57 protein-coding genes and 4 pseudogenes (2 of these 61 only partly in view) are annotated in these 56,095 nt (G+C 62.9%); 35 read left to right on the plus strand and 26 right to left on the minus strand.

Annotated features, from left to right (window positions below; translation table 11 throughout):
- The 4 genes in view from TZ53_RS23205 to TZ53_RS23220 are tightly spaced (at most 14 nt apart) and all read left to right on the plus strand, a layout consistent with a single transcriptional unit that may run on beyond the window.
- On the plus strand, positions 1-61 hold the end of the coding sequence (locus tag TZ53_RS23205) for a hypothetical protein (protein WP_044663287.1). 668 nt of this gene lie to the left of the window's left edge; only the last 61 of its 729 coding nucleotides appear in the window; the start codon falls outside the window, past its left edge; its stop codon occupies positions 59-61.
- Positions 58-780, plus strand: coding sequence for a hypothetical protein (locus tag TZ53_RS23210; RefSeq protein WP_044663288.1), 723 nt, complete (start codon positions 58-60; stop codon positions 778-780). Before TZ53_RS23205 ends, TZ53_RS23210 begins: the two co-directional genes overlap by 4 nt.
- The gene (locus TZ53_RS23215; protein WP_044663289.1) at positions 767-1,213 is read left to right on the plus strand and encodes a DUF1622 domain-containing protein; all 447 of its coding nucleotides are present in this window, start codon (positions 767-769) and stop codon (positions 1,211-1,213) included. The genes TZ53_RS23210 and TZ53_RS23215 overlap by 14 nt, the downstream gene beginning before the upstream one ends.
- Positions 1,214-1,227: 14 nt before the next feature.
- The gene (locus TZ53_RS23220; protein ID WP_044663290.1) at positions 1,228-1,668 is read left to right on the plus strand and encodes a four-helix bundle copper-binding protein; all 441 of its coding nucleotides are present in this window, start codon (positions 1,228-1,230) and stop codon (positions 1,666-1,668) included.
- 146 nt (positions 1,669-1,814) lie between these two features.
- Here TZ53_RS23220 and TZ53_RS23225 read toward each other — a convergent pair.
- The 3 genes and pseudogenes from TZ53_RS23225 to TZ53_RS23235 form a co-directional block, all read right to left on the minus strand.
- Positions 1,815-2,315: pseudogene (locus tag TZ53_RS23225) on the minus strand (HAD hydrolase family protein); the annotation flags it as partial.
- Between the two features lie 462 nt (positions 2,316-2,777).
- Complete coding sequence (locus TZ53_RS27275) at positions 2,778-2,999, minus strand: hypothetical protein (protein ID WP_062121690.1); 222 nt, start codon at positions 2,997-2,999, stop codon at positions 2,778-2,780.
- A 445-nt stretch (positions 3,000-3,444) separates the two neighbouring features.
- Positions 3,445-3,624 (minus strand): hypothetical protein, encoded by a 180-nt coding sequence (locus TZ53_RS23235; RefSeq protein ID WP_007406401.1) that lies wholly within the window; start codon positions 3,622-3,624, stop codon positions 3,445-3,447.
- Positions 3,625-3,630: 6 nt separating this feature from the next.
- Between TZ53_RS23235 and TZ53_RS27660 the strand changes: the two genes are divergently transcribed.
- The 7 genes from TZ53_RS27660 to TZ53_RS23265 all read left to right on the plus strand — a co-directional run bounded on the left by TZ53_RS27660 (position 3,631) and on the right by TZ53_RS23265 (position 11,042).
- Positions 3,631-3,795 (plus strand): hypothetical protein, encoded by a 165-nt coding sequence (locus tag TZ53_RS27660; RefSeq protein WP_238320180.1) that lies wholly within the window; start codon positions 3,631-3,633, stop codon positions 3,793-3,795.
- A gap of 149 nt (positions 3,796-3,944) precedes the next feature.
- On the plus strand, positions 3,945-4,274 hold the full coding sequence (locus TZ53_RS27665) for a hypothetical protein (protein ID WP_021224454.1): 330 nt from the start codon (positions 3,945-3,947) through the stop codon (positions 4,272-4,274).
- 251 nt (positions 4,275-4,525) lie between these two features.
- Positions 4,526-6,046, plus strand: a complete 1,521-nt coding sequence (locus tag TZ53_RS23245; RefSeq protein WP_017501291.1) for an aldehyde dehydrogenase family protein — start codon at positions 4,526-4,528, stop codon at positions 6,044-6,046.
- 26 nt (positions 6,047-6,072) lie between these two features.
- On the plus strand, positions 6,073-7,098 hold the full coding sequence (adhP, locus tag TZ53_RS23250) for an alcohol dehydrogenase AdhP (RefSeq protein ID WP_044663293.1): 1,026 nt from the start codon (positions 6,073-6,075) through the stop codon (positions 7,096-7,098).
- Between the two features lie 25 nt (positions 7,099-7,123).
- On the plus strand, positions 7,124-8,830 hold the full coding sequence (locus TZ53_RS23255) for a copper resistance system multicopper oxidase (protein WP_044663294.1): 1,707 nt from the start codon (positions 7,124-7,126) through the stop codon (positions 8,828-8,830).
- Entirely contained in the window at positions 8,827-9,813 is a 987-nt protein-coding gene (locus TZ53_RS23260; protein WP_172668336.1) for a copper resistance protein B, read from the plus strand. Before TZ53_RS23255 ends, TZ53_RS23260 begins: the two co-directional genes overlap by 4 nt.
- 83 nt (positions 9,814-9,896) lie before the next feature.
- A complete protein-coding gene (locus tag TZ53_RS23265; protein WP_231735490.1) occupies positions 9,897-11,042 on the plus strand; it encodes an MFS transporter in 1,146 nt (381 codons plus the stop codon).
- A gap of 181 nt (positions 11,043-11,223) precedes the next feature.
- Here the strand turns inward: TZ53_RS23265 and TZ53_RS23270 are convergent, their stop codons facing one another.
- The 9 genes from TZ53_RS23270 to TZ53_RS23310 form a co-directional block, all read right to left on the minus strand.
- Positions 11,224-11,628: a response regulator gene (locus TZ53_RS23270; RefSeq protein ID WP_037486787.1), complete on the minus strand. Its 405-nt coding sequence runs from the start codon at positions 11,626-11,628 to the stop codon at positions 11,224-11,226.
- Between the two features lie 83 nt (positions 11,629-11,711).
- Positions 11,712-12,332, minus strand: coding sequence for a response regulator transcription factor (locus TZ53_RS23275; RefSeq protein ID WP_037486757.1), 621 nt, complete (start codon positions 12,330-12,332; stop codon positions 11,712-11,714).
- Positions 12,322-13,857: a PAS domain-containing sensor histidine kinase gene (locus tag TZ53_RS23280; RefSeq protein ID WP_044663295.1), complete on the minus strand. Its 1,536-nt coding sequence runs from the start codon at positions 13,855-13,857 to the stop codon at positions 12,322-12,324. The genes TZ53_RS23275 and TZ53_RS23280 overlap by 11 nt, the downstream gene beginning before the upstream one ends.
- A 58-nt stretch (positions 13,858-13,915) precedes the next feature.
- Positions 13,916-14,389: a DUF305 domain-containing protein gene (locus TZ53_RS23285; protein ID WP_013039091.1), complete on the minus strand. Its 474-nt coding sequence runs from the start codon at positions 14,387-14,389 to the stop codon at positions 13,916-13,918.
- A gap of 90 nt (positions 14,390-14,479) precedes the next feature.
- Positions 14,480-15,598, minus strand: a complete 1,119-nt coding sequence (locus tag TZ53_RS23290; protein WP_030541627.1) for a copper resistance protein B — start codon at positions 15,596-15,598, stop codon at positions 14,480-14,482.
- Entirely contained in the window at positions 15,598-17,523 is a 1,926-nt protein-coding gene (locus TZ53_RS23295) for a copper resistance system multicopper oxidase (protein WP_044663296.1), read from the minus strand. The genes TZ53_RS23290 and TZ53_RS23295 overlap by 1 nt, the downstream gene beginning before the upstream one ends.
- 66 nt (positions 17,524-17,589) lie before the next feature.
- Positions 17,590-18,156 carry an RNA polymerase sigma factor gene (locus tag TZ53_RS23300; RefSeq protein ID WP_007683367.1) on the minus strand — a complete coding sequence of 189 codons (567 nt, stop codon included), beginning with the start codon at positions 18,154-18,156 and terminating at the stop codon, positions 17,590-17,592.
- The gene (locus TZ53_RS23305) at positions 18,153-18,593 is read right to left on the minus strand and encodes a periplasmic heavy metal sensor (RefSeq protein WP_007683368.1); all 441 of its coding nucleotides are present in this window, start codon (positions 18,591-18,593) and stop codon (positions 18,153-18,155) included. Before TZ53_RS23305 ends, TZ53_RS23300 begins: the two co-directional genes overlap by 4 nt.
- Positions 18,593-18,865, minus strand: coding sequence for a hypothetical protein (locus TZ53_RS23310; RefSeq protein WP_004212738.1), 273 nt, complete (start codon positions 18,863-18,865; stop codon positions 18,593-18,595). The genes TZ53_RS23305 and TZ53_RS23310 overlap by 1 nt, the downstream gene beginning before the upstream one ends.
- A 133-nt stretch (positions 18,866-18,998) precedes the next feature.
- Here TZ53_RS23310 and copC point away from each other — a divergent pair, with 133 nt between their 5' ends.
- The 4 genes from copC (at position 18,999) to cueR (ending at position 23,472) form a co-directional block, all read left to right on the plus strand.
- On the plus strand, positions 18,999-19,376 hold the full coding sequence (copC, locus tag TZ53_RS23315) for a copper homeostasis periplasmic binding protein CopC (protein WP_022684260.1): 378 nt from the start codon (positions 18,999-19,001) through the stop codon (positions 19,374-19,376).
- A gap of 4 nt (positions 19,377-19,380) precedes the next feature.
- A complete protein-coding gene (gene copD / locus TZ53_RS23320) occupies positions 19,381-20,325 on the plus strand; it encodes a copper homeostasis membrane protein CopD (protein WP_044663297.1) in 945 nt (314 codons plus the stop codon).
- Positions 20,326-20,719: 394 nt separating this feature from the next.
- Entirely contained in the window at positions 20,720-23,077 is a 2,358-nt protein-coding gene (locus TZ53_RS23325) for a heavy metal translocating P-type ATPase (protein WP_028056237.1), read from the plus strand.
- Complete coding sequence (gene cueR, locus TZ53_RS23330) at positions 23,074-23,472, plus strand: Cu(I)-responsive transcriptional regulator (RefSeq protein WP_022684257.1); 399 nt, start codon at positions 23,074-23,076, stop codon at positions 23,470-23,472. Before TZ53_RS23325 ends, cueR begins: the two co-directional genes overlap by 4 nt.
- A 26-nt stretch (positions 23,473-23,498) precedes the next feature.
- On the opposite strand, the gene TZ53_RS23335 is transcribed toward cueR, so the two are convergent.
- Entirely contained in the window at positions 23,499-24,134 is a 636-nt protein-coding gene (locus TZ53_RS23335) for a response regulator transcription factor (protein ID WP_007683376.1), read from the minus strand.
- Positions 24,135-24,673: 539 nt separating this feature from the next.
- On the minus strand, positions 24,674-27,622 hold the full coding sequence (locus TZ53_RS23340; RefSeq protein WP_233431824.1) for a Tn3 family transposase: 2,949 nt from the start codon (positions 27,620-27,622) through the stop codon (positions 24,674-24,676).
- 128 nt (positions 27,623-27,750) lie between these two features.
- Here TZ53_RS23340 and TZ53_RS23345 point away from each other — a divergent pair, with 128 nt between their 5' ends.
- Positions 27,751-28,344: a recombinase family protein gene (locus TZ53_RS23345; protein ID WP_007683474.1), complete on the plus strand. Its 594-nt coding sequence runs from the start codon at positions 27,751-27,753 to the stop codon at positions 28,342-28,344.
- Entirely contained in the window at positions 28,341-29,702 is a 1,362-nt protein-coding gene (locus TZ53_RS23350) for a hypothetical protein (protein WP_007683476.1), read from the plus strand. Before TZ53_RS23345 ends, TZ53_RS23350 begins: the two co-directional genes overlap by 4 nt.
- A gap of 245 nt (positions 29,703-29,947) precedes the next feature.
- Here TZ53_RS23350 and TZ53_RS23355 read toward each other — a convergent pair whose 3' ends face one another.
- The 4 genes from TZ53_RS23355 to TZ53_RS23365 all read right to left on the minus strand — a co-directional run bounded on the left by TZ53_RS23355 (position 29,948) and on the right by TZ53_RS23365 (position 32,253).
- Positions 29,948-30,250 carry a response regulator gene (locus TZ53_RS23355; RefSeq protein WP_337589259.1) on the minus strand — a complete coding sequence of 101 codons (303 nt, stop codon included), beginning with the start codon at positions 30,248-30,250 and terminating at the stop codon, positions 29,948-29,950.
- Between the two features lie 309 nt (positions 30,251-30,559).
- Entirely contained in the window at positions 30,560-30,886 is a 327-nt protein-coding gene (locus tag TZ53_RS27995; RefSeq protein WP_223178489.1) for a Rap1a/Tai family immunity protein, read from the minus strand.
- A gap of 75 nt (positions 30,887-30,961) precedes the next feature.
- Entirely contained in the window at positions 30,962-31,306 is a 345-nt protein-coding gene (locus TZ53_RS23360; protein ID WP_236614763.1) for a PepSY domain-containing protein, read from the minus strand.
- Between the two features lie 56 nt (positions 31,307-31,362).
- Positions 31,363-32,253 carry a DUF1259 domain-containing protein gene (locus tag TZ53_RS23365; RefSeq protein ID WP_008603797.1) on the minus strand — a complete coding sequence of 297 codons (891 nt, stop codon included), beginning with the start codon at positions 32,251-32,253 and terminating at the stop codon, positions 31,363-31,365.
- A gap of 195 nt (positions 32,254-32,448) precedes the next feature.
- On the opposite strand from TZ53_RS23365, the gene TZ53_RS23370 reads away from it, so the two are divergent.
- The 8 genes and pseudogenes from TZ53_RS23370 to TZ53_RS23405 form a co-directional block, all read left to right on the plus strand.
- Positions 32,449-33,372: a chromate resistance protein ChrB domain-containing protein gene (locus TZ53_RS23370; protein ID WP_008603798.1), complete on the plus strand. Its 924-nt coding sequence runs from the start codon at positions 32,449-32,451 to the stop codon at positions 33,370-33,372.
- A gap of 2 nt (positions 33,373-33,374) precedes the next feature.
- Positions 33,375-34,772 (plus strand): chromate efflux transporter, encoded by a 1,398-nt coding sequence (gene chrA, locus TZ53_RS23375; protein ID WP_017184237.1) that lies wholly within the window; start codon positions 33,375-33,377, stop codon positions 34,770-34,772.
- Positions 34,773-34,846: 74 nt separating this feature from the next.
- Complete coding sequence (locus TZ53_RS23380) at positions 34,847-35,515, plus strand: superoxide dismutase (RefSeq protein WP_017184236.1); 669 nt, start codon at positions 34,847-34,849, stop codon at positions 35,513-35,515.
- 88 nt (positions 35,516-35,603) lie between these two features.
- On the plus strand, positions 35,604-36,749 hold the full coding sequence (locus TZ53_RS23385) for a Cj0069 family protein (RefSeq protein WP_172668337.1): 1,146 nt from the start codon (positions 35,604-35,606) through the stop codon (positions 36,747-36,749).
- Positions 36,715-37,938 (plus strand): IS256-like element ISSpwi2 family transposase, encoded by a 1,224-nt coding sequence (locus TZ53_RS23390; RefSeq protein ID WP_044663225.1) that lies wholly within the window; start codon positions 36,715-36,717, stop codon positions 37,936-37,938. Before TZ53_RS23385 ends, TZ53_RS23390 begins: the two co-directional genes overlap by 35 nt.
- Positions 37,939-37,981: 43 nt before the next feature.
- Positions 37,982-38,185 (plus strand): annotated as a pseudogene (locus TZ53_RS27395) (IS6 family transposase); the annotation flags it as partial.
- A gap of 41 nt (positions 38,186-38,226) precedes the next feature.
- A complete protein-coding gene (gene tnpC, locus TZ53_RS26375) occupies positions 38,227-39,090 on the plus strand; it encodes an IS66 family transposase (RefSeq protein ID WP_197565262.1) in 864 nt (287 codons plus the stop codon).
- A gap of 13 nt (positions 39,091-39,103) precedes the next feature.
- Positions 39,104-39,688: pseudogene (locus TZ53_RS23405) on the plus strand (IS630 family transposase); the annotation flags it as partial.
- 108 nt (positions 39,689-39,796) lie between these two features.
- On the opposite strand, the gene TZ53_RS23410 reads toward TZ53_RS23405, so the two are convergent.
- The 4 genes from TZ53_RS23410 to TZ53_RS23420 all read right to left on the minus strand — a co-directional run bounded on the left by TZ53_RS23410 (position 39,797) and on the right by TZ53_RS23420 (position 42,486).
- The gene (locus tag TZ53_RS23410; protein ID WP_044663299.1) at positions 39,797-40,636 is read right to left on the minus strand and encodes a fumarylacetoacetate hydrolase family protein; all 840 of its coding nucleotides are present in this window, start codon (positions 40,634-40,636) and stop codon (positions 39,797-39,799) included.
- Positions 40,637-40,763: 127 nt separating this feature from the next.
- Positions 40,764-41,204 (minus strand): GlcG/HbpS family heme-binding protein, encoded by a 441-nt coding sequence (locus TZ53_RS23415; protein ID WP_152664097.1) that lies wholly within the window; start codon positions 41,202-41,204, stop codon positions 40,764-40,766.
- Positions 41,201-41,590, minus strand: coding sequence for a 2Fe-2S iron-sulfur cluster binding domain-containing protein (locus TZ53_RS26380; protein WP_232307252.1), 390 nt, complete (start codon positions 41,588-41,590; stop codon positions 41,201-41,203). The genes TZ53_RS23415 and TZ53_RS26380 overlap by 4 nt, the downstream gene beginning before the upstream one ends.
- A gap of 191 nt (positions 41,591-41,781) precedes the next feature.
- Positions 41,782-42,486 (minus strand): GntR family transcriptional regulator, encoded by a 705-nt coding sequence (locus TZ53_RS23420; RefSeq protein WP_052628278.1) that lies wholly within the window; start codon positions 42,484-42,486, stop codon positions 41,782-41,784.
- Between the two features lie 341 nt (positions 42,487-42,827).
- Here TZ53_RS23420 and TZ53_RS23425 point away from each other — a divergent pair, with 341 nt between their 5' ends.
- The 8 genes from TZ53_RS23425 to TZ53_RS23460 are packed head-to-tail and all read left to right on the plus strand — an operon-like array spanning position 42,828 to position 50,298.
- Positions 42,828-43,991 carry a serine hydrolase domain-containing protein gene (locus tag TZ53_RS23425; protein ID WP_044663302.1) on the plus strand — a complete coding sequence of 388 codons (1,164 nt, stop codon included), beginning with the start codon at positions 42,828-42,830 and terminating at the stop codon, positions 43,989-43,991.
- A gap of 45 nt (positions 43,992-44,036) precedes the next feature.
- Positions 44,037-45,563, plus strand: coding sequence for a 2-hydroxymuconic semialdehyde dehydrogenase (locus TZ53_RS23430; RefSeq protein WP_083434550.1), 1,527 nt, complete (start codon positions 44,037-44,039; stop codon positions 45,561-45,563).
- The gene (locus TZ53_RS23435; protein WP_044663303.1) at positions 45,563-46,351 is read left to right on the plus strand and encodes a fumarylacetoacetate hydrolase family protein; all 789 of its coding nucleotides are present in this window, start codon (positions 45,563-45,565) and stop codon (positions 46,349-46,351) included. Before TZ53_RS23430 ends, TZ53_RS23435 begins: the two co-directional genes overlap by 1 nt.
- Entirely contained in the window at positions 46,348-47,151 is an 804-nt protein-coding gene (locus TZ53_RS23440; protein WP_044663304.1) for a 2-keto-4-pentenoate hydratase, read from the plus strand. The genes TZ53_RS23435 and TZ53_RS23440 overlap by 4 nt, the downstream gene beginning before the upstream one ends.
- Before the next feature lie 3 nt (positions 47,152-47,154).
- The gene (locus tag TZ53_RS23445) at positions 47,155-47,388 is read left to right on the plus strand and encodes a 2-hydroxymuconate tautomerase (protein WP_044663305.1); all 234 of its coding nucleotides are present in this window, start codon (positions 47,155-47,157) and stop codon (positions 47,386-47,388) included.
- Positions 47,385-48,302, plus strand: coding sequence for an acetaldehyde dehydrogenase (acetylating) (locus tag TZ53_RS23450; RefSeq protein ID WP_044663306.1), 918 nt, complete (start codon positions 47,385-47,387; stop codon positions 48,300-48,302). Before TZ53_RS23445 ends, TZ53_RS23450 begins: the two co-directional genes overlap by 4 nt.
- Positions 48,299-49,339, plus strand: coding sequence for a 4-hydroxy-2-oxovalerate aldolase (gene dmpG / locus TZ53_RS23455; protein ID WP_044663307.1), 1,041 nt, complete (start codon positions 48,299-48,301; stop codon positions 49,337-49,339). Before TZ53_RS23450 ends, dmpG begins: the two co-directional genes overlap by 4 nt.
- A gap of 26 nt (positions 49,340-49,365) precedes the next feature.
- The gene (locus TZ53_RS23460; RefSeq protein ID WP_044663308.1) at positions 49,366-50,298 is read left to right on the plus strand and encodes a catechol 2,3-dioxygenase; all 933 of its coding nucleotides are present in this window, start codon (positions 49,366-49,368) and stop codon (positions 50,296-50,298) included.
- Positions 50,299-51,004: 706 nt separating this feature from the next.
- On the opposite strand, the pseudogene TZ53_RS27675 reads toward TZ53_RS23460, so the two are convergent.
- A pseudogene (locus TZ53_RS27675) lies at positions 51,005-51,387 on the minus strand (transposase); the annotation flags it as partial.
- Between the two features lie 416 nt (positions 51,388-51,803).
- On the opposite strand from TZ53_RS27675, the gene TZ53_RS23465 reads away from it, so the two are divergent.
- A complete protein-coding gene (locus TZ53_RS23465; RefSeq protein ID WP_001389365.1) occupies positions 51,804-52,568 on the plus strand; it encodes an IS6-like element IS6100 family transposase in 765 nt (254 codons plus the stop codon).
- A 102-nt stretch (positions 52,569-52,670) separates the two neighbouring features.
- Positions 52,671-53,102 (plus strand): FCD domain-containing protein, encoded by a 432-nt coding sequence (locus tag TZ53_RS23470; protein ID WP_235399108.1) that lies wholly within the window; start codon positions 52,671-52,673, stop codon positions 53,100-53,102.
- Positions 53,103-53,275: 173 nt separating this feature from the next.
- Here TZ53_RS23470 and TZ53_RS23475 read toward each other — a convergent pair whose 3' ends face one another.
- The 3 genes in view from TZ53_RS23475 to TZ53_RS23485 are tightly spaced (at most 12 nt apart) and all read right to left on the minus strand, a layout consistent with a single transcriptional unit that may run on beyond the window.
- Entirely contained in the window at positions 53,276-54,283 is a 1,008-nt protein-coding gene (locus tag TZ53_RS23475; RefSeq protein ID WP_044663310.1) for a ferredoxin--NADP reductase, read from the minus strand.
- A 12-nt stretch (positions 54,284-54,295) separates the two neighbouring features.
- Complete coding sequence (locus TZ53_RS23480) at positions 54,296-54,937, minus strand: aromatic-ring-hydroxylating dioxygenase subunit beta (protein ID WP_052628279.1); 642 nt, start codon at positions 54,935-54,937, stop codon at positions 54,296-54,298.
- Positions 54,934-56,095 carry the 3' portion of an aromatic ring-hydroxylating oxygenase subunit alpha gene (locus tag TZ53_RS23485; RefSeq protein ID WP_044663311.1) on the minus strand. It continues 173 nt past the right edge of the window, so 1,162 of the gene's 1,335 nt are visible here — the last part of the coding sequence; its start codon lies beyond the right edge, outside the window — the gene reads right to left on this strand; its stop codon occupies positions 54,934-54,936. Before TZ53_RS23485 ends, TZ53_RS23480 begins: the two co-directional genes overlap by 4 nt.

A 56,095-nucleotide genomic window follows, 5' to 3' on the forward strand; every position in this document is an offset into this window, starting at 1 on the left:
CTTCGCGCTGCTCGCGCTCCATGTCGGCGCGGCGCTCTATTACGGGCTGCGCTGGCTATGAGCTGGCAGCGTCTTTCCTACGCCGTCTTCATCGCAGCCCTGCTGGTGATGGTCGCCGCGGTCGCAATCCGGATGCGATCGGACGCGCCGAGGGATGCCGGCCTGGTGGCGCAGCTCGTCTCGCCCGGCCCGCTCTCGAGCGCGCACCAGTCCTTCGCCGGCCAATGCACGGCCTGCCACACGCCGGGCAAGGGCGTCGAAACCCGGACCTGTCTCACCTGCCATGCGGGCACGGATTTCGGGACGAAGCAGTCGACTCAGTTCCACGCGAAAGCGACGCAGTGCACCTCCTGCCACGTCGAACATGAGGGAGAGCGCGGCATCATCCGCATGGATCACGCCGCCTTGCTCGACATGGCAAAGTGGCGGCAGCCTTCGGCGGGCATGTCGACAAACACTAGAAGCCTGACTCCCGAGACCGCGCTCAATTGCGCGAGCTGCCATGCGTTCCGCGATCCGCACCAGGCCCTGTTCGGCACCGACTGCGCGAGCTGCCACAAGACCGACAGCTGGAAGATCGTCAATTATCGCCATCCATCGGTCAATTCGACGCAGTGCGCCGAGTGCCACAAGGCGCCACCCAGTCACTTCATGGAGCATTTCAGCATGGTCTCGCAGCGCGCAGCCGGATCGAAAGCGCGCGTCGACCAATGCTATGCCTGTCACGCCACCGACAGCTTCAACAATATCCGCAAGCGAGGCTGGTATGATCACCATTGAGGCCGACTGGCTGAGCGCCTTCTTCCGGCTTGCGGTGATCGGCCTGGAACTGGCGGGCACGCTGACCATCCTCGTCGGCGCGGGGCTCGCAACCTTTTTGTTTGCGCGGCGGGCGAGGGCGGGCGACCGGACCGAGGCCTATAGCGCGTTCCGCTCTGCGCTCGGCCGCAGCATCCTGCTCGGTTTGGAATTTCTGGTCGCCGGCGACATCGTCAAGTCGCTGGTGATCAACCCGACGCTCGACGATCTCATCGTGCTGGCCGGGCTTGTGCTGGTGCGGACCTTCCTGAGCATCTCGCTTGGGGTCGAGATCAACGGCCACTGGCCTTGGGAGGAAACCCGGATGGCGCGGGAGAAGGCGCGTGCTGCGGCGTTGGATGGGTCGCCTATGACGGCTGAGGCCGCCGGACGCGGCGCAGCGCTCAAGGGATAGCAGATGGGAGGTGCATGATGATCGAGAGACGCGAATTGCTGATGGCCGGCGCCGGCCTTGCCGCCGCTGGAACGCTGGCTGGGCCGGCGGCGGCGCAGCAGCATCGAATGGAAGGGATGGCGATGTCGATGACGGACTGCATCGACGATTGCGTGGCTTCGCACCGCATGTGCCTGGAGACCGCCGCCTGGCTGACGAAGCAAGGCGGCGCGTCAGCCACGGCGTCGCTGATCGCCATGCTGAACGACTGTGCGGAACTGTGCGAGGCGACCGCCAACTCGATGCTGCGCGAATCCTCCCTCCATACCATCCTGTGTCGCGCCTGCGCTGACGGCTGCGAACGATGTGCGCGGGAATGCCTGAGCCACGTCGTGGGCGAGCGGATCAAGCGTTGCTCGGCTACCTGCAAGGATTGCGCCGCCAGCTGTCGGATGATGGCGGACATGGCCAGCTGAGTGTCCTAGAACGCGCCCAGGCGTAGTGGGGTCAAGCAGCTCCGGCACGATTGAAGCGATCCGTCGGCTCCACAATGTGGGACCGCTGCGAAGCTGGGTCGTACGGGCGCGAAAGCGGGACTGGTTAGGTATCGGCGGTAGCGCTTTTAGACTAGCCAGGCAGCGATCGCGCCAACCACCGACTTGGTTTCGGCAACGTCGCGGACTTGCACGGTATCCAGCCCGAGGTGCTTGGCCGGATAATCATTTCCGCCCGGGAAGATCGCGTCACCGAAGAAGATCATCTTGTCGAGTGCGACGCCGGTCTGCTCGGAAAGGCGCTTGAGGCCATAGGCCTTGTCTATCCCTTCGCGCGTGATGTCGATCGATGTCGCCCCGCCGATATTGATGCCAAAGCCTGGCAGCAACGGCTGGAGCAGGGCCTGCAATCTCTTGCGCTTGGCGTGATCGGGATCCCACGTGTCCTTGGCCTCGAGCGGCGCTTGCTGACCGAGCGCGGAGAATGTGATCTGGCTGCCGCGATCCTCGATCTGCTCGCCCCAGATGTTCTCGTTTGCATAGCCCGCCTGCCCGACCGTCTTGATTAGTGCTTCGCGGATGCGCTGGCTTTCGTCGCCGGTGAACAGATCGGCATAGATACGCGTCCATACTTAAACCCCGAGGCCTCCGACAAACCCGGGGCGGTTCAAGTTGATCAATAATCAGCCAGGCGAGCGTTCAATCACTGCGGCACCGATCCGAGTGAGCGTCTATTCCGACAATTTAGCCTGGGCCAGTCCGAGTGGCTGGTTCGGCGGTGGGCCTTGCCACGATCGCGCCGAAGCAAAAGCGGCGTGCGATTTACGTTTCGCTGTTCGCCAACTGCAGCAGGCGGCGTCGCTTTGCAGTGCTCGGGCTAGGCGGAGGCTTTGATGGCCGCCGTCTTCGGCCATCCGCGCCCAGCTTTTGCTAGTAGCCGAACTAAAGCGGACATTGCAGGCTGACCGCCAGCTTCGCAAATTACGTATACTGCCACCTCCAGGCCGATACCATCTCAACGGCAAGCTCCCTGGGGAGCGAGAATCGACCGGGCATGTGTCCGGTCGAACTGAAACTCAGACTTGAAGGAATCATATTTGCGCAAGAAAGCAGCGATTATCGCTTCGCTCGCAGCCTTTGGCGTCCTTGCCGTCGGCGCCGGGCCAGTTCTCGCCGATGGGATGCCGCCGGGCATGCCCGACCTTGAACAGACGCTCAAGGCGAAGCCGGCGCCGGCTCGGTCCGACACGGCCCAGATGCAAGGAATGCGACACCGCGAAGTACGGATGCACGGTGAGATGATGCAGGACCATCGGATCGCTATGCGGGAGATGGGAACCCAGGACGGAGCCTCCCGCATGTTGCATAGGTCGCGGGGCGGTTGCTGACCCTGCATTAAGCCAGCTCCGACCACGAGGCTGGGCGGCCAACGACCGTGGCCTAGTTCAACCGCAGCTTTGGCCCGCCGTTCTCCCACGGCGGGCCAATTGGCTTTTGCACTTCGCTGCCGGCCGCCATCAAGCGGGATCATGAATTCGCTTGAACTTGGGCCATGGTCCACCCCGCACGATCCCGCGCATGCTTGTCGCGATCCAAAGCGGATTCGTAAGTTACGTATACAGACTGCGTCTCGCTAGCAGCATTGAAGCTTCGGAATTGCCGGGATCGGAACGTCGACCGGGCAACAGGACGAACACTCGGAGACCCTCAATGCGACAGACGACATTTCGCGCGGCGACCATCAGCCTCTTCGCGACGCTAACCTTCGCCGCCGGCACCGCTCTCGCCCAGTCGACGCCCGCGCCCGCGCAGACTGCGCCGGCCCATGCCCACCAGCAGGGCATGGATCATGGCGGGCAGCAGATGCACGATCAGATGATGAAGGATCATCAGGCCGGCGCGCAGAAGCAGCAGCGGCAACCGGCCCAGCAGGATCAACAGGGCATGTCGGGGATGGCCGGCATGTCCGGCGGGTCGCCTGCATCGAACGGCTCGGGCATGGCCGGTAAGGCGAAGAGTGGCTGCTGCAAGATGCCGATGAAGAAGGCCAAGCCGGCCGCGAAGAAGACCGCCAAGCCCATGGCCGACAAGCCGATGAGCGACATGTGAAGTTTCCAGCCCCGATAAAACACCCCCCGGGGCTGAGGGCCCGCCGCCGCCCCCGCGGCGGGCCAGTTCTTTGACGATGCCCAGCGTCGCCCCGTGCTCCCAACTTTCAAAGCCGGGACCGAGCAACTGACGTGAGAGAGGAAACAGTGATGCGAAAACATCTTGGCGTCGGTGCTGCTGTTGGCTTTCTGCTCTTTGGCAGCACGCCGCTCCTCGCACAGGGTATCGGCCATAGCTTGTTCATGCGCGGCAAGATCGTCCGTACGGATGCGGGCGGCACAGTGGCCTGCCTGGGCAAAGCCGATGGCGCGCACATCGGGCAGATACTCGAAGTCTATCACGCAACGCCGCGCCACCGCCGCCTTGTCGGTCATGTCGAAGTCGACCAGATTTTCGACGACCATTACGCTCATTTCCGCGTGAGGGACGGGACGCTTCAGAAAGGCGATTGGGTGAGCCTAAAGCGCGTCCGGGCGTAACGCCAGAATTGGAATGCCAAGCGCCGCCCTCCCCAAAAGAAGAATCAGCCGAGTAGCGTGTCTCGGCATAATTCCGATCATGCGTGCGCGAATAGGTTCGGGAGTCGATGAATACTCATCGGCTCCGTTGGCGTGTCTGACCCTCAAAGACCGCGACACCGATACCAAACTACCTTCTGCGGAACTTACTTATAGGCCGCCCGGGCAAAGAGATTACTCCGTCAGGCCATCGATAGAGATGGAGTCAGGTAATGTTCGAGAAGGCGATCGGGACCATCAATGCGGCGGCCTCCTTCCGACACCGCTATGATAATTTCATCGGTGGTCGATGGAATGCTCCTGCGAGCGGCGAGTATTTCGCCGACAAGAGCCCGATCAATGGTGCCCAGATCGCAGAGTTCGCGCTGTCGACGCCGGAAGATGTCGAGCGCGCGCTCGATGCGGCGCACGCCGCCAAGGATCAATGGGCAAGAATCGCCCCCGCCGAGCGCGCCAGGATTCTCAATCGCGTCGCCGACCGGCTCGAGGATAATCTGGAGCTGCTGGCGCTTGCCGAGACGATCGACAATGGCAAGCCGATCCGCGAGACGCGTGCTGCCGACGTTCCGCTTGCGATCGACCATTTCCGCTACTTCGCCGGCTGCATCCGGGCGGAGGAAGGCGGCATCTCGACGATCGATGCGGACACCATCGCCTATCATTTCCGCGAGCCGCTCGGCGTCGTCGGCCAGATCATCCCGTGGAACTTCCCGCTGCTGATGGCGGCGTGGAAGATCGCGCCGGCGCTGGCGGCGGGCAACTGCACCGTCATCAAACCCGCATCCCAGACGCCGCTCACCTTGCTGATGTTCGCCGAGCTCACCGCCGACATCCTGCCGCCCGGCGTGCTCAATGTCGTCACCGGCCCGGGACGGACCGTTGGCCAGGCGATCGCCGCCAATCCGCGCATCGCCAAGGTCTCGTTCACCGGCGAGACCGTCACCGGCAAGCAGATCATGCACGCCGCGGCGGACCATCTGATCCCCCAGACGATGGAGCTTGGCGGCAAGTCGCCCAACATCTTCATGGCGGACGTGCTCGACGAGGACGATGCCTTCTTCGACAAGGCGCTCGAAGGCTTTACTTTGTTCGCCTTCAACAAGGGCGAGGTCTGTACCTGCCCGTCGCGCGCCCTGATCCATGAGTCGATCTTCGACCGCTTCATCGAGCGCGCCGTGGCGCGCGTCGCCGCGATCCGCCAGGGCGATCCGCTCGACCCGTCGGTCCAGGTCGGCGCGCAGGCGTCGGAGGACCAGCTCCACAAGATCCTGGGCTATATCGATATCGGCAAGGCCGAGGGCGCGCAGTGTCTGGTCGGTGGCGCCAGGGCGCTGCCGGGCGGTGCGCTCGACCAGGGCTATTTCGTGCAGCCGACCGTGTTCGTGGGTCAGAACCACATGCGCATCTTCCAGGAGGAGATCTTCGGTCCCGTCCTGTCGGTCACCACGTTCAAGACGGTCGAGGAGGCGATCGCACTTGCCAATGACACCGCCTACGGTCTTGGCGCGGGCGTCTGGACCCGGAGCGGCAACACCGCCTACCGGCTCGGCCGCGCGATCGAGGCCGGGCGGGTCTGGACCAACTGCTATCATCAGTACCCCGCCCATGCCGCCTTCGGCGGATACAAGGCATCGGGCTTCGGGCGTGAAAACCACCGGATGATGCTCGATCATTATCAGCAGACCAAGAATCTGCTCGTCTCCTATGACGAGCACGCGCTCGGCCTATTCTGACCCCCCGCTTAAAAGGAGAAACGGACATGGCGAAAACCATGAAGGCGGCGGTCGTCCGCGAATTTGGCAAGCCCCTGGTCATCGAGGACGCGCCGATCCCGACGGTCGGCCCCGGGCAGGTCCTGGTCAAGATTGCGGCAACCGGCGTGTGCCATACCGACCTGCACGCGGCAGAAGGGGACTGGCCGGTCAAGCCCAACCCGCCCTTCATTCCCGGCCATGAGGGCGTCGGGCATGTCGCCGCCGTTGGTGCCGGCGTCACCCATGTGAAGGAAGGCGACCGGGTCGGTGTGCCCTGGCTCTACACCGCCTGCGGGCACTGCGTGCATTGCCTGGGTGGCTGGGAGACGCTTTGCCACGAACAGCAGAACACCGGCTATTCGGTCAATGGCAGCTTTGCCGAATATGTCCTCGCCGATCCCAACTATGTTGGTCACCTTCCCGACAATGTCGACTTCCTCGACATTGCGCCGATCCTCTGCGCGGGCGTCACCGTCTACAAGGGACTGAAGGCCACCGAGGCCCGGCCCGGCGAGTGGGTGGTCGTCTCCGGCATTGGCGGGCTCGGCCACATGGCGGTGCAATATGCCCGTGCCATGGGTCTCAATGTGGCCGCGGTCGACATCGACGATAGCAAGCTCGACCTCGCTACACGCCTTGGCGCCACACTGACGGTCAACGCGCGCAGCGAGGACCCTTCGGCAGCGCTCAAGAAAGCCATTGGCGGCGCGCACGGGGCGCTGGTGACCGCCGTTTCGCCCAAGGCGTTCCAGCAGGCGCTCGGCATGGTCCGGCGCGGCGGCACGGTCGCGCTCAACGGCCTGCCGCCGGGCGACTTCCCGCTGTCGATCTTCGACACCGTGCTGAACGGCATTACCGTGCGCGGCTCGATCGTCGGCACGCGGCTCGATCTGCTCGAGGCACTGGCGTTCGCCGGCGAGGGCAAGGTCAAGGCCACGGTCCATGCAGACAAGCTGGAGAACATCAACGACGTCTTCTCCCGCATGCATCATGGCGACATCGAGGGCCGGATCGTCCTCGACCTCGCCTGAACCCGACTTCGCGAAAGTACAGTTCATGTCTCCCTTACATATCCGGCCGATCGCGCGGCGCCGTTTCGTCCAGGGGCTGGCGATCGGCGGCGCGGTCGCCGGTTTCGCCCCGGCGCTTCTCGCGCGATCCGCACCAACCTTGCCCGCTGAGCTGAGCGGGACCGAGTTCGACCTCGAGATCGCCGAGCTGCCGGTCAACTTCACCGGCAAACGCCGTATCGCGACCGCGGTGAACGGCAGCGTGCCCGCGCCGGTCCTGCGCCTGCGCGAAGGCGACACGGTCACGCTGCGCGTACGCAACGGCCTCAAGGAGATGTCGAGCATCCATTGGCACGGCATCATCGTGCCGGCGGAGATGGACGGCGTGCCCGGCATCAGCTTTGCCGGCATCGCGCCGGGCGAGACCTTCACCTATCGCTTCGAGGTCCGCCAGAGCGGAACCTACTGGTATCACGCTCACACGCTCGCCGAGCAGACGGGACTCTATGGAGCGATCATCGTGGAGCCAAAACAGGTGCCGACGGCGCGGGCGCCCGATCGCGACTATTGCATCGTGCTCAGCGACTGGTCGGACGAGCCGCCGTTGCAGATCTTCCTCAATCTCAAGAAGCAGAGCAGCTACTATAATTTTGCGCAGCCGACCGCCGGCGATTTCCTCAAGGATGTCGGCACCATGGGCTTGGGCAAGGCGCTCGAGCGGCGGCGGATGTGGAACAGCTCGCGGATGAACCCGACCGACTACAGCGATGTCTCTGCCGCGACCTACACCTATCTGATGAACGGCGCGCCGCCCGCCGGCAACTGGACCGGTATCGCCGCGCCCGGCGAGCGCGTGCGCCTGCGCTTCGTCGGCGCGGGGACGGCGACGTTCTTCGACGTGCGGATCCCCGGGGTCGAGCTGACGGTCGTATCGACCGACGGGCAGCCGGTCGAGCCGGTCACGGTCGAGGAATTCCGGATCGGCCCGGGCGAGACCTACGACGTCGAGTTCACCATGCCCGAGGGCGGCGCCCGCACCATCTTCGCGCAGGCGATCGATCGGAGCGGCTATGCGCGTGGCACGATCGCACCGGCCCCGGGCATGGCGGCAGCCGTGCCGCCGCTCGATGCCCGGACCTGGCTCGAGCCGGTCGACATGATGGGCGCGATGGCGACGATGGGCGCAATGGGAGGCGACGCGCATGCCGGGCACGGCATGACCGAGATGCCGGCCAGGGCACGGCACGCCCGCACCGAATATGGCGCCAATACCGACATGCGCGTCGACTATCCGCGCACCAATCTCGACGATCCCGGCGCCGGGCTGCGCGGGCGCGGCTGGCGCGTGCTGACGCTGGCCGATCTGCGCACGCCGGGCGGCGATCCCGACCCGCGCGAGCCCGAGCGCGACATCGAGCTGCATCTGACGGGCAATATGGAACGGTTCATCTGGTCGCTCGACGGCATCAAGCTCAACGATTCCAGGCCGCTCCATTTCAGGCCGAACGAGCGGCTGCGCGTCACCTTCGTCAACGACACGATGATGGCGCATCCGATGCATCTGCACGGCATGTGGAGCGATGTCGAAGGCCCGGACGGCGCCTTCCAGGTCCGCAAGCATACGGTGGTGGTCCAGCCCGCCCAACGGGTGAGCTTCCGCGTCACCGCCGACGCCATGGGCCGATGGGCCTTCCATTGCCATCTGCTCTATCACATGGCGGCCGGCATGTTCCGGGAGGTGGTGGTCGCATGATCCGGATTTTCCCCTCGCGCGGCATCGCTCTTGGCGCTGCCCTCTTCCTGGCGCCGGCGATCACGGCCCCCGCCCTCGCGCAGGATGCCTCGCCCCCGTCGCCCGCCACCACCCCTGCCCAAACGGCCACTCCCGCTCCGCACACTCCTTCCGCGCAAGGCTCTCAGGACCATGCGGGCATGGACATGCCGGGCATGGATATGACCGACACGAAGGCGTCCGGTAACGGCGCCACGATGGACATGGGCTCGATGCAGGGCGGCCAGGCCCCGCCGGACGCGCGCAACTCGGACGATTATGCCGACGGCTACCGCAACTCGACGCTGCCGGGCTATGAGATGGCCGACAAGCTCTCAATCCCCAAGATACTTGTCGATGAGCTTGAGTTCACCAGCGGCAACGAGGGTCAGGGCGTGGGCTGGACCGTGCTCGTCACCAAGGGTCAGGACAATGACAAGCTCTGGCTGCGCAGCCAGGGGCTCAAGAACTCCCGCGACCAACGTCTCGATCCGGAGAGCAGCGTCGAGGCGCTGTGGTGGCACAGCAAGAACCCGTTCTGGGGCACGCTGCTCGGGGTCAGGCAGGATCTCAGCAAGGGTGCGACCACCTGGCTGGCCGCCGGCGTCGAGGGACTGGCGCCCTATTGGTTCGACGTCCAGCTCACCGGCTATGTAGGAACCGATGGGCGTCTCGCGGCGCGCGCCAAGGCGTCCTATGAGGTCTTGTTCACCAATCGGTTGATCCTCACACCGCAGGTAGAGACCAATATCTATTCGAAGCGGTCGAGAGATCGGCAGCTTGGCAGCGGCTTCAGCAATGTCGAGCTGAGCGGACGGTTGCGCTACGAGGTGTCGCGCAAGTTCGCGCCCTATATCGGCTTCGTCTGGGAGCGTGCGTTCGATGGCACGGCGGGCTTCCGACGCCTGCGGGGCGAGGGGTCATCCGAACACCGGCTGGTGATCGGCTTGCGCGCTTGGTGGTGATACCGGCTCTCCGACGAACCGCTGACCCGCTTGTTCCCCAAGGCGAATCACACGATGGCAAGCGTGGTCAATCCTCCTTCATTGTGTTGCTGCTCGCGGCGGTGTCGGCCTCGGCAGGGCAGACGGCCATTCTCGCTTTCCTTCCGACCCTGGTCGACCCAAATCCCGGCGGGCTTTCCTCAGCGCATGATTTTCATGTCGCGAGCTTGACCGCCGTCCACCCGCTGGCAGCACTGGTGGCGGCACCGCTTTGGGGCTGGATTGCCGACCGGGTCGACTACCGCGTCATGTTGCGCACAGCGCTCATTATCCTCGCGATGGTGACTGCACCAGTTGGCCTCGTAGCTCTGCCGACTCTCTACGTTTTGCGCACGGTCGCGGGGATGGCGGCCGCCGCCATCATACCGCTTGCGCTGCTCAGTGCGAGTTTCGCCGCGGTCAGCCGTGGGGAGCAGGCGCGGCGTTTCACCTGGTTGACGGGGTCTGTATTTTTGGGAGACCTCGGCGGACCGCTTTTGGCGGAAGCCTCCGTTGCGATCATGCCCGGCGCGCCGCTCATGATCGTTGCTGCCAGCATCGGCACCGTCGCGGGGTCGCTTTGCCTTGTAAGCCTGCCAGGCCGCTGTGCGCACTGCCTCGACTCAGGAGATCCGCCGCCGCCGACAGTCTGCGCCACGGGAGTCCTATTACTCATCACGATCGCTGCGGGGGCCGGGCTTGCCGCTATGCACGTCAATCTCCTGATGACGCGCAGTGCGGTCTCGCTGAGCCGCGAGCAGATCGCCTGGATGCTCAGTCTTTGCGGATTCGGCATGCTGGCGGCGCAGATCTTTCATGCAAGGCTCGATTGGTTAGTGAAGGTTCCCGGGCGTCTTGCCGGATTGACGCTCGGTTTGCTGGCAGCGGCGCTCGTTGCCTTTCCACTCGCATCAAGCATAGCCGATATGAGCGTGTTCATCCTGGTCGCCGGTTGGAGCTCGGCGAGCCTGCGATTGGTCACAAGCTTCTGGATCAGCGGTTCTGCGGCGGCCTCAGGGGTGAGGCTTGGCCTCCAGCATTCGGCTGCCAGCATCGGGCAGGCACTGGCGCCCGTGGCGCTCGCTTTCGCCGCACCCGGCGCTCAGCCTCTCGTCCTCTGGAGCATTGCCGGCCTGTCGCTCCTGCTGCTTGTGGTCCTGCCACTAGCTTGGAAACGGCCCTCTTCAGGTGCTAATTCGTCAGGCGGATAAGGGGAGCGCGTAAATCGATATGAATCGTACCGTCCACCACTATCCAAGATGTGTTGCTGTGACAAATGAGCCCAGCCGCGGGCAAGGCCCTTGGGCGCAGCTGGGTTGGTTTCCTCTGGAAAAACGACGTGCTCGTGTCCCCACCTGGCCTCTTTAGCGTTGGCGGTCGGACGCGGTCCATTTACTCATTCGACGAGAGGCGTCTGTGACGGCCGATTGCCTCGAGGAGTAGACGGCTCCTTAGTGGTTTAGTGATCATGTGATCAAAGCCCGCGTCGGCAGCGCGGCGGGCGAGAACCTCGTCATGGAAGCCCGAAATCATGATGGAGCATCCGGACCAGCCCAGCGATCGGAGTTGGCGCAGGATCGAAAAGCCATCAATGTCCGGCATGCGATAATCAACAATCAGGCAATTGGCTCGCTTGGCACGCGAATCGGCCAAAAGCGCGCTACCACTTGTATAGCTACAGACGCAGTAGCCACGGGATCTAAGGAGAAGCTGAAGGGCACGCCGAACACCCGGGTCGTCGTCGGAGACGAGGATGGTGTAGCGCCCATCACCTTGTGTGTCAGAAAACGAAGACATCTCGCGCGACATGAGGACCTGTTGCATCACGGCAATGGCTCGCACGATGCGGCATCCTCGTCGCTACGTAGAGGGCGCAGTTATCACGTCTTGCGACCGAACCCGGCAGCAAAGGCGATCCTCAACGCCTCAGAGAGATTGCGGACCTCGAGCTTGGCCATGAGGCTGGCGCGGTGAACCTCGACCGTCCGGGATGAGCAACCCAGATCATAGGCGATCGTCTTGTTGGGCAAGCCGTTCGCCAATCCTTCCAGCACTTCCTGCTCGCGGGGGGTCAAGGCAGCAACCCGCACCTCGGCTTCCGACGATTCCAGCGCGCGAAGGTCGACATCGTCGAGACGAGCGAAAGCGCGCCTCACGGCCTCGAGCAGGGCAGCCTTCTCGAAGGGCTTTTCGAGAAAGTCAATCGCGCCGCCTTTCATAGCCTGCACAGCTACCGACACATCGCCGTGGCCGGTCAGGACGATGACCGGCATGTTGATCCCACGCGCAGCCATAGTGGTCTGGACTTGGAGACCGTCCATTTCAGGCATCCGCACATCCAAGATAACGCAGCCTACTTCAGCGGACTTCGCTGTCCTGAGAAATTCCACTCCGGAGGTGTAGGCGATGACATCATAGCCCGCGGTTTTGAGCGCGAAGCTTGCCGCCTTGCGGATGCTCTCCTCGTCGTCGACCAGATGAATGATGCGTCTATCCCCCATGTTCCTCCTCCGCCCGCGCGTGGATCAGCGTGAAGTGAAAGCACGTGCCGCCTCGGTCGGAGCGCTCCATCCAGATGCGGCCGCCATGTGCTTCGATGATCGTCCGGCAGATCGAGAGGCCAAGGCCCATGCCGTCGGCCTTCGTCGATGTGAACGCCATGAACAGTTGTTCGCGAATTTCTTCCGCGATCCCGGGGCCGGTATCCTCCACCGTAACCTCGACAAGGCCGTCGGCACGCAAACTCGTCGCGACTTTGAGGTCGCGGATCGATGATTCTGCCATGGCCTCAACGGCGTTGCGCATCAGGTTTACGAGCACCTGCTGGATCTGCACCCTGTCGATGAGGACCGGCGTGGCTGCGGGGTCGATTGCGAAGAAGCTACGGATGCCCCGCTCGCGCGCGCCGACCAGTGCCAGTTGGCTTGCCTCGGTGATGACTTGCGGCAGGTCGTGCAAACTCTTGTCGACCTCACCGCGTGCGACGAAGTCGCGGAGGCGCCGGACGATGTGGCCAGCGCGCAGCGTCTCCTGAGCGGCATCGTCCATTACGGACCGAAGAGAGACGAATGGCTCATCATCCTGGACAGCGAGCATGTCCCGAATGGTTTCGAGATAGAGCGCCACTGCGGCGAGCGGCTGATTGAGTTCATGAGCAAGCGTGGAGGCCATCGTACCCATCGCGCTCAACCGCGAGACATGAACCAACTCCGCTTGCAGTTCCTTGAGCCTGAGCTCATCCTGCTCCTTGGCGGTGAGATCCCGGATGAACCCTGTGAAAAGCCGCTGGCCCTCTTCACCGGCCTCGCCGACCGACAACTGCATCGGGAAGGTCGAGCCGTCGCGGCGCTGACCCACAACGACGCGGCCCAGACCGATGATCCGGCGCTCGCCCGTCTGCAGATAATGCGCGATGTATTCGTCGTGCCGGTCGCGGTCGGGCTGAGGCATAAGACAGGAGACATTTTGCCCGACGAGCTCGGCTTCCGAATAGCCGAACATGCGCTGGGCAGCAGCGCTGAACGAGGTGATGACGCCGGCCTCGTCGATTATTATCATTGCATCAGGTACGGTCGCCAGGATCGATTGCAGATGCTGCTCGCGCGTTTCGTTTGAAGCCCGGACCGCCGCCTCGTCGGTGACATCCCGGCTGATGCAGGCAAAGCCTCGATGGGCGTCGTCTTCGAACAGCGCAGTGATGGTCAATCGCGCAAGGTATTCCGAGCCGTTCTCGCAGACTCGCCAGGCTTCACGCTCCAGAGTGCCTTCGCGCAGAGCGGCGTCCAAGTCGGCGCGGGGCCGTCCTGCCGTTATCTCGTCTGGCGGGTAGAACAGGTCGTGGGGCTGTCCCAGAACGCGATCGAGCGGCCAGCATTCGGCACGCTCGCCTTCTTCATTATAGCTCAGCACGATCCCGGAAGGATCGAGCAGCGTCAGGACGTGGCCGCCAGCCTGTCGCAGGAACAGCGGCGCAAGCCGCGCTACGTCGCTTGCAATCTCGTCCGCCCCGCGCCTCGTGTCGACCATCGGCCGGCTCACATACCTGGCCGGGCGCACGTATCCGGGCGTAGCCCGACCGTGCCACTCAGCGCCGCGCGAGTATGGCCTTCATCTCGTCGATTTCCTGCCGCTGCGAGCGCTTGATCGATTCGCAAAGCCGGATGACTTCCGGATCGCTGAGCTTTGCTTCCTGGCACATCAGGATCGCCCCGGAATGGTGCGGGATCATCGAGCGCAGAAAGGCCGTGTCGCCGATCGTGGTCTGGGTGCGGATGAGTGCAAAGCTGCCGAAGAAGGCGACCAGCGACGCGGCGATCAGCGCGATGTTGGCGGCCTTCGACGCGAACATGTGCCGCATGGCGAGGATCATCAGCACCACCATCGGCGCGACCATCATCAGCGTCATGTAGAGCATGTTGAGGTTGTTGTAGAAGCTGTCGAGCCCGTCGATCATGACGAACATCACCAGATACATGATGACGCCGCTGATGACGGTCTGAACGGCAAGGCTCCAATAGGCGCCCATCTTCCGGGTGTTCATGTGGGACGAATGGTCCATGGCGTATCTCCTTCGCTCGGCGCCGGCCGACCTGGGTATGAGTGTAACGCCCCGCTCTCTTGTTCGCCCCCGCCATCAGCCGTCCTGATGCTAAAACCAGAAGCGAACGCCGGCGACGAAGCTGGTGGCATGGACGTCCTCGCCCGCAAGCCTCGACAGCCGCGCCGTGTCTCCGGCTTTGCGCAGATAGGAAACGCCGATGTAAGGCGCGAACTGGCGGCTGAATTCGTAGCGCAGGCGCGCGCCGAGCTCTATGTTGACCAGCCCCGAACCGATGTCGTTCTCCGGAATATCCTGTGCGGCGAAATTGACCTCGGCGCGCGGCTGGAGGATCAGGCGCTGGGTGATGCGCTGGTCGTAATAGCCCTCGACCCGGCCCAGAACATCGCCCTTGGTCGAGAGGAACAGCGCGCCTTCGACCTCGAACATGCCAGGAGCCAGGCCCTCGACGCCGATCGTCGCGTAGGTGCGGTCGGGCCCGCGGCCGAAGTCCTGGCGGATACCGCCCTGAAGATTGAAATAGGGGTCGATGGCCCGGCTGTAGAGCACCTGCACCTCGGCGCTGTCGATGCCGCGGCCGAACTCGCCTTCGCCCTCGCTCTTGAGCCAGAGCCGGTTGATGTCGCCGCCGTAAAAGCCTTCGCCATCCCAGCGATAGCCATCGCGGCCGCTATGCGCCTGATACTCGAACAGGTTGAGCAGCATTTGCCCGAAATTGTTGCCGCCGCTATCCTTCATCATGATGTCGCGCGAGCGCGCCATCTCGCCGCCGGGAAAATCACGATCGGCGAAGTGGTCGCTTGGGGGAGGCGGCGGGGGCGCATTGCCGGCCGGAAGCGCCGTGCCGGTCATTTGCATGCCGGGCATGGCGGGCATTCCCGGCATCGTTGTCTGGCCATGCTGCGAATGGTCCATACCCGGCATCTCCGGCATCGCGGGAGACGCGGGTTGCGGCTGACCGGCCGCATCTCCCTGCGGCGCAGGACTGGCCTGGTGCTGCGAATGGTCCATCGCCGAGGTGGCGTCCGGCGCTGGTGTCTGAGCGCGCGGCCTGGCGGCGGCCTTGTCCTTCTTCTTCTCCTGCGCCGGCGCCACTTCGCCCGGCGGCGCCATGCCGGGCATGCCGTGCATCGAATGATCCTGGGCAAAGGCGGGCGCGGCAGCGAAAAGGGCGATCGCGCTCACCAGCGGCGTGAGGATGCGGGTCATTACGCGTCTCCCTTCGGACGGACGCTCACGACCCGCATCATCCCTGCATGCATGTGGTAGAGGAGATGACAGTGGAAGGCCCAGTCGCCGACCGCGTCGGCGGTGAAGTCCCAGGTCACCTTGCCGCCGGGCTGGACGATCACCGTATGCTTGCGCGGCGCATGATCGCCATGCCCCGTCACCAGCTCGAAAAAATGCCCGTGAATATGGATCGGATGCCCCATCATCGTGTCGTTGATGAGATTGACGCGCACCCGCTCGCCTTCGATGAAGGGGATCGGCTCGTGATGGTCCGACATTTTTTCGCCGTCGAACGACCACATGAACCGCTCCATGTTGCCGGTGAGGTGAATGTCGATGCTGCGGCTCGGCGCGCGCACGTCCGGATTGCGATCGAGCGCCATCAGGTCCCTGTAGACAAGCACCTTGTGGCCGACGTCGGCGAGGCCCTGGCCGGGCTCGCCGGTGCGGTCTACGGGCATCGGCGAGATGGTCTGGACGCTCGGGTCGCGCTTCACCTGCGGCGCGTTCGAGAAGTCGCGCATCTTCATCGAGCCCATCGCGTGCCCGCCATGATCCATGCCCGCCATCTGGCCATCGGCGCCCATCGCGCCGTGGTCCATGCCGGCCATCGATCCATGATCCATCCCCGAATGATCCATGCCTGCCATGGCGCTATTGTCCATGGTCGCCATCGCTGCCGCCGCGCCGGTCGCGAGGCGCGCGGACGCGTTCTTCTCGGCCGTCGGATCGACGCCCCGCATAGCGCCGCCCGACATGTCCATGCCTTCCATGCCCGGCATCGAGGACATGTCCATGCCCATGTCCTTCATGTCGGCGAGCGGCCGTTTGCGTAAGGGGGGAACCTCGCCGGCCATGCCGGCGCGCGGCGCGAGCGTGGCACGCGCCATGCCCGAGCGGTCGATCGCCTCGCCGACAAGGGTGTAGGCCTTGTCATCGCCTGGGCTGACAACGACGTCGTAGGTCTCGGCAACACCAATCTGGAACTCGTCGACGGTGACCGGCACCACATTCTGCCCGTCGGCCTGGACGATGGTCAGCGGCAGGCCGGGGATGCGGACGTTGAAGGTGGTCATCGCCGACGCATTGATGACCCGCAGCCGCACCCGTTCGCCCGGGGTGAAGAGCGCGGTCCAGTTGTCCATCGGACCATGGCCGTTGACGAGATAGGTGTAGGTGGATCCGGTCACATCGGAGATGTCGGCCGGGTCCATCCGCATCTGGCCCCAGTCGAGCCGGTCTTTGAGCGGCTGATCCTTGCCCGACAGGAGCCCGGCCAGGGTCTGGCGCTGGAAATTGAAATGGCCGGGGTTGACCTTGAGGCGCCGGAAGATCGCCTGCGGCGAGAGCGCGCTGTGATCGGCGAGCACGATGACATGCTCGCGGTCATAGGCGACCGGATCGGCACCGGCGGGATCGATGATGATCGGGCCGTAATGGCCTTCCTGTTCCTGCAGGCCTGAATGGCTGTGGTACCAGTAGGTGCCGCTTTGCACGACGGAGAACTGGTAGAGGTAGTTCGAGCCCGGCTTGATGCCCGGAAAAGACACGCCCGGCACACCGTCCATATTGGCCGGCAGGATCAGCCCGTGCCAGTGGATCGAGCTGTCCTCCTCCAGCTGATTGACGACGTTGAGCCGCACGCGCTGGCCCTCGCGCAGCCGGATCAGCGGGGCGGGGACCGTGCCGTTGAGGCCGATTGCCCGGAACTTGCGCCCGTCGATGGTCATCGACTGCCGGGCGATGGTGAGCGTGATGTCTTCGCCCGCCACGGTCGGCAGCGTCGGGCGCATCCCCGGCGAGATCGTCTGCGCCCAGGCCGGCAGCCAGGCTGACAGTGCGGCGCCACCACCGGCGAGGGCCGCTCCGCGAAGGAACTGGCGGCGGTCGAGAGCAGATATCATTCGGTTGTCTCAGCTTTAAGAAAGAGGGCGGACCTATTGGGAATACGCAGCATGGCCTCATCCCCCTCAAACTTTCTTTAATATTTCCGAAAGGCGTGCCCTAGCTCGATAGAGGCGCGTTTCGACCGCCTTCTGGCTGATCCCGAGAATTTCGGCGGTTTCAGCTTCCGATTTCTCGTCGATCGTACGCAAAATAAGCGTGTCCTTGAGGGAAGACGGCAGGGCAGCAATCGCTTTCATTGCTTGCGCGAGCTGCTGTTCGGCCCCGATCGCCTGATCGGGCAGCGGTGCGTCGTCGGCGACGCCGTCCGCCTCGCCGAGCGGTAGGGCTAGGGCAAAGAAATTTCGAACCGCTCGCCGACGCCGCCAGTCATGGCATTTGTTGATGACAATCCGGGACATCCAGACCTGGAAGGGTCGGGTTACGTCATAGCGGTTGAGTGCGGCAAAGGCCGCGACGAAGCTCGCCTGGGTGACATCCAATGCCTCATCCATAGATCCGACATGGCTGCGCACGAGCCGGTGAACCCAACCTTGATGCCGGCGGACCAGCTCGCCATAGGCCGCTTGCCGGCCTCCAAGCGCCAGAGCCGCGAGCTCCCCGTCCGAGCAGTCGGGGAGGCACGCGGTCATTCGGATTTGGCCGTCAGCGCTTTCACCACGGCGTCGTCGAATTTGTCCGTCTGATCCGGGCGCAGCACGGCCCGCATCGCGAAGATATGCTCAAGTGTTTCTTTCTGCAGCGCGCCCATGGCCTGGTGCGAGCGATCCACCGCAGTTGCGACTTGCGGGCCATAGCCATGCTCCGCTTCGATCGCTTCCGCGAGACGCGCATTGTCGGCGCGCAATTCGGCCTCCAGCGCTTGACGCCGGATCGCGTAGTTCTTCTCGATTGTCTCGAGTCGGCTGTGTTGCGCTGAATTCAGCTTCAGATCGCGATGGAGCAGCTCGTGCAGCTCATTTTCGACCGGGCGCACTGGAACCACATAGACGCGGCCAATGACAACGCCAGCGATCGCCGCGGCGAAGGTCACCAGGACGAGGAGCAGGAGCCGGCGGCGGTCGCGCATCACTGCGAGCTCAGCAGCGTCGAGGGCGCAAGCGCGAGCCGAGCATCGAAGGGCGATAGCGGTTTGGCATCAGCAGACCGTGTCGGAACTGCCGAGCCGGCAATTCCGATGAACAGCGCGGTTGCGGCCGCGATGCCGAACGTCATAGCGCCAAGGCTTGGTATGGCCCGGATGCGCGCTATTTCCGCCATGACCCGGCTTTCCAGGCCGCCGAGCCTGGGATCGAGAGGCGCATCGCGCAACCGCGAGAGCAGGTGGTCAAGTTCATCCATGGTGCTTCTCCGTCTTCATCCTTCAATACGCACGATGGTCCAGGAACCCTTGCTGTAGATTGAAAAGAATAATTGCGAGGGGTGGGGGCTCGGGCTGCGTATTGTCTCATGGGATCTACAGGAGAATGTTCCAATGCGTTTCTTTTCGCCTCTCGCAGTTATCGCCGCCGTCGGCCTGAGTGTTTCTGCTCCGGCCTACGCGCATCCCAAGCTTGTGTCCTCGACGCCCGCCGCGAACGCCAGCGTCTCGGCGCCTTCGCGTATCACGCTCACCTTCAGTGAAGGTCTGATGCCGAAGCTGTCGGGCGCCGAGATCGTGATGACCGGCATGCCCGGCATGCCCAACCACCGCATGGCGGTTACCGGCTTCAAGACGGCCGTCGAAGGCGGCAAGACGCTCGTGCTGGCGCTCGACAAGCCGCTCATGGCAGGCAGCTATCAGGTCGCCTGGCACGTCGTCTCGACCGACACGCACCGCATCCAGGGAAATCTCGCCTTTACCGTCAAGTGAAGCCATGAACGACGTGGCACTCGTCGCCGTCCGCTGGGCACTCTACGTCGATCTCGGCCTGCTGTTCGGCCTGCCGCTGTTCGCGCTCTATGCGCCTGGCGGCGGCCGGATCGTTCAGCGGCATATGCCGATGGCGGCAATGGTGGCCTGTCTCGCCTGTCTCGCCCTCTTGCTGTCGGCGCTGGGGTTCGCGTTGCAGGCTGCGGCCATGACCGGCCTGCCGCTCACCCAGCCTGATCTATCCATGGTCGCAGACCTCATCAACGGCACGTCCATGGGAACGGCGCTGAAGGCGCGTCTTGTCGCGCTTCTTGTTCTTCTGCTCTGCATCCCCTTCTATCGCCGGCAATCCCGTCCTGTCTTTATCGCGTCCACTCTGGCAGGCGCGGTCGCGCTCGCGACCCTCGCCTGGAGCGGGCATGGCGCGGCCGGCGAAGGCGAGGCGGGCTGGCTGCAACTGGGGGCCGATCTCATCCATCTGCTCGCCGCGGGCGCCTGGGTCGGCGCGCTTGCCGCATTCCTTGCGCTGGTTCTTACCAGGCTCGCAACCGATGATCTCGCCACTGAAGACATGGACCGGGTCATGCTCGCCGAGGAAGCGCTGCGGGGCTTCTCCCTCGTCGGCACGATCATCGTCGCCCTGCTGATCCTGACCGGGACGGTGAACGGCTGGTTCCTGGTCGGCCCGGGCAACATCGCGTCTCTCGGGCAGTCGACCTACGGCCTGCTGCTCATCGCCAAGCTGCTGCTCTTCGCCGGCATGCTGGGCCTGGCCGCGCTCAACCGTTACCGCCTGACCCCGGCACTGGCGCAGGCGATCGAGGAAGAGGACGCGCCCCGGGCGCAGGCGCTGTTGCGGGCGAGCCTCGTCGTCGAAGGCGGTCTTGCGGTCGTCATTCTCGGGCTGGTCGCCTGGCTGGGGACACTGTCGCCACCCATGTCGATGTAGTTTATCGTTTCGAACGCCTCGCGTTGGGAGAAGCCAATGCAATCGTACACCCCGCCGCGCGGGACTGGATCGACGAAAGACTATGATCGCGCGATCCGCCTGTGGGCGCGGGAGAAGCGGTGGCGTGCCGCCATGCTTGCCATGCTGCGCCCGGATTGGCGCCTGGTAATCGCCGATTATGGCCGCCAGCACGGGTCTCATGCGGCTCGCCTTCCGCCTGACCGTGCAGCGGCTCGATGGCATCGACGATACCCAGCCCAATGCCGACGGCGTGCTCCCCGGCCTGATGGCGGCCAAGCGAACGGGCCCGCCGATTTGGCCGCTTAGGCGATTACGTATTGACCCTGACACGGTGTCAGACCCTAGATCGTCAGGCGTCGAAAGGAGCGAGGCGATGAACGAGACACATGGAGCGGCGCATGGCGGCGGTTGCTGCGGCGGCCACGGCACCGCTAAAGCGGCGACCGGCGTCAAGGACCCGGTCTGCGGCATGACCGTCGACCCGGCGACCACGGCGCATCACGCCGAGCATAGCGGTGAAAGCTATCATTTCTGCAGCGCGGGCTGCCGGACCAAATTCATCGCCGATCCCGAGCGCTATCTCGGCCCGCCGACGCCGCCGGTCGCGGCGCCCGAAGGCACGATCTGGACCTGCCCGATGCATCCCGAGATCCGCCAGGACCATCCCGGGTCCTGTCCGATCTGCGGCATGGCGCTCGAACCCGCGACCGTGACCGCCGACAGCGGCCCCAGCCACGAGCTAGTCGATTTCACGCGGCGCTTCTGGGTCGGCCTCGTGCTGGCTCTCCCGGTGCTGATCCTCGAGATGGGCGCGCATGTCTTTCCCGCGATCCATCGCCTCGTGCCGATGTCTATCTCGGTATGGATCCAGTTCGTGCTGGCGACACCCGTCGTGCTGTGGGCGGGCTGGCCGTTCTTCGAGCGTGGCTGGGCCTCGCTCAAGACCCGCAACTTCAACATGTTCACCCTGATCGCGATGGGGACCGGGGTCGCCTGGATCTACAGCGTCATCGCGACGCTCGCGCCTCAGCTGTTCCCGCCGGCCTTCCGCGGCGAGGACGGCATGGTTGCCGTCTATTTCGAGGCGGCCGCGGTGATCACCGTCCTCGTGCTGCTCGGCCAGATGCTCGAACTGCGCGCGCGGGAACGCACCTCGGGCGCGATCAAGGCGCTGCTCAACCTTGCACCAAAGACCGCGCGCCGGATCGGTTCTGATGGGAACGAAGAGGAAATCAGCCTTGATCTGGTTGCGGTGGGCGACCGCCTGCGGGTGCGGCCGGGCGAGAAGGTGCCGGTCGACGGCGTAGTCGAGGACGGCCGCTCCTCGCTCGACGAGTCGATGGTCACCGGCGAATCCATGCCCGTCACCAAGGCAAAGGCCGACACAGTGATCGGCGGCACGCTCAACCAGACCGGTGCGCTGGTGATCGTCGCCGACAAGGTCGGCCGCGATACCATGCTCGCACGCATCGTCCAGATGGTCGCTGAGGCGCAGCGCTCGCGCGCGCCGATCCAGCGCATGGCCGATCAGGTGTCGGGCTGGTTTGTGCCCGTGGTCATCGCGGTCGCGGCCGTCGCGTTCATCGCCTGGGGCATCTGGGGTCCCGAGCCGCGCTTCGCCTATGGGCTGGTGGCGGCGGTCGCCGTGCTGATCATCGCCTGTCCCTGCGCACTGGGGCTGGCAACGCCGATGTCGATCATGGTCGGGGTCGGCCGCGGCGCCGGGCTCGGTGTCCTCATCAAAAATGCCGAAGCACTCGAGCATATGGAGAAGGTCGACACTCTCGTCGTCGACAAGACAGGCACGCTGACCGAAGGCCGGCCTGCCGTCACCCAGGTCGTGCCGGCGCCCGGCTTCGACGAAGCCGAGCTGCTGCGTCTTGCCGCCTCGGTCGAGCGGGCGTCCGAGCATCCGCTCGCGCTGGCGATCGTCGAGGCCGCCAAGGATCGCGGCATCGCCACGAGCGACGTCACCGACTTCGACTCGCCGACCGGGCGCGGCGCGCTCGGCACTGTCGATGGCTGCAGGATCGTTCTCGGCAACGCGCGGTTCCTCGGTGACGAGGGCGTCGCCACCGAGGCGCTCGCCGACCAGGCCGACGCGCTGCGCCGGGATGGCGCCACCGCGATCTTCATCGGGGTCGACGGCACAGTCGGCGGCGCCTTCGCGATCGCCGATCCGGTGAAGGCCACGACACCAGAAGCGCTCGCCACGCTCAAGGCGGAGGGCATTCGCGTGGTCATGCTGACAGGCGACAACCGCACGACGGCGGAAGCGGTCGCCCGGCGTCTGGGCATCGACGAGGTGGAGGCCGAGGTGCTGCCCGATCAGAAGAGCGCCGTGGTCGCGAAGTTCAAGCGCGAGGGGCGGGTGGTCGCCATGGCCGGCGACGGTGTCAACGACGCCCCCGCGTTGGCCGCCGCCGACGTCGGCATCGCCATGGGTTCCGGCACCGACGTCGCGATCGAGAGCGCTGGCGTCACGCTGCTCAAGGGCGACCTGACTGGCATCGTCCGGGCGCGGCGGCTCAGCCAAGCGACCATGTCGAACATCCGCCAGAATCTCGTCTTCGCCTTCATCTACAATGTCGCGGGCGTGCCCGTAGCGGCGGGTGCGCTCTATCCGCTGTTCGGTATTCTGCTCTCGCCCATTATCGCGGCGGCGGCGATGGCGCTCTCTTCGGTGAGCGTGGTCACCAACGCGCTGCGCCTCAACCGGAAAGCACTGTGAACATCGGCGAGACGTCACGGCAGAGCGGCGTCTCTGAGCGGATGATCCGCCATTATGAAAAGATCGGCCTCATCCCGGCGCCGGCGCGTCGGGGTGCTGGCTATCGTGACTATGGCGAGCGCGACCTCCATCGCCTCCGGTTTATCGCCAATGCCCGCGATCTCGGCTTCCCGATCGAGGAGATCCGCACGTTGCTCAGCCTTTGGGCCGATACCGGCCGTGCCAGCGCGGAGGTGAAGCGGCTTGCCCTTGCCCGCGCCGATGAGTTTCAGCGCAAAGCCGAGGCGTTGACGGCGCTGCGCGACACGCTAATCGACCTGGCCGAGCGCTGCCAAGGCGACGAGCGGCCGGATTGTCCGATCATCGCCGAACTGGCCGCGGCCCGATCCGCATAGCATCCGGCATCGCACGGCCGAGAATTTTAGGGGTGCCCGTTTTCGGTCGATTCGTGCAGGTCGACGGCGAAAGCGATCCGCAACAGGTCGGGCAGGCTTTGCGCGTTGAGTTTGATCATCAGACTGGCCCGATGCAGCTCGACCGTGCGCGACGTGACGCCGAGTTCATCTGCGATAAGGCTATTTGGATAGCCTCGCGAAATTCCTCTCAGAACGGCCCGTTCGCGCTGCGTCAGTCTCGCGGCTTTCGAAAGAGCGTCGGCCTGTTCGGAGGCACGACGGGCTATACTCTCAAGCCAGCTGAAGCCGCGGTCGATCGCGCCGAGCAATGCGGCCTTCTCGACCGGTTTGGCGAGAAAGTCGGCAGCGCCCGCCTTCATCGCCTGTACGGCGAGCGTAGGATCGCCATTGCCCGTCAGCACCACGACGGGCATGTCGATACCGCGTCGCGTCAGCTCCGCCTGAACCTGCAGGCCGTCCATGTCGGGCATGTGCATGTCGAGAACCACGCAGCCTTTCTCGGCGTCCTCTGCGCTCAACAGAAACTCCGGCCCCGAAGCGTAGGCTTCTACGGCAAACCCTGCGGTCCGCAACGTGAAACTTAGTGCTTTTCGTATTGTCTCTTCGTCATCGACGATATGCACGACGCGCTTGTTCCCCATAGCCCCCGAGATCGATCAATACGCAGTGCCGCGAGGGCAGCGCTTCAAGGGATACTTCTCTGCACGTTGGACTATGGTCGCAGGTCAAGAGTAAAAATTTGGCGAGGCAAAACGGCGAAGGACAGCGAAACTGTGAGGGTTCGGCTACTCCGCTCACACCAATGCCGCGGTCGCTGCGGCTCATTGCCGGGTCTCTGCTCCGGACGATGCATGCGAGTTGCCCGCGCCGCCCTCGGCGCGATCGAGCCATCGCTACGCTTCCATCACATCGTCGACCGGCAGCGGGTTACTGGCGCCCGGCGGGCGAGGGGGGCGGGTTGGCCCTTGACGGCTGCGCGATCGGACGCCCAGGATAGCAGGGTGGCGCGCTTTACTTCGGGCTCAAGCTTCAGGTGCCCAGCAACGTCGAGGGGATCGATGAACGAGCGTGTGTGCGACACGACATATCCTCCTTCCCTGCCGCGATTTTCTCCGAAAGGGAGATCTCAGGAGATTGGTTCGGACTCGTTTAGGCCTCTGTACATTATTCGGACACAGATTCACGGTAGCGGCTTGATGAGCAGCGGCATGAGGCCATCGGCATCGAGGTCGAGGCTCTCGGACCAGATATAATCGCCGGTGAGATTGATGCGGTCCCATCCCAGCGGCGACAATCGGGACAGCATGGCGGGATCGACAGGTGTGCCGCGGTGCCGCAGTTCATCGACGGCACGACCGAGATAGCGGCAGTTGAAAAGAATGATGGCGGCCGTGACGAGGTTGAGCGCTGCCGCGCGGGTCTGCTGGTTCTCCAGGCCACGGTCGCGAAACCGCCCGAGCCGATGGAAGGCGACAGCGCGGGCCAGGCTGTTGCGTGCCTCGCCCTTGTTGAGTTCGGCGGTGACCGTCCGGCGCAGATCGGTGTCGTCGAACCAGCGCAGCGTGAACAGTGTGCGCTCGATCCGTCCGACCTCCCGAAGTGCCGCAGCAAGACTGTTTTGTTGACGATAGGCGGACAGCTTCTTCAAAATCAGCGACGGTGTGACAGTGCGGTCGCGCATCGCCGCGATGACCTCCGCAATTTCGGCCCAATGGCTGACGATCAGGTCCCGACCGAGGCGGCGCCCGAACAGCGGTGCGAGCCGACCATAGCGCCGCGCGGGCTCGAAACCATAGAGTTGTCGATCCGACAGGCGCGGAATGCGCGGCTCGAAATCGAGGCCGAGCAAATGCATGACGGCGAACACGATATCGGAGACGCCGCCACCATCGGTGTGGAGGGCGGTGATGTCCGCGCTGCTTTCGTGGCCGAGGATGCCGTCGAGTGCGTGGATCGCCTCGCCCGCCGTCCCGGCGATGACCGTCTGATGAAGCGGTGCGTATCGATCGGTGATGGTGGTGTAGATCTTGACCACGGGGTCGCGACCGTAATGTGCGTTGACCGTTCCTCCGGCTTCGCCGGCACCGCCGAGATAATAAGCCTGCCCATCGGCCGATGCGCGATGCCCCGAACCAAACCAGGCGGCGAGCGGTTCGGCATGGATAGCGTCGGTCAGGCTGGCGAGCGCGGCGCGAAACGTTTCCTCGCGCATATGCCACGTCTGCATACGCAACAGTGCGCGACGCGAGGCGACACCGCAAACTTCGGCCATGCGCGACAGACCAAGGTTGGTCGCCTCCGCGATCAAGGTGGCAAGAAAGGCGCGTTCGTCGGCGGGAGGCAGACCGGTCGAGACATGGCCGAAATGCTGGATGAAGCCGGTCCATCGTTGAACCTGCGACAGCACATCCGTGATACGGGTGGCAGGCACCATGCCGTAGCAGGTGAGCGCAAGTTGCCGCCCTTCATCCTGACCAGGGTCTTCTTTGGGGTCTTTCGGAAACCGCAGCCGCTCGCCGGCAAAAAGGGGGGGATCGCGTTTGTCCAGATCGCGGGCGACCTCGCGCAGGGCGCTATCAAGCCTTGCCGCCCTCTCGTCGAGCCAGGCGTGCGGATCGCCGAGCGAGAAAGCGGGCTTCGGTACGGGGCTGGCCGGTGGGGCAAGCAGCACACTGAGCGCGCGATGGACGCGCGCGGTCGGCACCCAGATACCACCGGATGCCAAAGCATTGGAAAGCGCGCTGTAAGTCGCCATCTCCCAATGGGTGCGATCGATCCCGCCTGCGGTCATGACATGCCGACGCCAGCGGTGCTCGACATGGCCAAGCGGCACGTCATCGGGCAACGCCCTGCGCCAGTCTCCGTCGAGATCGGCGAGGATCGCCATCGCATCGCGCAACGGCTGCATTCCGGCCCGGCCCTGGAAATCAAAAGCGCGCACGAACGACGGCCCCATCCGCTTGAAGGCGCGATATTCCGCCGCGATCTCGTCCAGAACCTCGTTCCGGTGCGGTGAGGCGGTACGTCGGATGATAGCGGCGTCGGCGTCGATGATGTCGAGGGATGCCACGGCATCGACCGCCGCGGCGACATCGCCGCCAGCCCGGGCCGCCTGGCTGATCGCTTCCAGAACCCTGGCGATGCGTAACATCCGTTCGCGGCCCTCGCGGCCGGAAACGGCCACGCGCTGTTCGAGCCGTTTGCGGGCGCGCAGATGGGCCCGCCCCACGAGCGCAATGAACATATCGATCGCCGCATCGGTCAGTGTCGCCTCCAGCTCGCGCAGCGTCGCGAGCAGCACGACCCGCCTGCGGGCCGGGCGCATTTGCTGGAAAGCCTGTGCCGTGTAGCGCACACCCTCCCGGGCGAATTGCCCCAGGCGCGGTTCGTGGCGAACATCAGGGGAGAAAGCCGATATGCCCGTCCCACGAATCAGCGTGATCTTTTCGACGATTTCCAAAAGCGAAGCGGATGCGACACGCGGTTCTGGCTCGCGCAGCCAGGACAGACGGCTCTGCCGGTCATGCACCTTGTCATCGATCAGCGCGTCGAGTTGCTGACGCATCTCATGGCCAAGGCCGCCATCGATCGCGGCCACGAGATCCGTTTCCGCCTGATGTATCGCCTCGGCCGCCATGCGCTCCACGACGCTGACACCCGGGATCACGATCCGACGCGCGCGCATCTCATCCAGAAGCCGGCCGAGCAGCGCGCGTCCGTCGATGATGCTCGCCGCCTCGTTTGTCAGCCATGTCCGCAATTCCACGCGGTGCGGGCGGCTCAGATCGCTGAAGCCGAAGCGCGTCTTGATCGCGGCGAGCTGATCGTAGCGCGTGGGCGTGCGTCTGGCGAAATCAGCTATGACCTTTGCATCCACCCCGACCTGCTCGGCAATATGGTCGAGCATGACCGCAGGCAGCAGTTCCCCGTGGCGCAGATGCCGGCCCGGGTAGCGCAGGCAACAAAGCTGCAGGGCGTAGCCGAGTCGGGTGGCGGGCGTGCGCGCGGTGTCGATCGCGGTCATGTCCTCACCTGACAGACTATAGTGCTTCACGATCGCCGCCTCGTCGTCGGGCAACATCAGCAGGGCAGCGCGCTGCCGCGTCGTCATCGGAATCCGTCCGGGCATCTTTGAACCTCCAAAAACCACTTGCCTTTCGGCATGATTCTGAAAGAGGATTGTGAAAGACAAGAGGCCGCAGGAATCCGTTCATGCCGCACTGGCCTCCGGATACGGCCGTTTGTGAAAGGCAGGATTTGACCAGGGCACCCTATCTGATCGGCTATGCGCGGGTGTCGAAGGGTGACGAGCAGTCGAACGCCGCCCAGCGCCGCGCCCTCGACGCGGCTGGGTGCAGGCGCGTGTTCGAGGAAATTGCCAGTGGCGGGCGCTGGGACCGGCCAAAGCTCCTGGAGATGATCGGCCAGTTACGCGACAGTGACGTCGTCGTCGTCTGGAAACTCGACCGGCTATCGCGCAGCCTCAAGGATCTGCTGCACATTATGGAGCGGATCGAGGCGGCGGGCGCGGGCTTCCGCTCGCTGACCGAGGCGATTGACACCACCACGGCCGCAGGTCGCATGATGATGCAGATGGTCGGGAGCTTCGCCGAGTTCGAGCGCGCCATGATCCGCGAGCGCACCTCCGCCGGCCTCGCCCAGGCGCGCGCCGAAGGGCGGATCGGCGGACGCCGGCGCAAACTCGGCGAAAAGCAACGGCGCGAGATCGCGGAGTCCGTCATCTCCGGACGAAAATCCGGCGCCGAGATGGCGCGGCTCTATCATGTCAGCGAGCCGACCGTTTCGCGCATCGTCGCCGCGCACCGACAGACTATGGAGCTACCGGCATGAAACGCGGCCACGACCTGACCGGGCTGATGAAGTTCGCGACACGGCCCGAGTGGGCCGACGACCTGCATGACGCGCTCGACGATCATCTGGGGCCGGTTCTCACGCAGTTCGACATCGATTCCGACGAACTGCCCGGCATCATCGGGGATCACTGGGCCATGACCTTGTGGGGCTGCGCGTTCGAGGACCTGGTGACCCGCGTCTTCGAGCCCGATGGCCGCAACATCGTGGACGAATATCTCAAGCGCCGCGGATGGAACGAGGCCGGCCCCAACAAGCTCTACATGCGCGCGCTGAAGACCTCCGTCATGAGCGTCTATGAAGTCAGCGCGATCGAGCCCGGCGTCGGCTTCCTCGCGCGAGATCTGATCCGGGGCGGTGATCCCGTCCAGGTCCGCGAGCGCACCGCGTCCAGGACGCTGGGCCCGTGGGATCGGATCGGCGTGCGCATCATTCCGGTGAGCGGGCATAGGATCCTGGCAGGCGGCCTGCTGTCCTTTACAGCGGAAGCCACCAGCGCCCTTCTCGAGGCATTGCGCCTGGGACAGGGCAAGCGCGGCCCGCGCGCGAAACTAGTGATCGACGATGATCAACTGCGCGACCTGGCGCCGCTCATCTCGATGGTCTGGCTGTTCGACATCTTGCCCAGGATGCTCGAGCCTGTCGCCATCCCCACGCTGCATAACGCCGATGGCGAGGAGGTTGTTTTCCACCGTGTCCGTTTTCCGTTCACGCGGGGGACGACGCAGGCACTCATCGGCGACCGCCTCGATACCGTGCCCGCCCTGCAGCGGGAAACGTCACATTTCTGGAACTGGCTCGGCACCAGAACAAAACAGGGCAAGAAAGGCACCGGCCAGATGGCGTGGGGTGTGTCAATGGAAGACGGCACGCCGGTGCTTGGGAATCTGGAACTCAAGGGCCGCGCTCTGATCCTCTCCGTCACCTCGGCCGAACGTGCAGAACGCGGCGTTGCACTCGTCACCCAGGCGCTCGGCGCCCTGGTGGGAACACCTTTGACCGAGATCGAGACGATCGAACAGGCGATGGCTGCGCGTCAGGAAGGACGAACCGTGTCGGAGCCGGCACCGGACATCCCGGTCGAGGTCGCCACCCCGCTTGTCCACGGCATGCTCGATCGTCAATACCGGACACTCCTCGATGAGCCTGTCCCGATGCTCGGCGACAAAACGCCGCGACAATGCGCCGGCAGCAAGGCCGGACGCGACCAACTCGCCACGTGGCTAAAACATCTCGAAAATCTCAGTGGGAGACACGCTGACATCGATGATCCGATGGCGACGTACGACTTCGGGTGGATATGGCAGGAACTCGGGATCGAAGAACTGCGCCGGTGACGGCTTGACCCCGCAACGATGAAGGACATGCTGGCCGCCTGATAGACACTGGAGCCGCCTTCACCAACGGTGCCTGCGGATTTGTATTGCGCACGGCTGCTCGCAGGTGCAGCATGAGGATGCCTTTCAGGCATCCTCTCCTAAAACTATGGCCGGCCGTTGTGCCGGCCTTTTTGTGTGGCCGCGACGGCTTACGTAGCGCAATCCCTGGCAGAGAAGCTGGCGCCGACGTCCCTCAAGCTCGCCTACCGTGAATCTGTGGCCGAATAATGCACAGGGGCCATGTAGGGCTTGGCGATATAGGCAGCGCCGTTCGGCAATTCGCCTGCACCTGGTCGCACGCGGCCAGAGGTAACGAGGACCGGCATGGACGGCCATCGGTCGCGGACGGCAGCGGCCAAGGCAAGGCCGGTCATCCCTCCGGGCATTTCAATATCGGTGAACACCGCGCCAATGTCATCGCGGCCGTCAAGGATCGCCAGAGCGTCCGCCGCCTCGCACGCCTCAAAGACGCGATAGCCCGCGTCCATAAGAATGTCGGCCGCCATCGTCCTCACTAGGGGTTCATCCTCCACAACCAGCACGGCCGCGCTGCCCGATCCTAATCCCATTTTCCCGGCTCCCCGTCCTTTTCGGCCTTCTCCTGTGCCGCATCACGCAACATTCCCGCCCAGCAAGGCGTCACCTCAAGGTTTGTGCGCCAGACAACGATTTGGCAGACATAATGCGAACATCGGCTAATTAGCGAGCTTGAGGCGCGACATGGGATCGTTGAGCTGGCGGAATTCACCGCCAGGCGGACGCTCCGCCTGCCCTCAAAGGCAGCCGCCGGGCAGGCTACGCCGCGGGGTACGATGCTACTGACATGGCCAAGCCTTCGCTAACGAGCGTTCAGCTCCGGCCACCATATGAACACTCATAAAATAGCTATTCTGCTCCGCCCAGCGTAAATATGCCGCGCGCAGCGCCGATCGGTCATAGCGTGGAGCGCGGCATTCCGCTTTTCGCGCGACGATCATCATGTCGAGCACGCCTTGGAGGTAAGCGCCGCATCGCGGCTCATTCGCTTGACAGCTTACGAACAACGCCGAGCCCGTCGCCGACGCGGGTTCGGTTTGGCCGATCGCACTATCAGGCAGGGCGGCCAAAGCGGCGCATAACAATATCCATCGCCTTGGCCGCATTTTCGTCTCCTATTCCGCAGTATCATTTCGGAAGGGGCGCACGGCCCTCGACGGCCGGCGCCCCGTGCTGATCCATCATTCGCGGCCGAGCACCTGGCCTTCGGGCGTGACGAACAGTTCGATCGTCTTTCCGTCGCTGTTCTTGCCCTTGATTTCATAGAGCGTGCTTCCGTCCGCCTTTCGGGTGACTTGCTCCGCTTTGCTTATTGACGCGAGTTGCGCGCGTGCCGCGTTCATCGCGGCCTCGGGCACCTGAGCAAGCGGGATGTCTCGTTCGCTGTGCTTGCCGATTATCCGGTTTTCGTTCGCCTCGTGGTTTTGCGCGATCGCCACGCCCGCGATCGCCAGCGCGGCCGCGCCCACGCCTGCGACAACAGTGAGAGTTCGTTTGCTAGCCATGTTCCATTCCACTTCCTGCATAAGGGCCGTGGGGTCGGGCGGGCGGCGGTTACGGCCCAATGAGCCGTCGTCCGAGTTCAACTCCTCTGATTGTTCATCCTGTCGAGCGCCGCGCGCAGCCCACGGGCGAGCTTGGCTGCGTCGTCGTTGGCCCAGAAGTGCATGAAGAACAGCCGCGGCTCGTCGTTTAGCATATGATTATGCAGCGCCGTGACCTCGATCCCGTTCGTCCGCAGCACGCGCAGGACCGGATCGACCTCGTTTGCGACAAGTACGAAATCGCCGGTGATGGCGGCTCGGCCGTCCCCGGTTGGCTGAAAGTTGATCGCGGTCGCCGTGCCCATCGTCGGCGGAGTCTCCATATCGCCGTCCATCAGCCGCTCGGCGCGCGGAAAGCTGTATTGGAGGATGCCACCGGCCGTCTTGCCCTCACCGCCCATCAACCGGTTGAGCGCGGCCACATCGAGGTCGAGCCGCGATGCGGCTGCGCTGGCCGAAGGCGATTGCGGCGCGGCGAGCGGGGTCCGACTGGCTGATAGCGCTTGCCGGAGCGCGGCCGCGAGCTTCACCGGGTCGCCGTGGCCGGCAATGTGCATGTACATGGTCGCAGGCGAAGAGCGGAGCAGGTGATTGTGGAGCGCGGTGATCGTAAAACCGCTTGCGAGCAGGCGGCTCAAAACGGGGTTCACCTCGTCGTGGGTCAGCACGAGATCGCCCATCACCATCGCCTCGTCGCCCATCGGCTGAAACGCCGCCCAAGAGCCGAGCGCGAGGGAGGGCTTGATCGTCACCCCATCCAGCGTGACGCTCAGGTCCGAACGCGGGAAGCTGTAGCGGTGAACGCCCCCCGGCTGTTCGGCCCCCGCTCGTCCTATCGCCCGGTCGACAGCCGACCAGTCCGGCGCTGCCCAAGCCGGGCTTGCCAGCAGGAGGCTGGCGAATCCCAAGGCGATGGTCTTTTTCAGCATAATTGATCCTTCATCAGCGCACTCGACACGGAAAGCCTCACGTCATGCGAGCGCGCCGCCGGCGAGCCGCGACATTACGCTCCGGTTTCTTTCTTCGGGATAAGCAGTCCTATGCTCATGAGGCTTGTGATGCAACCCTTACACTTGTAGGCTAGTGACGATACAACTATGACAAACACACAAGCTTCCCCTTGGTTGCTCCTGATCCCGCAGCTTCCGGCTAAGCCTGCCTATTTGCGGGTGAAGGTCTGGCGGCGTTTGCAGGCGATCGGGGCCGCGCCGCTCAAGAACGCCGTCCATGCGCTCCCCAATCGCGAGGACACGCGCGCGCTGTTCGAAGAACTGCATCGCGAGATCACCGAAAATGGCGGCGAGGCGCTGATCCTCGAAGCGCGCCTTGTCGGCGGCATGGGCGATGCGGAGCTGCGCGGAGTGTTCGACGCTGCGCGTGACGCCGACTATGAGGAGTTGGCACGCGAGGCGCGCGCGCTGTGTGAGGGCGAGTATGTCGCGGCGGCGGATGTGGGCCGCCTGCGCAAACGCCTGAACGAGGTCGCCGCGATCGACTTTTTCGGTGCGCATGGTCGGCAGGCGGCACAGGCCGCCATCACCGAGGCGGACCGCCGCTCTCACCAACATCCCGATGTGAGCGGCCCCGGTGCGCCCGAGCTGACCCCGGCGGAGCTAAAGCGCCGCGTTTGGGTGACGCGCCGCCATGTCCATGTCGATCGCATCGCGTCCGCCTGGCTCATTCGCCGCTTCATCGACCCCGAGGCGAGCTTCAAGTTCGTCGAGGGCAAAGGATATGTGCCGGAGCCTGACGAACTGAGGTTCGACATGGCGGACGCTGAGTTCACCCACGAAGGCGACCGCTGCTCCTTCGAGACCTTGGTGTTCCTCACCGGTCTCGAGACCGACCCCGCGCTGCGGGCGCTCGGCGAAATTGTTCACGACCTTGATATTGCCGATGCTCGGTTCGAGCGCCCGGAAACTCCGGGAGTGAGCGCGCTTATCGCCGGCATCTGTGCCGGCACCGACGACGACGAGGAGCGGATCGCGCGCGGATCGACCGCGCTCGACGGATTCTATGCTCACTTCACCCGGCGAAAAGAGGACTAAAGATGGAGGCCAGCGCACGCGCTGAAATCGCAGTCGAGACGCTGCACGAGCACGGCATCAGCTTTGGCGAGGCGGTGCGCGTCTGGATCAGGGTCGCGCTGCTCAGCTTCGGCGGACCGGCGGGCCAGATAGCGGTGATGCATCGCATCCTGGTCGAGGAGAAGCGCTGGATCGGCGAGGAGCGGTTCCTCCACGCGCTCAACTATTGCATGCTGCTGCCCGGCCCTGAAGCGCAACAGCTAGCTGTCTATATTGGCTGGTTGCTCCATAAGACCAAGGGCGGCCTGGTCGCGGGCGCGCTATTCGTGCTGCCCGGCTTCCTCGCGATTTTAGGGCTCAGCTATGTCTATGTGCTGCTCGGCGAAGTGCCGCTGGTCGAGGGATTGTTCTTCGGATTGAAGGCCGCCGTGCTGGCGGTGGTGCTACAGGCGGTGGTCCGGGTGGGTTCGCGTGCCTTGAAGAACAACGTCATGCGCGGTTTTGCCGCGCTGGCGTTCGTCGCGATCTTCGTGCTCGACGTGCCCTTCCCGCTGATCGTGCTTGCCGCCGCGCTGATCGGCTTCTTCAGTGGCCGCGCTGGTTACGCCGCATTCAAGGGCGGCGGCGGACATGGTCCCGCCGGCGCTGAGATAATCCACGACCGCGACACCGCTCTTGGCGAGGGCCTTCCCGACCATGCCCGGCCGAACCTCTCTTGGTCGCTGCGCATCTCCGGCGTCCTGCTGCTGCTCTGGCTCGGGCCGGTCGCAGCGCTGCTGTTCGCGTTCGGCCCCGACGACGTGTTCAGCCGCATCGCCACCTTCTTCAGCCAGATGGCGGTGGTGACCTTCGGCGGCGCCTATGCGGTGCTCGCCTATGTCGCGCAGGAGGCAGTCGAGACCTATGGCTGGCTCCAGCCCGGCGAGATGCTCGACGGGCTCGGCATGGCCGAGACCACGCCCGGGCCGCTGATCATGGTGACGCAGTTCGTCGGCTTCCTCGCGGCCTTCCGCGAAGCGACCGGGCTGCCGCCGCTCGTCGCCGCGACCTTCGGCGCAATCCTCACCACCTGGGTTACCTTCCTGCCATGCTTCCTGTGGATCTTCGCCGGCGCGCCATTCATCGAGCGGCTGCGCGGCAACCGCGCATTGTCGGCCGCGCTTTCGGCGATCACCGCCGCAGTGGTCGGCGTGATCCTCAATCTGGCGGTCTGGTTTGGTATCCACACTCTGTTCGAGCAAGTCCGCGAAGTGCCGTTCGCAGCCGGCACCATCGATCTCCCAGTCCTAACGTCCGTCAACTGGCCGGCGCTGGCGCTCGCGGTGGGTGCGATACTCGCCATGTTCCGGTTCAAGGCCGGCATGCTGCCGGTGCTCGGCGTCTGCTCGGTCCTCGGGGCCGCATATGTAATGATCATCTGAAGGAGTGACGCGTGACGATCGACCATCTTTCCCGACGCAGTGCAATCGCAACTCTTGGCATCGGAGCCGCCGCCATGACTATCAACGAAGCCTCTGCGCAGACGCCGGCCGCAGCGCCGGCGGCTGTCCCCGCCTTTGCCGGAAATCATCAGGTCAAGCCGCTCAGGTTCAATCCCGCCAGGCTTCACGGCCTCTCCGAAAGGCTGATCACATCGCACCACGAGAACAATTATGCGGGCTCGGTCAAGGCCCTGAATATGATCGAGACACGACTTGCCGCCGCGCTCGCTGACACGGACCTGCCGCCGGTGGTCTATGGCGGATTGAAGCGCGAGGAGCTGCACCGCACCGGCTCGGTCGTGCTCCATGAGGTCTATTTCGACGGGCTCGGCGGCAACGGCCAGGCAGCCGGTTCCATCCGCGACGCGCTGGGCGCGGCGTTCGGCTCGTTCGACCGCTGGGAAGCCGACTTCCGCCGTACCGGGATGAGCCTTGCCGGCGGATCGGGCTGGTGCGTGCTCGTCTACAATCTCCACACGCGCTCGCTGCACAACCATTGGGCGTGGGATCATATGCACGGTGCGATTGCCGGCGTGCCGCTGCTCGCGCTCGATATGTACGAGCACAGTTTCCACATGGATTACGGCACCGCCGCCGCCAAATATGTCGACGCCTTCTTCCGCAACATCGACTGGGAAGTGGTCGACCGGCGCTATGCCGCGGCTTTGCGCGGCGGCGGCTGAACCCGACCGCCGTGGCTTAACACCCACTGCTGCGCGACACCTGAGTTCGCGACCACAAAGGGGACAGGTCCGATGGGGAGATGCAACAATGACATCCGGCCCGAACATCGCTCTTCTTTGGCGTGGGCAAGCAGCCGAGTGGACGCATCGCTTTCATGAAGCCCGGCAGTGGCCGATAATGCAGGCCTTGCGGGCGCTCGGGGCGACCGCAAGGCCTGTACTGTACAGGGACGAGGCGGTTCGCGAGATTCGGGACGAGCTGCTGTCGTGCGACGCAGTGCTGGTCTGGGTGAATCCGTTGGACATTTCAGGCGACCGCTCGCAGCTCGATCCAATGCTGCGCGAAGTCGCGGGGTGCGGCGTTGTCGTCAGCGCGCATCCTGACGTGATCGCCAAAATCGGCGTCAAGGAAGTGCTCTACACAACGCGATCCATGGAATGGGGCAGCGATGTCGATCGATACGTGGACGCTGAAGGCCTTCGCGCTCGTTTCCCCGAACATCTTGCCGCAGGCCCGCGCGTGCTGAAGCCGAACTACGGCAACGGCGGCAGGAATGTATGGCGTGTCCAACTAGACGAAGCGGGAAACGCTCCGGCTTTGAAAACGTCGGTGAAAGTTCAAGAGGCCCGCCAAGGAAGCAAATCGGAGCGCATCAGCCTAGCCGAGTGCTTGGAAAGGTGGGTGCCGTTTCTAAACGACGGCGGCGTGCTGATCGATCAGGCTTATCAGCCGCAGTCGTCCGAGGGCATGGTCCGCTGCTACGTGTGCGGGCACCGAGTGGTTGGCTTTGGGCACAACCTGATCACTGCGCTGATGACGCCAACGGCCATTGATACAACGTCGTCAACCCCACAGCCGATGGGCCGCGCCATGTTCGGACCGGAGGTGACGCGCTTCGCAGCCTTACGGAAAGCGATGGAGGATCGCTGGATTCCAGAGATGCAAAGGTTGCTGTCGATCGCCGACCACGATCTTCCGCTTCTTTGGGACGCCGACTTCCTATTTCGCCCTGGTGAAGCCATCAGCGATGGCTCCTATGCGCTTTGCGAGATCAATGCTAGTTCGGTTGCACCATTTCCGCCAAGCGCCGTCCAGCCAGTCGCCGCAGCGGCAATCGGTCGCGCTCTTGCCATTCGTTTGAGGGACTGTCAGGATTTCCGTGTGTGGCCGGGCATAATGGGCAACAAGGAGTCCCACTATGTCACGACGCAAAGAACCTGCCATACCGAATGAGCTTCTCGATCAGCTTTTGGCGGGCGGCACTGCCAGTGCCGCCTTCGAGCAGGGCGGTCTGCTCGATTCGCTGAAGAAGGCGCTGACAGAGCGTGCCCTGAATGCGGAGATGGATCACCACCTCGCTGGCGAAGACGGCGCCGGCAACATGCGCAACGGCTACGGTCGGAAGACGGTAATGACCGACACCGGCAAGTTGGCGATCGACGTGCCGCGCGATCGCCAGTCGAGCTTCGACCCGCAGTTGATCGCCAAGTATCAACGCCGCTTTCCCGGCTTCGACGACAAGATCGTGTCGATGTACGCGCGCGGCATGAGCACCCGCGAGATCACCAGGCACCTGCACGATCTATACGGCATCGACGTCTCACCCGATTTGATTAGCACGGTGACCGACGCCGTGCTCGATGAGGTCGCCACTTGGCAGCAGCGGCCGCTCGATCCGGTTTACCCGCTGGTCTTCTTCGACGCGATCCGGGTCAAGATCCGCGACGAGGGCATGGTGCGCAACAAGGCGATCCACATTGCGCTGGGCGTCCGCGCCGACGGCGCAAAGGAGGTGCTCGGCTTGTGGCTCGAGCAGAATGAGGGTGCCAAGTTCTGGCTTCGGGTGATGAACGAGCTTCGCAACCGTGGCGTTGAAGACATCCTGCTGGCCGTCGTTGACGGCCTGAAGGGCTTTCCCGATGCGATCACCGCAGTGTTCCCCGATGCGATCGTCCAGACCTGCATCGTTCACCTGCTGCGCAACTCGATGGACTTCGTCTCCTGGAAGGACCGAAAGAACCTCGCCAGCGCGCTCAAGGAGATTTACCGTGCCACCGACGCAGATGCCGCCGAAAAGGCGCTGACAGCATTTGAGGCTGGCCCTTGGGGGCAGCGCTATCCCGCCATCGGCCAGAGCTGGCGGCGCGCCTGGGGCGAGGTGATCCCGTTTTTTGCGTTCCCCGACGAGGTCCGCCGGATCATCTACACTACGAACGCCATCGAAGCTTTGAACTCGAAGCTCAGGCGGGCTGTCAGGGCCAGGGGACACTTCCCCAGCGACGAGGCCGCCACCAAGCTGCTCTACCTGATCTTGAATCGGTCGGAGAAAGAGTGGAAGATGCCACCACGTGAGTGGACCATGGCGAAGGCGCAATTTGCCGTGATCTTCGGCGAACGTTTCATCAGAGCCATGGCGGCCTGATGATCAACCGCCCGGCCACACACGGAAATCCTGACAGTCCCGTTTCAAATCGATCCCCACGGCCTATGCCACGATCAAGGGATTCGAAGTCATGCGAGCCCTGCGCAAAGGACAGGCTCGCCCCTGGTGCCTGCAGCCCGGCATCAGGGGCGAGGTGCGCCTTGTGGAGAGAGCTTTTGGCATTGGGCCCTCGGCGCTGACGGAGGCCATGGGCATGCTCAACCACCATTTCGCAGCAGCCGCCTGATCGGCGCAGAGCGACAGCCTACCTCTGACTGCCGCCAATCTTTGCAACAGAGCCCCCGTGCAGGCCCCAGCGTCCATGCTGACGACACCCCGATACCGGTTCAGGACCCTGGCAAAGGAAAGACGAAGACGGGACAGCTCTGGGTCGTCGTACGTGATGAAAAGCCTTGGGGATCATCCAATCCCCACGCCGCCTATTATCATTACTCGCCCAACAGGAGAGGCGAACATGCACATGCCTTGCTGGCGCCCTGTCGCGGCTATCTTCATGCCGATGGCTACACCGGCTTTGGCAAACTCTATCAGCCAGACGCCCAGGGCAATGCGACACTGCTTGAGGTTGCCTGCTGGGCCCACGCGCGTCGCGGCATCTTCGACGACCATGCCAAAACCAAATCCGCCCTCGCTACAGCCGCTCTCGAAAAGATCGGCGATCTGTTCGCTATCGAGCGCGAGATCAACGGGAAAAACCCTCAGATCCGTCTCGCCGCGCGCCAGGAGCGCAGCGTTCCGCTCCTAGCCGATCTCAAGGCGTTCATGAAAACCAGTCTCAACCGGATTAGTCAAAAAGGCGATCTGGCAAAGGCGTTCCGCTATTGCCTCAAACGCTGGGAAGCCCTGACGCGCTATACTCTCGATGGCCGTCTTGAAATGTCCAATAACGCTGCCGAGCGCGCCATCCGTCCGCTGACCCTTGGGCGCCGAAACTGGACCTTCCTGGGTTCCGACACCGGCGGAACACGTGCCGCTATATTCTACACCATTATCCAGACTGCAAAGCTCAACGGCATCAACCCACAGGCCTATCTTACCGACATCATACAGCGCATCGCAGATCATCCTGCCAAGGATATCGATCAGCTCTTGCCCTGGAACTGGGTACCGCTCCAAATCCGAGGGTCATGACCACACGCGTACCGAGCAGGACCGGCCCGACGTCCTGAAGCAGCGGCACGACTGGTTCGACGGCCAGCTCGACCTCGATCCCGAGCGGCTCGTGTTCATCGATGAAACCTGGACCGCGACCAACATGACCCGCAGCCATGGCCGCTGCCGGAAAGGCGAACGCTTGCGGATGGGCTTTCCGCATGGTCACCGTAAAACCACCACGCTGGTAGCCGGATTGCGTATAACCGGCATGGTCGCGCCGATGGTGCTCGACGGCCCGATCAACGGGGACTGGTTCGAAGCCTATGTGGCCCAAGTCCTCTTACCCGATTTGCAGCCCGGCGATGTCGTGATCATGGACAACCTGTCGAGCCACAAGCGCGCTTCCGTGCGCGAACTGATCGAAGCGGCGGGCGCAACACTACGGTTTTTGCCACCATACAGCCCGGACTTTAATCCGATTGAGAAAGCCTTTTCCAAACTCAAAGCCATGCTGCGAAAGGCCGAAGAGCGAACCGTCAACGGCCTGTGGGACCTGATCGGCAAACTCGTCGATATTTTCCAGCCCATGGAATGTGTCAACTACTTCAGCTCGTGCGGATATGATCCAGAATGATCGAAAAACGCTCTAAAGTATCGAAATAAAGAGGACCGATGCTCAGGGCATTACTAGGGCGGCTATTTCAATGAAGGCATAAGTAACTGATAACACCTTTCTCTCACTCTATTCTGACACAACGTCGTTCTCGATTACACCTAGGCCATCGACCTCGACCCGTACAACATCTCCGACCCTCAGCAACTTGCCGGTCGCAGCGCCCACGCCAGAAGGCGTGCCGGTGAATAGCAGATCGCCCGGCTCTAGCGTCATAACGGTCGAAAGGTAGACGATTTGTTCGTAGATGTCATAAATCATGTCGCCGGTCGAGGTGCGCTGACGCTCTTCGCCATTCACACTCAGATGCAGAGTCAGAGCGTGGGGATCTTCGACTTCGTCATCCGTCAGAATCCAGGGACCGATCGGACCATGTGTGTCGAACGATTTTCCGAGCGTAAAGGTGGGTGTCCTGTGCTGCCAATCGCGCGCGGAGACGTCATTCCCAACCATGTAGCCGGCAATCACGGAGCGAGCATCCTCACGAGTGACATTGCGGCAGCGCCTGCCGATCACGACGACCAACTCTGCCTCATAGTCCAACTGCGTAGACACGGATGGAAAAATGATGGGATCGGTCGGTCCAGTTAGGCAGGAAACCTGCTTGTTGAACCAGAGCTGATATTCCGGCACGGGAATGCCCGCGTCGATGGCTTCTTGGGCATGCGCCTGATAGTTCATGCCGATCGCGAGGATCTTCTGCGGATCGGCAATAGGCGCCTTGAGCGCGATGTCCGCCAAGGCATGCCACGGCATAGCTTCGAGATTGGCATCCCCCAGCCTTCCCAGTTGGCTCAGGGCAGCGCGCATCGAGGTCGTGCCGCAATAATCTGTGATATCGCGGATACCGTTTCCGCTCGCAACACCGAGACGGACGCCATCGTCGGTCGCAAATCGCACAAGCTTCATATTTGGATTCTCCGCAAAATATACGCCTGACATCGAAAAATAAAGGGGAACGTGCGCCTATCGATCGGAAGGGAAAGCTCGATATGAACGCTTGCGCTCGCTGGAATGCTCTCGCACCTGCGCGCCATCAAGTAGGACCTTTGTGTTGGAGGATCGCGAGACCGGCGTTAGCGCATCGTTCATCCTGTTCGTGACTAGCGCCGGATACGCCGATTCCTCCCACCAATACCCCATCTACACGAATTGGAAGCCCGCCGGGAACTTCAGTCACCCTGGGACGACGCAACAATCCCTCGCGCACGGCACGTGGCTCGCCCTCTAGCGTCGCCGAGAGCGTGCGGGTCGGGATCCCAAAGCTTGCAGCAGCCCACGCCTTATCGATTGCAAGATCGCTGGAGACAAGAAAGCTTCCCGGCATCCGCAAAAAGCCCGCCAGGTTGCCAGCGACATCGACAATGGCGACATTAACTCGCATGCCCGTCTCCTCAGCATATAAAATCGCCGCATCCAGCATGCCGCGGACGGCGAGCACGCCGGGTACCGCCTGCATTTCAAGCCAACCGTTCATAATATGGAACTCCCAGGAATGCGCGGACGAGCAGAAATGAACGGCATTGGGACCACGATCATGTCGGAGCGCGGCACGACACGACAGGCGAGAACAATGCCCTGTGCCTCATCCTCCGGCGATATCCGCTGCCGACTCATAGGCTGCGCAACCAGATAATGGCCTTTCACCACGCGGATACGGCACACACCGCACCCCCCGCTCCGACATCCGATCGCGATTCCATTTTGCTGGGCTGCAATCATTGCGACCAAAATATTAGTTTGGCCATCAGCCCGAAAAGAAAAGTCTAATGACGGAATGGATATGGTGTGAACTGAAGAGATGTCCCCATTATCCAAACTTGGATTTTCCTCAAATGGTGCAGTCGTCATCATCTTACTCATATCTACCCTTCGACATTTTCGACAGCCCGGCTCTCCATCGAACGCGGAAGCAACAATAAGAATCGCGGAGGACGAACAGGCTGGTGGTCGCGACGAGTAGAATGGCTCACGAATGAGAGCCGTCTCGGCCAGATCGCCGGCATCGAAGCCCCCGGCCAGCATTTTGCTGCCCTGTAAAAGAGTGATGGAAGCTAGCCATCGAGCTTCTTGTAGAGTTCAAGATTGTAGCGGATGTGGCTCGAGAGAAGATCGCATGCTGCATCTTCGTTGCGCGCCATTGTAGCAGAAAATATCGCTTCATGTTCTGCATGTACATCCCGGCTTTCGGGCCGGTTGGGCAGCAGAACCCGACGATAGCGCTCCGCTTGGTTGTACAGCACCTTCAAGAAATGCTGCGTCCAGGGCGAGCCGCATCGCGAAATCAGCACTTCATGGAACCCCTTGTTCGCTGACTCCCATTCCTCGAACATCTCGTTTCGATTCGCGCGGAAACGTTGCTCGACAAGGTTCAGCCTATGGAAAGCAGCTGTTAGGGTGCATTCCCACTCGTCATCTCCGACGTGGATGGACAAGCGCAAAGCTTGGCACTCCAATACAATCCGCGTTTCCGTGATATCGTGAAAATCGGAAGGAGACATCGCGGCGACGCGAAAGCCCCGCTGTCCCTGGATGACAACCAGTGCATCTGACGCCAGGAGAGAGAGTGCTTCCCGCAACGTGCCGGCCCCAACATTATACACGTCCTTGAGATGTTCGGCACGTAGCTTCGATCCTGGGGCGAGGCGTCCCTGGATGATATCCTTGCGCAGCGCCAAATACGTGGTCGAGACCAGCGTCTTGGGCGGTTGCCCGCCTTGCGCATCGCTAGGCGACATAATCACTGGATGACTAGCCATGTTATGCGCGCACTCCTGCAATGCCTGACTCAGACCGACCATATTCGGCATAACCAGAATATCGGGATAAAACGAGTGTTGACAAGTCTTTCAAGAATCTGCGATGTTTGTACATAATCTCGAGAATCAATCTCGACGACTGTAGAGGTGACGATGGCGGACCGTAGGCCGCTTCTGCGAGGATGATGCGAGCATCGAACGGATCGGCGGATCGTGTCTCACGCCCGCAGGCGAGCTGGACAACTGCATTGGAGAGACTGATCCCTATGAATGTCCAAAGCCAGATAACTGGTCACGGCCCCGTTATCACGGGCTTCTGCCACGACAGGTTCACGCCAGTGATGGAGGCGTTCGAACGTAATTTCCGCGAGCATGGAGAGGTGGGCGCGGCCGTCGCCATCTACCTGGACGGGGAACCGGTGATCGATCTGTGGAGCGGTATCGCCGACCCCGTTTCTGGCAAGCCGTGGGACAGGGAAACGGCGCTCACCATATTTTCGGCCGGCAAGGGGCTGGCAGCGGCATGCCTGCATGTGCTGATCGATCGCGGCCTGCTCGATCTTGACGCGCCGATTGCCCGCTACTGGCCCGAATTCGCCGCCAACGGCAAGGGCGAGGCGACGGTCGCACTCGCCATGAGCCACCAACTCGGCCTTCCCCTGTGGCAGAGTGAGGTGCCGCCCGGCGGACTGCTGGGCTGGGAGCTCGCCACGCGGATGCTGGCGCAGGAGCCGCTGATCTGGGAACCCGGTACGGTGCACGGCTATCACGGCATCGCCATCGGTTTCCTCTGGGGTGAACTGGTCCATCGGATCACCGGAATGAGCATCGGCGAATTCGCGCAGCAGGAGATTGCGGGTCCGTTAGGCGCCGAGATCTGGTTCGGTTTGCCGGAGGAAGAGGAATCACGGGTCGCCACACTGATCCCCGCCGAGCCCGATAGCAGCGCACCGATGATCGCCAAGATCATTGCCGAACCCGACTGGATCGGCGGCAAGATGGCGACCAATGTCGGCGATCTATTCGCACCGGAGATGCTGAATGCACGAGCCTTCCGGGCGGCGGAACTGCCGGCTGCCGGAGGCGTCGCTACTGCGCGCGGGCTTGCCCGCCTCTATGCCCCCCTGTCGGTCGGCGGATCGCTGGACGGCGTACGCCTCGTCGGCCCCGAAGCCCTGCCGCTCATGCGCAACACAAGGTCGGCGTCGGCCTGCGACAGTATGCTGCGGATCGCAACGGCGTTCAGCTATGGATTCGGCAAGAGCTGGGGCCGGCGGCAGGATGGCGCGGGCAGTTACGCGATCCTGGGCGAGCAGGCCTTTGGTGCGGTTGGTATGGGCGGCAGCATTGGCTTTGCCGACGAGCAAGCGCGCATGTCTTTCGGCTATGTCATGAACAGGCTCGGGCCGGGTGTCGCGCTGAACGAGCGGGGCCAGTCGCTCGTCGATGCCGCCTACCGGGCGGTTGGCTTCACGTCGGATGCTTCGGGCGTCTGGGTTCGGTGATGCGGCCACGCATTCTTACTTTAAATTTCTGAGCGAGACACAGGCATGGATACTCTTCTTTCGATCTTGGACGATCAGCCAGCCGCAAATCCTGCGCATGAAGTGGCGGCGGGAGCGCCCAGGCAGTTTCAGCATTTCATCGACGGACGCTTCGTCGGCAGCGAGACCAGCTTCCCTAATATTAATCCGGCCAATGGACAGATAACCGGCAAAGTTTATGCCGGCGGGCAGAAGGAAATCGATGCGGCGGTTGCTGCTGCCAAGTCGGCGCTGAATGGCCCATGGGGCAAGATGGGAGTCGCCGAGCGCTCCCGCCTGCTGCACGCTGTCGCGGCGGAGATCACGCGTCGGTTCCAGGATTTCGTCGAGGCCGAAATGGCCGACACCGGCCAGCCCCGATCGGTCATGGAGCATGCCTTCATTCCGCGCGGGGCCGAGAATTTCAGCATGTTCGCCGATCTAGTGAAGAATGTACCCACCGAATCCTTCATGATGCCAACCCCGGACGGCGCCGGCGCCCTCAATTATGCGCTGCGTGTGCCCAAGGGCGTGATCGGCGTCATCTGCCCCTGGAACGCCCCGCTCCTGCTGATGACGTGGAAGGTTGCGCCGGCGCTTGCCTGCGGCAATACCGTCATCGTCAAGCCTTCGGAAGAAACGCCGGGAACAGCAACCCTGCTTGCGGAAGTCTGCGCCGCTGTCGGCATTCCCGATGGCGTCTATAATGTGGTGCATGGCCGTGGCGCCGGATCGGCCGGCGAATATCTCACCACACATCCGCAGGTGGACGCCATCACCTTCACTGGCGAAACTACCACGGGCGCCGCGATCATGCGCGCCGCCGCCGGCGGTATCCGTGACGTGTCGTTCGAACTGGGTGGTAAGAATGCCGGCCTGGTATTTGCCGACTGCGATTTCGACGCGGCGGTGGACGGCATCGCGCGGGCAACCTTCATCAATTGCGGTCAGGTCTGCCTAGGCACCGAGCGGGTCTATGTCGAGCGGCCGATCTTCGATCGCTTCGTCGCAGCGCTTAAGGTAAAGGCCGAGGCACTGGCGGTCGGTGTGCCCGGCGAGCGCACAACGACGCTGGGGCCGCTCATCAACCAGGAGCATCGCCAAAAGGTTATGCGATATTATGAACGCGCCGTCGCCGATGGCGCCACGATCGTCACTGGCGGCGGCATCCCACAATTGCCGGACGAGCTGGCCGGGGGGTCCTGGATACAGCCCACTATCTGGACGGACCTTCCCGCAGATTCTGCGGTCATGCGTGAGGAGATTTTCGGCCCTTGCTGCCACATCGCGCCGTTCGACAGCGAGGAAGAGGCAGTCACGCATGCCAACGATACCGAATATGGCCTGGGCACAACGATCTGGACCCGGGACCTGTCCCGCGCGCATCGCGTGGCGAGCCGGATCGAGGTCGGCATCGCCTGGGTGAACAGCTGGTTCCTGCGTGACCTGCGCACGGCGTTCGGCGGATCGAAACAGTCGGGCATCGGCCGCGAGGGCGGAGTCCACTCGCTCGAATTCTATACCGAACTGCGTAATATCTGTGTGAAGCTCTGATGGCCCTCGATACTCAGACTATAGAGCGCTGCGGCGACGAGCTATTTGATGCGTTAAGTGGCCGGATTGCGGTAGCGCCGTTGCGTGACCGCGTGGCGGGCATCACAATCGCGGACGGATACCGCATCCAGGAGCGCATGGTCTCGCGCATGGTCGCAGCCGGGGACAGTATCGTCGGCAAGAAGATCGGCGTCACATCGAAGGCCGTGCAGGACATGATGCAGGTGTTCGAACCCGATTTCGGCCAGCTGACCGCCAGCATGGCGCATCGCAGCGGCGCTGTGCTGGCGATGGATACGTTGATCCAGCCGCGCATCGAGGGCGAGATTGCCTTCATCCTCAAACATGATCTGGCGGGGCCGGGGCTGACTGCCGTCGATGTGCTGGCAGCCACTGCGCATGTGGTGCCCTGTTTCGAGGTCGTCGACAGCCGGATCACCAACTGGGACATTCGCATCCAGGACACGATTTCGGACAATGCATCCTGCGGCGCCTATGTGCTGGGCGATACGCCGGTCGATCCGCGCGACATTGACCTGACGCTGGTAGGCATGCTGATCGAAAGGAATGGCGAGTTGACGGCGACCGGTGTGGGCGCGGCCGTCCAAGGTTCGCCGGTCAACGCCGTCGTCTGGCTGGTCAATCGACTGGGCGAGTTGGGCGTCACCTTTCGCGCCAGTGAGGTCATTCTCTCCGGTTCGCTCGCCGCGTTGGTGCCGGTCGTGGCGGGAGACAGAGTCGTCGCCCATTTCGGCGGCCTTGGCAGTTGCGAGGTATCCTTCCAATGACCATCAGCTTGAGCCAGGAGGCGCTGAGCGCGATCGCGCAACGAGTCGACGAAGCCCAGATGAACGGCCAGTCGCTGACGCTTCCGACCGCCGAGCATGAGGGTTTCGACATCGCCTGCGGCTATCTGGTGCAGGATTTGCTGCGCGAACGGTGGCGTGCGCGCGGGCGAAGGCTCGTCGGTTACAAGGCGGGACTGACGTCACGCGCGAAGATGGCGCAGATGAAGGTGGACACACCGACCTTCGGCTTCATCACCGCCGACATGGCGGTGCCGGACGGGGGCGCCTGTCCTACGAAGTTGCTGTCTCGCCCGCGCGTCGAACCAGAAATCGCTTTCCTGCTAAAGCATGACATCCCAGCGCGCTTGCGGACCGAAGCGGACGTGCTTGCCGCGACCGAATTCATCGTTCCTGCCATCGAAATCATCGATTCTCGCTATGCCGACTATAAGTTCGATCTGCCGAGCGTCGTCGCCGACAACAGCTCTTCGGCCCGCTACGTCATCGGCGGCAGGCCCCGGCGCCCGAACGAGATCGATCTCCGCACCATAGGCATCGTCGTCCTGCAAAATGGCGAGATCGTGGGCGAAGCGGCTTCCGGCGCGGTGCTGGGCAGTCCGGCGCGCACGATCGTGATGCTCTCGCGATGGCTTGCCGAGCGCGGCGAAACACTGGCCAGCGGCTCGCTCATACTGACAGGCGGCGCGTGCGAGGCCCGACTGGTTTCGAACGGGGATACGATCTGCGCCCGGTTCCAGGACATGGGCGATGTGACCGTCCGCTTTGTTGAGGAGGACTAGGCCATGCCGATTGTCGAGGTTCATATCATGGAAGGACGCACCGTCGCACAAAAGCGCGCCATGGTGGCCGCTGTCACCGAAGCGGTCTCCACAACGATGATAGCGCCGGCGAGCGCCGTGCGCGTCATTATCCACGAACTCACGCCAGAGCATTACGGGATCGGCGGCACGACGGTCGGCGAAAAGGCGCCCGGACATTTGGGCGAATTGAAAATAGAAGGGAGTAAAGGGTCATGAGCCGCATTCGCTGCGCAATCATCGGGTCGGGCAATATCGGCACCGACCTCATCTACAAACTGCAGCGCAGCGCCGTACTGGAGCCGGTCTGGCTGGTCGGGATCGATCCGACGTCGGACGGCCTGGCACGCGCCCGCGACCTGGGCCTCAAGACCACGGCCGAGGGTGTGGACGGGCTGTTGCCGCATGTGGAGGCCGACGACATCAAGATCGCCTTCGATGCGACATCGGCCTATGTCCATGCGGAAAATTCGGCAAAGCTGACAGCTCTGGGCGTGCTGATGATCGATCTCACGCCTGCCGCCATCGGACCCTATTGCTGCCCCCCGGTCAATCTTGCGGCGATTGCGGCGTCAGGCGCGACCAATGTGAACATGATCTCCTGCGCCGGTCAGGCCACTATCCCGATGGTGCATGCGGTGTCGCGGGTGCAGCCGGTAGATTATGCGGAAATCGTTGCGACTGCGGCGTCCAAATCGATCGGGCCGGGTACGCGCGCAAACCTCGACGAGTTCACCTACACGACATCGGGTGCGGTGTCCGCCGTGGGCGGCGCCACGCGCGGCAAGGCGCTGGTAATCGTCAACCCGGCTGAACCGCCGTTGATGATGCGTGATACGATCTATTGCCTGACGCAAAGCGCCCCCGACGAAACGGCCATTTACGACTCCGTTCACGCCATGGTGGCCGAGGTGAAGCACTATGTGCCCGGCTACCGGCTGGTGAACGGCCCGGTGTTTGACGGGAACAAGGTATCGATCTTCGTCGAGATCGAAGGGCTGGGCGATTATCTGCCCAAATATGCCGGCAACCTGGACATCATGACCGCGTCGGCCGTGCGCACGGCCGAATTTTTCGCAGAACCCATGATCGCAGCCGCCGAACTGACCCGGGCAAAGGAGTTGGCACGATGAAATCGCATCTGGAAGGACGCAAGGTCCTGTTGCACGACATGTCGCTTCGAGACGGCATGCACGCCAAGCGGGAACAGATTTCCGTCGATCAGATGGTCGCCGTCGCCCGCGCGCTCGATGGCGCGGGCGTTCCGCTGCTGCAAGTCACGCATGGCGCCGGGGTCGGCGGAAATTCGCTGCAGCACGGTTTCTCGCTGCATACAAACGAGGAATATCTGAGCGCCGTCGTGCCGGAACTGAGCCGTGCCAAGGTGTCGGTGCTGCTGATCCCCGGCATGGGCACGATGCAGGACCTCCAGTCGGCTTATGATTGCGGCGCGCGCAGCGTCCATGTCGCCACGCACTGCACCGAGGCCGACACCACGCCGCAGCACATCGCATTCGCGCGCAAGCTGGGCATGGACACGACCGGCTTCCTGATGATGGCGCATCTCAATTCGGTGGAAGGCATCGTCGCTCAGGCGAAACTCATGGAATCCTATGGCGCGCAGACGGTGTATATTACCGACTCCGCCGGCACGATGCTGCCCGAGGATGTGCGCGCGCAGGTGGACGCGCTGCGCCAGTCGCTCAAGCCCGAGACCGAAGTCGGCTTTCACGGTCACCATAATCTGGGCATGGGCGTCGCCAATTCGATTGTCGCGATCGAGGCGGGCGCGAGCCGGATCGACGCCTCCCTCGCCGGCATGGGCGCCGGTGCGGGCAACACGCCGCTGGAAGTGCTCGCCGCCGTGTGCGAGCGCATGGGCATCGATACCGGGTGCGACCTGTTCAAGCTGATGGATGCCGCCGAGGACGTCGTGGTGCCGATGCTGGACCGACCCATTCGGGTCGACAGGGATTCGCTGACGATCGGCTTCGTCGGGGTCTATTCGACTTTCCTGCTGCACGCCAAGCGCGCGGCGAAGCGCTACGGCGTGCCGGCGCGGGACATATTGGTAGAGCTTGGCCGGCTCAAGATGATCGGCGGCCAGGAAGACATGATCGAAGATACCGCGCTTACCATGGCGCGCGAGCGCTCCGTCGAAGCTGCCTGAACAAGACTGAGAGAGGATTTGGGACGATGTCCATGAGAGGTGTTTTGAGACTGGGCGAGGTCCAGATACGCGTGATGGACATGGCAGCTGCGCGCGAACATTATGGCGCAAGAATGGGCCTCCACGAGGTCATGGAAGACGAAAAGGGCCTCGTCTATTATAAACCATGGGACGATCATGAGCACCACAGCTTCATTCTTCGCGAGGCCGATTCGCCGGGCGTCGATTATGTAGCGTTCCGCGTCTACGATGATGCGACGCTGTCGCAGCTTCTGCCCAGGATCGAGGCCTTCGGTCTGCCGGTCATGCATATTGCCGCAGATGTGTACCCGAAGAGTGGGCGGCGCCTCCAGTTCACGGCACCCAGCGGCCACACGATCCAGCTCTATGCCGAGAAGGAACTGACCGGCAACACGCTGGGATATCGAAACCCGGGCGCCATTCCTTACGAAGGAGTGGTGCGCGGCTATCGCGTCAACCGGCTGGACCATGTCCTGCTTGGCGGACCCAATATCGACGAATGCGCCCGCCTGTTCTGCGAGGTGTTCGACTTCGACCTTAGCGAAAAGATCGTCGACGCCGAGAGCGAAATGTCACTGTCCGTATTCCTCACCTGCTCGACGAAGCCGCACGATATCGCATTCCAGCTCCAGGCCGACCCCAACAAATTCCATCATGTATCATTTCTTTTGGAATCGGTGGGCGATCTATACAAGGCGGCGGATCTTATCGGGAAATACCGCATTCCGGTCGAAGTGCCACCCAACCGCCATGGCGTCACGCGCGGTGCCACGATCTACTTCTTTGATCCTTCCGGAAACCGCAACGAGCTCTTCGCCGAAGGCTATGTCCACTATCCCGATACGCCGACTCTCGTATGGGACACCAGCGATCTTGGCCACCTAGGCTTCACCCATGACAATCATATGCGGCAAAGCTTCTTCGATGTGCTTACGTGACCGAACCCCGCGGTGGCGGCGTCGCCGATTGGACGCTTCTAAACCTGTGGCGTTGATCGCGTAGGATGTTTCAGTGCCGCTCGCGAGAACGAGAGACAGGTGTCGGCCCAGACTTGCGACGCCGTACTTCTTCGGATCGAGCAGCCCTTAGAACGGTCTGCTGTCATGGGCGGCGGCACTGATCACGCTCCACCACCTGATCGAAGGCATCGAGTCAGGCGGTTAAACCCCGCCACCATTGGGTTAGGAGTGTGATGAGCGCAAGAGTTGTAAGAAGGGGCCTGGAGGTTGGCTACTAACTCGTGCCCACGGCTTCCACAGGCGGGGCGAGACCGTCGCATGATGTAGTCAGGAGCGGGATGGCTCAAGGCGTTCGCGACCTTAGGTTTGTCCTGAGGATCCGGACCTCAACGAGTAGCGGTCAAAAGTTTCGTGCGCGAGGGCCATCTCGCCCATCGCCTCCTTGGAAACGATCGCTATGTCGGCTTATGCGTGAAACGGGTTCGTAACTGCTCATGCTGTTGCGAGCGCTGGTGCCTTGCTTCAGCGGAACCCGGTTTTGTGTCCGTTCAACACGCACTACATCACACCATCTTGCGAAATGCGGCCACCTCGACGATTTGTGGCTGAGCTCCAATCATCCCACCTGATTCAAAACTATCCGGCGTGATTTCATGATCGAGCGATGCATCTGTTGAATAATTGGCAACACCTGCGGCGCGCCATCGCGATCCTGGATGTCGGCGGTGTGGATCACGGCGTGCACAAGATGTCCCTATATGCCGTGTGATCTATTGGCGCTTGCGGCCCTTGATCGTCTTCCCTGCGTCATAACCGGGAAGGCAGCCACTTTCCGTATTTTGATGTTTTGGCTATCAATTACACCGCTCTGGGGAGGCTTCGCGCGATACCATGAGTAGGGTGTGATTAATCGTAGTCACAAGCTATTGTCGCGCCGCAGCTACAACCAGCGCCCGAACCATCCATACTGGCAGAAAGCATGGCAGCAACATTCGCCATGGCAGGCCATCCGGACGCAGATATTGCCTCGACAATCCACCGGATCGGCCACTTACGAGGCCGCTCCACATCGAGGGACCGCCTCCAACACCGTCATTCGGTATTGGTCAAATAACTTGGCAAAGCACATGGCGCGGCACGCGCGACGGATCACGAAAAGCTGTCGAGTGGTTAGGAAATTGCGCCAAAATCACGACGAGAGATTCCCGCGGTGACAATTTTGTCGAACTATAATCGGGAACAACCAAATTTGCGCACTGGGCTTGGATAGCGAGGCTGGAAATCAGCCATCTCAGCTTTGGCACAAATGTTGCTTCCCTGCGAATTGGGGCAACTTGAACGGGGGAGCTAAGCCTTAGATCCCAGAAATAGTCATATCGGAAGAATTCGTACCAAGGTGCCCTGGGGTGATCGACCGAAAGCGGGCTCTGTTGCAAAAATCGTGAAGCTTGAGCATGCTTGGCGGAGATTGGACGGACGGAACGATGACGGATTTCAAGTGGCGCCATTTCCAGGGTGATGTGATCCTGTGGGCGGTGCGCTGGTATTGTCGCTATCCGATCAGCTATCGCGACCTTGAGGAAATGCTGGCGGAACGCGGCATTTCGGTCGACCATACGACGATCTATCGCTGGGTCCAGTGCTACGCCCCGGAGATGGAGAAGCGGCTGCGCTGGTTCTGGCGGCGTGGCTTTGATCCGAGCTGGCGCCTGGATGAAACCTACGTCAAGGTGCGGGGCAAGTGGACCTACCTGTACCGGGCAGTCGACAAGCGGGGCGACACGATCGATTTCTACCTGTCGCCGACCCGCAGCGCCAAGGCAGCGAAGCGGTTCCTGGGCAAGGCCCTGCGAGGCCTGAAGCACTGGGAAAAGCCTGCCACGCTCAATACCGACAAAGCGCCGAGCTATGGTGCAGCGATCACCGAATTGAAGCGCGAAGGAAAGCTGGACCGGGAGACGGCCCACCGGCAGGTGAAGTATCTCAATAACGTGATCGAGGCCGATCACGGAAAGCTCAAGATACTGATCAAGCCGGTGCGCGGTTTCAAATCGATCCCCACGGCCTATGCCACGATCAAGGGATTCGAAGTCATGCGAGCCCTGCGCAAAGGACAGGCTCGCCCCTGGTGCCTGCAGCCCGGCATCAGGGGCGAGGTGCGCCTTGTGGAGAGAGCTTTTGGCATTGGGCCCTCGGCGCTGACGGAGGCCATGGGCATGCTCAACCACCATTTCGCAGCAGCCGCCTGATCGGCGCAGAGCGACAGCCTACCTCTGACTGCCGCCAATCTTTGCAACAGAGCCGATTTCCGTAATATCAGCGAAGCCCGCAAGATCGTCGAGATCGGCGCCCTGCGATCGTCGCTCGCGCATCGCGACGACAATTGGGAAGGAGACCTCTATGCGGCCTATCACAAGCTCAAGCTGATCGAGGACAGGATGATCACGGCAGAAGGCCTTGAACTAGCCAGCGAGTGGCATTTGCGCAATTCCAAGTTCCATGACAGCCTGGTTCAGAATTGCCGGAATGGCTGGCTAATCGACTATCGGAGGCTGCTCCATGAGCACAGCAATCGATACCTCCGCATTGCGCTCAAGAATAATCGAAAGCATCGGGACGTTCGCAAGGAGCACGCCGCGATTTTCGAGAGTGCGATCAAGGGAGATATGGAACTGTGCTCCGAACTGGTCGGGGAGCACATCGATACTTCGGTGGCGGACGTCGCGAAATATCTCCCGTCGTCAATTGAAGATTTCACGCGCAGGCTGATCAACGGCGCCTGATCGGGCTGCCGGGTCGGGCGAAAAACGTCGGATGAAGGGTTGAGCCACCCGGCCGCGATGACAAGGCGCTTTCATTGTAGCGTTACACCACCGTATCTCGTCAAATCGTCGTGACGGGCAGTATTGGGTGCCCCCTGTTTGTTGGACAGCGTGGCCGGAAGCGTGAGCGTTAGTTACGAGAAACGTACACGAATGTTCCTGCCGGCAGCGCGCGTCGAGCAAGCCAGAAGCCAGCCGCTGGCGACGTCATCCTCATCGAGGACTGAATTGTCGAGCCGCTCGACCTCTCCCTCCAGGAGCCGGCACATGCAGGAGGCACATTCGCCAACCTTGCAGGAGTGAGGCACGTGCAAGCCCGCGACCAGCATGGCGGAGAGGAGGGATTGACCGCTCTTGACCGGAATCTCGTGAAGCTGTCCCTTAACCTGCACCGCCAGCATCGCCTCTTCGCCTTCGCCGGTATCGGTCTCGTCTTCGTCGTCTTGAGCACCGAAATCCTCCTGGTGAACCCGATCAGGATCGAAGCCCTCCTGCTGCAGGACAGCGCGGACCAGGCGCATGAAAGGCTCGGGGCCGCAGAGATAGGCGTCGGCGTCCTTCCACCCATCGAGGGTCGACGACAAGATGGCCGGTGTCGGATAGCCGTCTTCGCTGTCATACCAATATCGGATGTGAAGGCGATCGCCGGCGTCTTGGGACAGTTCTTTCAGTTCGTCCATCATCATCGCCGTTGCGCGATCACGATTGGCGTAGAACATAAAGACCTGGGGCGCTCCGTCGACCAAGGCCTGCCGGGCGAGAGCGAAAATCGGTGCGATCCCGCTGCCGCCGGCGAAAAGCAGGACCGCTCGACCGGTTTGTTCGAGCCGGAAGCGCCCCGCAGGCGGGAGCACCCGCAAGGCCGATCCCGCGTTGGCGTGATCGCAAATCCAGTTCGACACCAGCCCGCCGGCGACCCGCCTGACGAGAACGCCGATGGTGCGGTCCGCGCTGGGGTCAGTGACGATCGAATAGCAACGCCAATGCTCGTCCCCGCTCACGTTCGCAGCGAGAGTCAGATACTGGCCGGGCACGAACGGCAGCCCCGGCGCTCCCCCGTCCAGCGCGCTGAAGTTCACGAGGACGGCGTCCTCCCCCTGCCGTACGACCTCGGCGATCCTGAGGGTTTGCGCCTTTTTCATCGGGTTACGCTCTCACAAGAAAAATGAGTTGTTGCCTTGCGGCCAATCGCTGTCGATCAGATTGATCTGCTTGACCGCAACGCGCAGCTCTCCGGCGACTTCGCGAAGGACGAAGCCGTTCCATCCGGCCAGAAGCCGTGAGAAGCCGTTGCGGAATTCCGCCAGGGTGAAGCTGTAGCGCGCGCGCCATTCATCGCTGGTTCCTGGCGACTGCCACACCTCCAGCCCGCTCCACTGCCGCGCGGTTCTTGAGGTGGGATACTGCGAATAAGCGAAGCCGGTCTCGAGCCGCTCCACACGGTCCAGGAGTCGCCGTCGATCATGAAATTCCAGCGTCACGCTCGTGCGCGGGTCGGGTGCGGGCATCCCTGACGGAATCCAGTAAGCGCATTCGTCGAGATAGAGACCAAGCCATGGCTGATAGGCTCGCTGGTCGAGCAGGCGCGCTTCGACCGAAAGCAAAGCGCCGATCCGATGCCAGAGCGCCGGGTCAATGCCGTCCGCAGGACGAACCTCCTGCGCGCCGAGATCGGAAGAGACGTCGCGAAGCCAATCATAATATGGCTGGTCGACATAGAGCGACGGCGGGTTGTGCTTATACGCCTTACTATCGCGTTCGCTGGCCGCGGCGCTGCTTTCAGGGGCGGTGTTCATTTTGCGTCCTTTCCCTTGTAGATGCGCAGCGTCGGTTCGGCCTGCATCAAGCGCTTCCACTGTGCAAAATAGTTTCTCATATGGAGTTCGGAGGTCACCGGCCCGGTCACGCTCCCATCCTCGTTGACGATGTCCTTGCCGGTTTCGTAATGTCGGCTGATGTCGACCCATTCGTCTTCTGGACTGGCGAGCAGCCCACGGTGACATTCCTCGAAATTATCGGCGTCATCGACCTCGCCAAGGATCGGGAAATCCTCCTGCGTGCGTAGCCGCATCCCGTTCAGTTCATTGTCCGCATCCCGCCGCCGTGTCGCATGAAAATGGACGAACGTCCTGTCGACGGCCGATGGTTGAAGAACCTGGATCTGATTGCCGATGAAGAGCAGGTTCGGGAAAATATTCAGGTTCATTCCGGCGCCGACCGCGCTTTCCAACGTAGCCTTCACCGCCTCGGGTGCGACGGTCGCCGCGACATGCGCCTCGAAGGGTTCGCGGCCCGGTTGGGGACGTTGCTGTTCCCAGGCGTTCTGTGCAAACATCTCCGGACGCTGATCGAAGAAGGTATGGCCGTTATCGAGGGCGAGGAGCGGCATGTTCGAACGATCACCGTCCGCGAAATAGGTCATGTCCCCTCCCCCGTAGCGCTGGTTGGTCATCACCAGCAGCGACTGATGGGAGAAAGGCACATGATAGCCGTCGCCGGAATTGTCGTAGACCATCTTCCAGTTGGCTTTGAGGTTGAAACGCTGTGCCCCGGAGACGACGATATTGTCCGCACCGCCTTGATGCGCGATCCACGCATCGATGAACGGGATGGCGTTGCCGAGGTGGGAGATAAGCTGCTGGGCGTCCGGATTCAGCGTAGCGAAGATGAACCCCTTATAGATATCGACCTGAGCGGGACGCGCGAGATTCAGGCCGCGTGATTTGAATGTCGGGCCATAGGCGTTCTTGCCCGGGATGCCGAACAACTCGCCGCGGCCGTCATAGCGCCAGCCATGATAGGGACAGGTGAAACTCGACGCATTTCCACGATGCTCGCGGCAGATGACGGCGCCGCGATGCGAGCAACGATTGGAGAGGACGTTGATTCCGCCGTCTTCGTCCCGGGTCACGAAGACCTCGCGCGTGCCGATCCACGCCTGGCGATAATCGCCC

It is taken from the genome of Sphingobium sp. YBL2 (genome assembly GCF_000943805.1).
GTDB lineage: Bacteria > Pseudomonadota > Alphaproteobacteria > Sphingomonadales > Sphingomonadaceae > Sphingobium > Sphingobium fuliginis.

Coding starts and splice junctions, on each gene's coding strand:
- TZ53_RS23325 (WP_028056237.1), top strand. CDS start 20,720: ATGAACGAGACACATGGAGCGGCGCATGGCGGCGGTTGCTGCGGCGGC.
- TZ53_RS23290 (WP_030541627.1), bottom strand. CDS start 15,598: ATGACCCGCATCCTCACGCCGCTGGTGAGCGCGATCGCCCTTTTCGCT.
- TZ53_RS27660 (WP_238320180.1), top strand. CDS start 3,631: ATGTCGGGGATGGCCGGCATGTCCGGCGGGTCGCCTGCATCGAACGGC.
- TZ53_RS23310 (WP_004212738.1), bottom strand. CDS start 18,865: ATGGATGAACTTGACCACCTGCTCTCGCGGTTGCGCGATGCGCCTCTC.
- TZ53_RS23390 (WP_044663225.1), top strand. CDS start 36,715: ATGTCACGACGCAAAGAACCTGCCATACCGAATGAGCTTCTCGATCAG.
- TZ53_RS23425 (WP_044663302.1), top strand. CDS start 42,828: ATGGAGGCGTTCGAACGTAATTTCCGCGAGCATGGAGAGGTGGGCGCG.
- TZ53_RS23210 (WP_044663288.1), top strand. CDS start 58: ATGAGCTGGCAGCGTCTTTCCTACGCCGTCTTCATCGCAGCCCTGCTG.
- TZ53_RS23255 (WP_044663294.1), top strand. CDS start 7,124: ATGTCTCCCTTACATATCCGGCCGATCGCGCGGCGCCGTTTCGTCCAG.
- TZ53_RS23380 (WP_017184236.1), top strand. CDS start 34,847: ATGACTATCAACGAAGCCTCTGCGCAGACGCCGGCCGCAGCGCCGGCG.
- TZ53_RS23460 (WP_044663308.1), top strand. CDS start 49,366: ATGTCCATGAGAGGTGTTTTGAGACTGGGCGAGGTCCAGATACGCGTG.
- TZ53_RS26380 (WP_232307252.1), bottom strand. CDS start 41,590: ATGAGTAAGATGATGACGACTGCACCATTTGAGGAAAATCCAAGTTTG.
- copD (WP_044663297.1), top strand. CDS start 19,381: ATGAACGACGTGGCACTCGTCGCCGTCCGCTGGGCACTCTACGTCGAT.
- TZ53_RS23300 (WP_007683367.1), bottom strand. CDS start 18,156: ATGACCGCGTGCCTCCCCGACTGCTCGGACGGGGAGCTCGCGGCTCTG.
- TZ53_RS23475 (WP_044663310.1), bottom strand. CDS start 54,283: ATGAAAAAGGCGCAAACCCTCAGGATCGCCGAGGTCGTACGGCAGGGG.
- TZ53_RS23480 (WP_052628279.1), bottom strand. CDS start 54,937: ATGAACACCGCCCCTGAAAGCAGCGCCGCGGCCAGCGAACGCGATAGT.
- TZ53_RS23350 (WP_007683476.1), top strand. CDS start 28,341: ATGAAACGCGGCCACGACCTGACCGGGCTGATGAAGTTCGCGACACGG.
- TZ53_RS23305 (WP_007683368.1), bottom strand. CDS start 18,593: ATGCGCGACCGCCGCCGGCTCCTGCTCCTCGTCCTGGTGACCTTCGCC.
- TZ53_RS23280 (WP_044663295.1), bottom strand. CDS start 13,857: ATGGTCGACACGAGGCGCGGGGCGGACGAGATTGCAAGCGACGTAGCG.
- TZ53_RS27275 (WP_062121690.1), bottom strand. CDS start 2,999: ATGGTCCTGCATCATCTCACCGTGCATCCGTACTTCGCGGTGTCGCAT.
- TZ53_RS23445 (WP_044663305.1), top strand. CDS start 47,155: ATGCCGATTGTCGAGGTTCATATCATGGAAGGACGCACCGTCGCACAA.
- TZ53_RS23465 (WP_001389365.1), top strand. CDS start 51,804: ATGACGGATTTCAAGTGGCGCCATTTCCAGGGTGATGTGATCCTGTGG.
- TZ53_RS23430 (WP_083434550.1), top strand. CDS start 44,037: ATGGATACTCTTCTTTCGATCTTGGACGATCAGCCAGCCGCAAATCCT.
- TZ53_RS27995 (WP_223178489.1), bottom strand. CDS start 30,886: ATGCGGCCAAGGCGATGGATATTGTTATGCGCCGCTTTGGCCGCCCTG.
- TZ53_RS23420 (WP_052628278.1), bottom strand. CDS start 42,486: ATGGCTAGTCATCCAGTGATTATGTCGCCTAGCGATGCGCAAGGCGGG.
- TZ53_RS23410 (WP_044663299.1), bottom strand. CDS start 40,636: ATGAAGCTTGTGCGATTTGCGACCGACGATGGCGTCCGTCTCGGTGTT.
- TZ53_RS23450 (WP_044663306.1), top strand. CDS start 47,385: ATGAGCCGCATTCGCTGCGCAATCATCGGGTCGGGCAATATCGGCACC.
- TZ53_RS23245 (WP_017501291.1), top strand. CDS start 4,526: ATGTTCGAGAAGGCGATCGGGACCATCAATGCGGCGGCCTCCTTCCGA.
- TZ53_RS23285 (WP_013039091.1), bottom strand. CDS start 14,389: ATGGACCATTCGTCCCACATGAACACCCGGAAGATGGGCGCCTATTGG.
- TZ53_RS23415 (WP_152664097.1), bottom strand. CDS start 41,204: ATGAACGGTTGGCTTGAAATGCAGGCGGTACCCGGCGTGCTCGCCGTC.
- TZ53_RS23435 (WP_044663303.1), top strand. CDS start 45,563: ATGGCCCTCGATACTCAGACTATAGAGCGCTGCGGCGACGAGCTATTT.
- adhP (WP_044663293.1), top strand. CDS start 6,073: ATGGCGAAAACCATGAAGGCGGCGGTCGTCCGCGAATTTGGCAAGCCC.
- TZ53_RS23440 (WP_044663304.1), top strand. CDS start 46,348: ATGACCATCAGCTTGAGCCAGGAGGCGCTGAGCGCGATCGCGCAACGA.
- dmpG (WP_044663307.1), top strand. CDS start 48,299: ATGAAATCGCATCTGGAAGGACGCAAGGTCCTGTTGCACGACATGTCG.
- chrA (WP_017184237.1), top strand. CDS start 33,375: ATGGAGGCCAGCGCACGCGCTGAAATCGCAGTCGAGACGCTGCACGAG.
- TZ53_RS23215 (WP_044663289.1), top strand. CDS start 767: ATGATCACCATTGAGGCCGACTGGCTGAGCGCCTTCTTCCGGCTTGCG.
- TZ53_RS23270 (WP_037486787.1), bottom strand. CDS start 11,628: ATGTCTTCGTTTTCTGACACACAAGGTGATGGGCGCTACACCATCCTC.
- TZ53_RS23260 (WP_172668336.1), top strand. CDS start 8,827: ATGATCCGGATTTTCCCCTCGCGCGGCATCGCTCTTGGCGCTGCCCTC.
- TZ53_RS23340 (WP_233431824.1), bottom strand. CDS start 27,622: ATGCCCGGACGGATTCCGATGACGACGCGGCAGCGCGCTGCCCTGCTG.
- TZ53_RS23365 (WP_008603797.1), bottom strand. CDS start 32,253: ATGCTGAAAAAGACCATCGCCTTGGGATTCGCCAGCCTCCTGCTGGCA.
- TZ53_RS23355 (WP_337589259.1), bottom strand. CDS start 30,250: ATGGCGGCCGACATTCTTATGGACGCGGGCTATCGCGTCTTTGAGGCG.
- TZ53_RS23220 (WP_044663290.1), top strand. CDS start 1,228: ATGATGATCGAGAGACGCGAATTGCTGATGGCCGGCGCCGGCCTTGCC.
- TZ53_RS23335 (WP_007683376.1), bottom strand. CDS start 24,134: ATGGGGAACAAGCGCGTCGTGCATATCGTCGATGACGAAGAGACAATA.
- copC (WP_022684260.1), top strand. CDS start 18,999: ATGCGTTTCTTTTCGCCTCTCGCAGTTATCGCCGCCGTCGGCCTGAGT.
- TZ53_RS23295 (WP_044663296.1), bottom strand. CDS start 17,523: ATGATATCTGCTCTCGACCGCCGCCAGTTCCTTCGCGGAGCGGCCCTC.
- TZ53_RS23275 (WP_037486757.1), bottom strand. CDS start 12,332: ATGGGGGATAGACGCATCATTCATCTGGTCGACGACGAGGAGAGCATC.
- TZ53_RS23385 (WP_172668337.1), top strand. CDS start 35,604: ATGACATCCGGCCCGAACATCGCTCTTCTTTGGCGTGGGCAAGCAGCC.
- TZ53_RS23360 (WP_236614763.1), bottom strand. CDS start 31,306: ATGCAGGAAGTGGAATGGAACATGGCTAGCAAACGAACTCTCACTGTT.
- TZ53_RS27665 (WP_021224454.1), top strand. CDS start 3,945: ATGCGAAAACATCTTGGCGTCGGTGCTGCTGTTGGCTTTCTGCTCTTT.